Below are 56,009 nucleotides of genomic sequence, written 5' to 3' on the forward strand. Positions count from 1 at the left end.
GGGAATCCGGACCCAGCCGGGCACGGAGAAGCCCGGGCCCTGATGCTCCGGTTCGAGCGCGCTGCTCGGCCTGCGCAGCGCGGGCACGCGGGCCCCGCCGTACTCGGTCCACAGTGGCGTGAATCCGGCGTAATGCACGTGAATCGGGCATTCTCCGCAGCGAAGCGCGCCGTCGATATCCGGTCCCGGTTCGCCGGTGAGGAGTTCGGAAAGGTCGTCGAGGATCCGGTCGAGGGTGTTATTGTCTGGCGGATAAATAGTCGCGAGAGCGCCGGTTCCGCCGGTTGTCGGATATTCGGCATTGCGATCAAGGAAAATCGACCGGGAACGCAGGTGCCGATGGTGCAGCCGGCGCGTCCGGCAGTACTCGCGGACACGGTCCAGTACTCGGTCGGCATTGCCGGGAGCGGCGGAAATCTCGACCGCCCAGCCCTGTTCCGGCAATCCGGCTCCCGGCGGGCGGAGGTAGCGCCAGTGCTCGGTCTCCTCTATTGTCCACAATGGACTAGGCGGGGCCGCTGCCAGGTCGTCGGCGGATATTTCCCGTCGGCGGTCGAAGAACCACGGATCGGCGAGGCAGAATGCCTCGTGCCGGACGTTCATAAAAGTGGACCCTTCCGCGTATGCGCTTCTCCGGTGCTCCGGCGACGGAAACCATTCCCGCACAGCTTCGCCGCCGCGCCAATCCGCCAATTCAGCGTTCGGCCGACCCGGGCGGGGCGAGGATAAAACCGGCACTGGCGAACCGAGCGTGATTCCCCGTCGCCCGGTCGAGCGGGATTTCCGTGGCATTCGGGAATTGACGGAATGCCAGGAACCCGTTCCGGTGAACGTGGCCCCGGCCACGCCGTCGGCCCCTCGCCCGTCCGGGGCGGTCAGCCGGGCGGGTACGTTGAGCCCGGCGGGCAAAAGGAGGAACGGGTGATCGTCGGGTTCGCGATAGCGGTCGCTGGATGCGCGGCGCTCGTCGCGCTGTGGAGTTTCGTCCAGGCGGCGCGCAAGAAGCTGCCGGACACCCCGCTGCTCGTCGCGCTCGGCGTGATCGAGGTGCTGCTGGTCGTCCAGCTCGTGATCGGGATCGTGCTGCTCGTCGGCGGGCACCACCCGGGCAGCCTCGCGACCTACCTCGCCTACCTGATCGGCTGCCTCGTCGTGCTGCCGGTCGGCGCGGCGTGGGCACTGGCCGAGCAGAGCCGGTCGAGCACGGTCGTGCTCGGCATCGCCTGCCTGGCCATTCCGGTGATGGTGCTGCGACTGAACGAGGTGTGGAGTGGAGCAAGCGCGTAAGACGGCCACCGGTCCCGGCCGGATCCTGGTCGCGGTGTACGCCATCTTCGCGCTCGCCGCGACGTCGCGGGCGGGCGTCCAGATCGGCACGAAGTTTCACGAGGCGCCGCTGGCGTACGTGCTGTCGGCCTTCGCCGCGGTGGTCTACATCCTGGCGACGATCGCGCTCGCCCGCGGCGGCCGTACGTGGTGGCGGATCGCGCTGGCCGCGTGCACGATCGAGCTGCTGGGCGTGCTGACGGTCGGGACCCTGAGCATTTTCGACCGGCAGGCGTTCCCGGACGCCACGGTGTGGTCGGTGTACGGGCAGGGGTATCTGTTCATCCCGCTGGTGCTTCCGGTGATCGGGCTGTACTGGCTGCGCCGGACGCGAGTCTGAACAGTACGCGGAACTGTCCGTAGCGGCGGTGTCGGCAGAAGAACAGGTGGTCCCCGGCTACTTTCGCCGGTTCTGGTTCCTGGGCGCGGCGCTGATGATCGAAGCCCCGTCCCCACCGGAACCGCGGCGACGACGCCGCAGAAACGAGAGACCATGCGTTTGCGCACCTGTTTCCTCGTGCTCGCTACCGCGCTTGGCCTAGCCGGATTCGCCGGTCAGGCCGGCGCGACTGCCCCTAGCCCTGGCCCGGCGATCATCGGCGGCGGCTACGCCTCCAACGCCCCGTGGGCGGCGCGGCTGTTCGTGAACGGGCAGCAGAACTGCACGGCCACGATCATCGCCCCGCAGTACATCCTCACCGCGAAGCATTGCGTCGCTTCCGGTGGTACGTACACCTTCCGCATCGGCAGCCTCGACCAGAGCAGCGGCGGCACGACGGCCACCGGCGCCGCGATCACGCGCTACCCCGGAGCCGCTGACCTGGCCATCGTGCGGCTGTCCAGCTCGGTGAACGCGACGTACTCGCCGCTCGGCACGTCGACCGACGTCCGCGCCGGGCAGACCGTGCAGGTCTACGGCTGGGGCGCGACGAGCCGGTGCGGTTCGGAGATCAACTGCCAGTCGCGGTACCTGAAGGTGGCCAACGTGCGCGTGACGACGCCTTCGTGCAGCGACTACGAGGGCGGCGTCGCGGTGTGCGCGACCTACGGCGACGGCATCACCGCCGGCGGCGACTCGGGCGGCCCGATGTTCGCGTCCGGACGACAGGTCGGCGTCGCGTCGACCAGTGACCGGCAGAGCAGCACCGCGTACACCAACATCACGCGGTACCGCAGCTGGATCTCGCAGGTCGCCGGCGTCTGACCTCGCCGACGTCTGATTTTGTCGGTGGTCCGGCCTAGTGTTGGGAGTGCGCACCGCTTCCGTTGCGCGGAGGAGGAGAACGATGCCCGACAAGCTGATCCCTGGGCCGGACCACCCGATCACCGTTGAGCCCAACCCCGCGCGGGTGGTGGTCAAGGCAGGCGAGAAGACCATTGCCGACACCACCCGCGCGCAGGTGCTGCGGGAGGCGAGCTATCCGCCGGTGCAGTACATCCCGCTGGAAGATGTCGACTTGGCGATGCTGTCGCCTACGGAACACAAGACGCACTGCCCGTACAAGGGGGATGCGTCGTACTACAGCCTGGCCGCGGTGCCGGACGGCGAGAACGCGGTGTGGGTTTACGAGGCTCCGTATGACGCGGTGGCTTCGATCAAGGGGCACGTCGCGTTTTATCCGGACCGGGTGGAGATCGAGGAGGTCGGCTGAGGGGGGTTTCGCTTGGCCAGGGGTTGATCGTGGCGCGGGGCTGGGGCTGGTTTGGTGCGGATCTGGCCGGTTGTTGAGCCTGGTTCGGCGCTGGTCCTCGTTCGGTACTGATCGCTATTCGGTGCGACTCCGTGGCTGACTGCCTGTCCCGGGTCAGGGGTGATTTTGGTTCGGTGCCGATTTCGGCTGAGGGGTTTTGCTTGGAGCTGTGGCTGACCGCCGCTCGGGTCTGGCCTTGGCTCGCCGTTGAGGCCGATGCGGTGTTGGTCCCGGTTTGCTGCTGATCGAGTTTCGGGGTCGCTTCCCGGTTTGGTGCTGTGCCAGGTTCGGCGTTTGATCCAGGTTCGGCGTGGATTCCGGTGTGGTGCCGATCCTCAGCTGGTTGCTGAGCCGCGCTGGTTGCCGTGCCTTGGCTGGCTGCCGAGCACCGCTGGTTGCGTGCCTTGGCTGGTTGCTAAGCCTCGCTGGTTGCTGTGCCTGGTTCGGCCGTGCTGATCGGTTTCTGTGCGGCTCCCGGCTCCCGGCTCCCGGCTCCCACTCGCGGCTCGCGGCTGTCCGTGGTCCGGTGTCGATCCCAGCTGGTTGGCCGTCCGGGTTCGGAGTTGCTTCTGGCCGGGTGCCGGTCGCGGCTGCGGGTTTGCTTGGCCCGTGGCTGATGCCGGTTCATGACTGGGCGTGGCCCGGTGCCGATCTCGGCTGCCTGCCGGTCTTGGCCGGGAGTCGGGTCAGCGGTCGACTTCGAGCCAGGACGCTTCGCCCGCCTCGTGCAGTGCGTTCCACAGCAGGTTGAGCGGGTGGCTGTCCGGGTAGGAGGATCGTTCGCCGCGCCGGGCGAACACGCCGACGAGCAGTTCGAGTTTCGGCTCGATGTCGTCGACGAGGCTGATTGTGCGCAATCCGGAGGCGGCGTGCAGGCGGTTTTCGCCCGCGGCTTCGCCGAGCCCTTGGGTGACGAGCATGCAGCCGCGGATGAGACCCGAACGGAGCAGTTCGAATCCGTATTGGGCGGAGTCGATCTCGGCTACGATGTCGAGCCGGTTGCGGTAGTCGGAGCCGAACCAGCCGCGCATAAAGTCGTTGATCACGCCGCCGCTGGGGACGACGAGCGGCAGTGTCGGCAATTCGCTGGTGTGCACGGACTCCCCGGGCTTCGGAGTGTCCATATTGGTCAGGATGCCGAGGCCGCTGCGCCGCCATTCGAGCACGTCGACGGTGTCGAGCGCGTTGGTCGTGACGACGCTGCCGCAGACCAGGTCCACGTCCTTGGCCAGCAGGCGGTCGATCAGGTCCTTGGTGCGCACGTGCACGACGTTCAGTTCGATGTCCCGCGCGCGGAACTGCTCGGCCACGAGATCGCCGGCGTGGGCCAGGCTGCCGAGGGTGTAGCGAGTCGCGCCGACGGTAAGCGTTCCGCCGAGTTCGCGGCGGCATTCGTGAATGGTGTCCAGCCATTCGGTAAGAGTGCGGCGCGCCTGTTGCGCGACGGCGCGTCCGGTGTCGGTAAAAAGAACGTCGCGGCCACGTCCTTGGCGGTGCAACAATGGCTCCCCGCACAATTCGGAGAAATTGCGGTTGAGAGTGTCGAGTTGTTTTTGCACACTGGACTGGTCGCGGCCGAGCGCGCGGGCGGCGGCGAGGGCGGTACCGGTTTCCGCGACCGTGATCAGCGTGCGCAACTGGTCGAACGTCGTGTCGAGCAGGGCAGGTGAGGAGCGCAGGAGCCTGCTGAGCACGTTGAACGACGGCGACCGGAACGGGCTGGGTGCGGACATCTGCCAGGGCTCGCCTTCTGCATTCGCTTCTCGGACGACGAAGAGCCTAACCCGGCTCTTCTGATCTCGCGGCCAGTTCAAAAAATCTGCAGATTTTATCGGTGAACCAGTGGACGGCGCAAGCAGTCGGCGGGAAACTCCGTGACGCTTGATTCGATTGCTGATCCAAGGAGTTCGACAGAAGTGAGTTCGTACAGTTCCACCGGCGCGCGACGTTCCCGCACCCTGACCATCGGCGGGGGGCTGGGATTGGTCGGCGCGCTCAGCGGGCTGCTGTGGGGTGCGATGGTGCTGGTGCAGGGCGAGGGCTTGATTCGCCCCGCCGTGCAGGAATATTTGCAGAACGAAGGCCGAGAGCTGGCCTCGAGCGGCCTGCTGACGGCCAATGACCTGACCGGAATCGCCATGACGTCCTTCAACAGCCGCGCGGCGATCTGGCTGGTCATCGGCCTGGTAACGCTGGTGTCGGCCGTAATGGTCCTCGCCGCGCACAACTGGGCGCGAGTGGTGCTGACAGTCTTCGCGGTCTTCGGCATCGGCCTTGGCCTGCGCGACCTGATCGACCTGAACCCGGCGCTGCTGAGCGCCTTCGACGCGGTCGCGGTGCTGAGCCTGCTGGCAGTGCTCGTCGTGCAGTGGCTGCCCGGGGCCAACCGGGCGGTGCGGGCGCGGAAGAACGCGGTGATCGCGCGGAAGGCCGCGGCTTTCGCGGTCTGAGATTTCGAGGGATGCGGTTTTTGCAGGCGGCACGTCTGAGGGGTCGTGCCGCTTGAAGAAACCGAACTGCCGGTTGGGCAGTGCTCGAGCGCGATGGCTGCTTCAAGGCAGTGTTACGCGGGCGGCGTGTGTTTCAAGGGGAGCGGGGTGCCTGCGAGGACGATGCTGGAGGCCTGTCCTTAGGCGGACAGTGCCTGAGCGCAGTGACCGCTTCACAGCCAGCGTTGCGGGGAGCGAATGCTTCGAGGGAACGCGTCCTGAGGGGTCGGCTATCTGAAGGGGCAGTGCCGGAGGGGCGGTCGTGAGGGGCGGCGTTCGAGGCGCATCCGTTTGAGGGGACGGATGACTGAGAGGGACAGCGCCACTGAAGGGACGACCGCTCGAGGGACGGCACCGGAGAGACACCGTTGAGGGACGGTGCCTGAGGCACGGGCGTTTGAAGGGCGTTAGCGGAGGGGCGACGTTCGGTGGGCTAGTCAGTCCTCGCGGAGCAGCGCTCGGGGGAGCGGTGCTTGAGGGGCGCGGCCGTGTGCAGGGTGTTTGGTGGAGGGGGCGTTCGATGGCCAGCCAGCTTTCGAGCGGCGGCGCTTGAGGGGAGCGGTGCTTGAGGGCCGATCGTGTGGAGGATGCTGCCGGAGGGGGCGGCATTGAAGGGCTGGTCGTTCGTCGAGGGGCAGCGCTTGAGGCGGGCTGTGTGAAGGGCGTTGGCGGAGGGGCGACGTTTGATGGGTTAGCCAGTCCTCGCGGAGCAGCGCTTGGGGAGAGCGGTGCTTGAGGCGCGGCTGTGTGAAGGATGCCGGTGGCGGGGCGATGCTAGCCAGCTTTCGTGGGGCAGCACTTGAGGGGAGTGGTGCTTGAGACGCGGCCGGTTGACGGCTGCTGGCAGAGGGGCGACGTTCGATAGGCCAGCTCCCAAGGGGAAGCGCTTGAGGGGAGTTCCGTTCGAGGGGGAGTTCCGCCTCGCCGCCTGACGGGCGGCGGGGCGGGACCGGGTCTCGACCTGCTTCTGTTGCGGGCCCGCCGGTATCGCGCTCCGGTGACCGGCGTGAGGTGATCCGGCGAGATCCGTCGGGGCAACAGGCCTGGGGTCTCGCTAAGCCCCGAGAGTCGGCGGGGTCGGACGCATACCGGTTTCCGGGTCGACGGCGGTCCCGTCGTCTGCGAAGAGGTCTACATCAAGAACGTACTTGCGTTCGTGCTCTTCGTCTTCTTCGTTCTTGCCACGTTGACCGCCGGCTGCTGCCGCGCCGGGCAGGCCTTTTCCGCCGGGGGTACCGCGTTCCGCGCTGAGCCGGGAAGCTGCGCCTTCGCTCGCGCCGACTCCGGAGCGGGGGCCTGGTTCGCCGCCCGGTCGACCGGAATTGCCGCCGGGACGGCCGGAACCGCCTTCGCTGCCGGGGCGTCCGGGGCCGCCGAGTTTGCCGAGGTCGTTGCCAATGCGGCCGGAGCCACTGCCGATGCGGCCGGAGCCGCCGCCTAGGCGTTCTGAGATGCCGCCGAGGCGTTCGCCCCCGGGGTTGCTGATCGGTGCGATGCCGAATTCGTTCGCTGGGCCGGGTGTCGACGGGCCCCTCGTTTCGCCGCGCCACGGGGTGTCCACGGTTGGACCGGAAGGTGGCGGCGGGGCGTATCCGGAGGTGCTGGTGTGGTCGGTTTCCCCGCCAGACCTGGTATTCGCGGCCGAGGAGCTGTGCGGGGAAGAGCCGGTGGAGGGAGTGAACGTCGAGCCAGGGCCGCCTGTCGAGTGCTGCTCGGGGGCAACCGGGCCGGGCTGGGGCTTGGCCTCGGCGGAGGGGTGTTGCTGGATGGTCACGTCCCCGCCGTCGTAAGTGCCGATCTTTCCGTAATCGACCTTCAGTTGTTGTGTGTTCCCCTGGCTTTCCGCCGTGAACTTCTCATACGTATCAAGGTTTTTCTGCTGCGCACTGTCATGTTCCAGCATTTTGGACATGACGTCCGCGTTCATCAGACCCGCCGCGGGCGTCGGGCTTCCCGTGGGCGCGGGTGGGATCGTCGTCAGCTGATTCCGCAGGTTCTCGTGCATGGCGATGCCGGTGGCGTGGGTGTTTTCGTTGGCCGCGAACGCCTGGTGCGCGTCGATCGCCGAGGCACGGACGCGGCGCAGTCGCTCGGCGACCAGGTCGGCGCCTTGGCCGGTCCAGGAAGACTCGAGCTTCGTCAGTGTCCCGGACATGTCCTGGCTGATCGCCTCCAGTTCGCTGGCCACCTCGTGCGCGGAGGTCGCGCCGGTATGCCAGCCGCTGGGGTCCGAGGCGTGCACTTCCTTGACGATGTCCTCGATCGGCACCGTCAGTTCCTGGTGCTGGTCCAGGTACTGCTTGATCGGCTCCCAGAATTTCATGTCACCGGCCGGCCTTCTGCTTCAGCGTGGTGATGACGTTTCCCGCGACGGAGACCGCGAGCGGGCACGGGTCGATCTTGTTCAGTTTGGTCTCGCCGGGCGCGGCTTCGACCATGAAGGAGAGCTGGTCGGTGACACCGACGTTGACATCGCACGAGTTCGTGATGGGCCCGGGCTGGGTGCTGTACGCGACGGCCGGGAAACCCTGGATGGGCGGGAGCACGTCGAAGCGTTTCATCTGCGGCCGGACGTTGGCGTAGACGTTGCTGAGGCCGTCGTTGTTCTTGCCGAAGAACGACAAGCCGATCCGGGCGTGGGTGTCCGGGCTGATCCAGTCGCAGCTCGGGGCCGCCGAGTTGTCCGGTTTCCCGGTCACCGCCGAGCCGAGCTGGAAAGTGAGCTGATCGGGGGTGAGCGCTTGGCACGGGCCGTCGGCGAACACGGTGTCGGGGAGCGGGTTTTCGACCTTCGGCGCGCCTCCGTAAGGCAGCGACGGGGCCGACGGCGCCGAACTCGTCGCGGTGCCGTCGGTAGGCGTTGAGCAACCGGCGGCCAGGGCTGCGAGGGCGAGCACTCCGACGATCGTGCGCAGGTTCATCCGAAGTTTCCTCGAGAGCCGGTGCCGGGGTTGGTTTTCTGGACGGCCGCCGTCTGGTCCTGGTCGCTCTGGCCGATCGCGGCCAGCGCTTTCCTGATCCGCTCGATCAGCTCGGTGACGTAATCCAGCTGCAAGTCGATGTGCCCGCCGCCATAGGAGAACGCGCCCAGTTTTCCGCTGCCGTCGCCGACCATGGCGACGTGCATTGCCATCGTCGAAGGATCTTTCGACGGCGGCTTCATGCTGCACAGGGTGGAAACCTTGCGCTTCATGACTCCCAACCTGTCCTGATAGCCGAGCAGCTCCTCGAGAACCTGCTTGGCCACGTCGATGTCCAGCGAAAACCCGTTCGCCGCGGGCCTGGCATCGGCAGGGTGAAAGACCGAGAACTCGACGTCCTCCCACACGCGAAGCCCTCCCCATGTTCGGTGTCATCAAATGCAGACAGCTAACAAAGTAGCTGATCACTCACTGCCTGTGTGACGTTCTCCGAAATGCGGAAGTCGACTAGATATTAATGCTCTAGACGCAATTTCTATGCTAATCCGAGAATGCGCAGTTCAGGCCGATAAATGCCGGATCGCCGACCGGTGGACGTCCGGGAGCAGCGGGTTTCGTCGTCGGCCAGTGGCAGGACCGCGACGGCCTGGCTCTCGGCGCGCCAGGTCGCCGTCCGGTCGGCGCAGCGGACTGCGAGTTCCCTCGCGAAGTCGGCTAATCCGACAGAATCCTTGGCGAGCAAGGGATGTCCCGTCGAAAACATCAGTGCTCTAGGAAAGCGCTCGTTTCCACACCTCAGCAGCGCAGCGGCACAGTGCGGCCGGCTCCACCGCGGCTGGGTCGAGCAGGCACTGCAGGGCGATGCCGCGGAGTTGCCCGACGATGGCGACGGCGAGCTGCTCCGGGTCCGCGTCGGCGCGGATGGCGCCCTCGGAGATGCCTGCTGAGATCTCGTGGCGCAGGTCGTGGCGGAAGGCTTGGTCGCGTTCGCGGAAGATCGGGGCCAGTTCCGGCGCGGTCATCGATTCCGCCCACAGCACCAGAAAGGCGCGGCTCAGCACGTCCGGCTCGCTGAGCTGGGCGAGGTAGCCGTCGATCAGCCGCAACAGCCGGTCCAGGCCGGGCGGCAGCGTGTCCAGGCCGGGGACGAAGCCGGTCTGCGTGGTGCGGGCGAGTTGTTCCAGCAGCGCCTGTTTGCCGCCGAAGTGATGCGTGACCAGGCCACGGCTGTACCCGGCGCGCTCGCCGACGCGCGCCAGGGTCACGGCGCGCACGCCTTCCTCGACGACCAGCTCGGCGGCGGCTTCGAGCAAAGCGGCCGACGCTTGGTCGCGGCGTTCCTGTTGAGTGCGGCGGGCGGTCACGGAAGAAACTCTACAACATACTTGCCAGCTGACAAGCAAGTATGCGTAGAGTGAGAGCGACGAGAGGGAGGAAGTCCGATGACCGCAGTTTTCGTCCACGGCAACCCGGAAACCGCCGCGGTGTGGGAGCGCCTGCTCGCCGAGCTGGGCGACCGGCCGGTCGTGTGCCTGTCCCCGCCCGGGTTCGGCGCGCCGTGGCCCGAGGGTTTCGGCGCGACGGCCGTCGAATACCGCGACTGGCTGATCGCCGAGCTGGAGAAGTTCCCCGAACCGGTCGACCTCGTCGGCCACGACTGGGGCGGCGCGCACGTGCTCAACGCCGTCATGGCCCGCCCGGAGCTGGTGCGCAGCTGGGCCAGCGACACGGCGGGCGCGTTCGACCCGGACTACGTCTGGCACGACCTCGCGCAGGCGTGGCAGAAACCGGGCGTCGGCGAGGAAGCCGTCGCGGCGATGTTCGGCGCGCCGGCGGACAAGCGGGCAGAGCGCCTGGTCGGCGGCGGAATGCACGAGTCGGTGGCCGCCAAGGTCGCCGAGGGGATGAACGACGACATGGCGCGCGCGGTGCTCCCGCTCTACCGGTCCGCGGCGCAGCCGGCGATCGCGGAGTTCGGCCGCAATCTCGAACGCGCGGCGGAGCGGCCGGGGCTCGTCATCCTGGCGACCGAGGACCACTTCGTCGGGACGGACGAGCAGCGCCGCCGTGCGGCCGGGCGGGCCGGGGCGAAGGTCGCGGTGCTGGAGAGTCTCGGGCACTGGTGGATGACGCGGGATCCGGTCCAGGGCGCGCGAATCCTCGCCGAGTTCTGGGAAGCGTCCGAATAGGACTGTTCAGGCGCGCGCGACGAGATGGAACACCCGGCTCATCCGCCGGTACGGATCTCGTCGCGCCGCCTCCAGTTCCACCTCCGCGATTTCGGCGATCCGGCTCTCTTCGGGGTCCAGGTCCCTCCAGTCGGCGAACAGCCAAACTCCGTACCAGGCAAGCGGTTCAGCCCCCTGTCCGACGAGGAGCTGCGACAGTCCGGCGACCGTGTCGGCGCGCGTGTCCACGCCGAGGACGCCCCGCTCGCCGCGAGCGTCGAATGCCGTCAGCGCGTCGTTCCACCGTCCTTCCAGCGCCGGGAGGACGGCCAGCGTCTCGGCGTTGAGCGCCATCACCGAGACGATCCCGCCCGGCGCCGCGCAGGCGCACAGCGCGTCGATCATCGGCACGGGATCTTCCACGTACATCAGCACGCCGTGGCACAGCACCGCGTCGAATTTCTGGCCGCCGACCGCGCGGACGGCGTCCTCGCCGCGGCTGCGCACCAGCCGGACCCGCTCGCGAACCTCAGCTGATTCCGCAGCTAGCCGCTCCTGCGCCTTCGCCAGCATCGCGTCGGACGAATCCAGCAGGACGACGTCGTAACCCAGGCGCGCCAACGGAAACGACTGATGTCCGGCCCCGCCGCCGACGTCGAGCACCGTGGCCGGCGGCGCAGGCAGGTGCGCCAAGAGCTGCTGATGCAGGACGTACGTGCGAATTCGGCCCTTGACGGTCGCGTACGCGCCTTCCACGAACGGACTCGCCAGCGCGGCCCAGGCGTCGGTCTCCATGCTGTTCATACTGCGCCCGAACAGCAGTGACGCGCGTCACATAAAGTGCATGTCCAGAACCCGCCCGCGCCTCCGACCACTCCCCGTAAGACCCCGAAACCACGAGGAGCAAGACGATGAAGTTCCTGATCAGCCTGCACATCAACCAGTCCGTTCTCGACGCGCTGACCGACGAGGAGAAGGAAGCCCTCGGCAACGGCGTCACCGCGTTCATGGAGTCGACGAAGAAGTCCGGCGAGCTGATCGCCGCGCAGGCGCTGGCCGATCCGTCGCAGGCCGCGGTGGTGTCCGTGCGCAACGGGCAGCCGGTGGTCACCGACGGGCCGTTTCTCGAGTCCAAGGAGTTCCTCGGCGGCTACTACATGATCGACGTCGAGAGCAAGGAGCGCGCGATCGAGCTGGCCGCGCAGATCCCGGACGCCGCGATCGAAGGCCTCGGGGTCGAGGTGCGCCAGGTGATGTTCTCGGAAGGACAATTGGAAGCGTGAACCCGCCCGCCGTCGAGGACCTGCTGCGCGAACTCGTGCCGCAGGTTCTTGGCGTGTTGGTGCGCCGGTACGGCCAGTTCGAGGGGTGCGAGGACGCGGTGCAAGAGGCCGTCCTCGCCGCTTCGCAGCAGTGGCCGGTCGAAGGCGTGCCGAACAATCCGCGCGGCTGGCTGTCGACGGTCGCGTCCCGGCGCTATGTCGACCAGCTGCGCAGCGACCAGGCGCGCCGCGAGCGAGAGCTGGCGAACGCCGTCGAGGCCGCGCCCGAGGTGCCGGACACCGACGACACGCTGCTCCTGCTGTTCCTGTGCTGCCATCCGACGCTGACCCCGGCGTCGCAGACCGCGTTGACCCTGCGTGCGGTCGGCGGACTGACCACGGCCGAGATCGCGCGCGCGTTTTTGGTACCGGAGGGCACGATGGCTGCCCGGATCAGCCGTGCCAAACAGCGGATCAAGGCGGCGGGCAGTTCGTTCCCGGGCACGGAAAGCCCGGAGCGGCTGAGCGTCGTGCTGCAGGTGCTCTACCTGATTTTCAACGAGGGCTACACCGCGTCGTCCGGCAGCGACCTGCACCGCGCGGACCTGGCGTACGAGGCGATTCGCCTGGCCAGGATGGTGCACGCGCGGCTGCCGGACGACAGCGAAGTGACCGGCCTGCTCGCGTTGATGCTGCTGACTCACGCCCGCCGCGCGGCCCGCACGACGGCGTCCGGGGACCTGGTCCCGCTGGCCGACCAGGACCGCTCGACGTGGGACCGCGCCATGCTCGACGAGGGCACTGAGCTGGCGAAAGCGTCGCTGGCCGGTTCGGAGCTCGGCCCGTATCAGCTGCAGGCAGCCATCGCCGCGACGCACGCCGACGCGGAGACGGCGGAGGAGACCAACTGGCGGCAGGTGCACGCGCTTTACCTGATCCTGGAACGGATCGCGCCCAATCCGGTCGTCACGTTGAACCGCGCGATCGCGCTCGCCGAAACCGAGGGGCCGCGGGCCGGGCTCGCGCTTTTGTCCACATTAGACAGTGAAGAACGGATGGCGCGGCATCACCGGTTGCTGTCGGTGCGGGCGCATTTGCTGGAGAAATCCGGGGATTTGCCTGGCGCGTACGAGAACTACCGGCTGGCGGCCAAGGCGACGGCGAGTATCGCGGAGAAGCGCTATCTGGAATCCCGGGCCGCCCAGGTGCGCGAGTGAATTCTCCGCGACCGGCCTCGCGGGCCGCTCCCGAGTTCGAGTAGGTTTCGCTGCGTGTCCCGGACGTCTGCGAGCGTGCCTGACGAGGTCATGCGCGTCTCGATCGTGGACCGGCTGTTCGCCCGCGAGGACGACGAACGGCCGTTGTTCACCCAGCAAGAGCACACCCGCGGTGTCGAGTACACGCTGACGTGGGCGGAGTTCGCCGCGAAAGTCCGGATCGTGGCCGGGGAATTGCGCCGGGTCGCGGAACCGGGCGAGCGCGTCGCGATCCTCGCCGGACAGGAACTCGCTTACCCGCTGGCGTTTTTCGGCGCCATGGCCGCCGGGATGGTCGCTGTTCCGCTGATGTTGCCGGGCAATCGCGCGCAGGCCGACCGGCTCGCCGGCGTCCTCGCCGATTCCGGCGCGCGAGTGTGGGCGACGTCCTCGGCCGTCGCGGCGAAGGTGCGCGAGTTCAGCGATCCCGGCGACCTCGTGGTGGTGGACGAACTGTCCGGACCGGGCGTCGATCCGGTCCTTCTCGACCCGGAAAGCCCGGCCTACCTGCAGTACACGTCGGGGTCGACGCGCGAACCGGCAGGCGCGGTGATCCCGCACCGGGCGATCGTCGCGGCGTGCTGGCAGGCCAGCCAGGCCTACGCCTCCGACGAGCAGACGACCTGCGCCGGCTGGATCCCGTTCTTCCACGACATGGGCCTGATTCAGCTGCTGTGCCTGCCCGTGTACGTCGGCGGCCGGTCGGTGTTCATGTCCCCGGCGGAGTTCGTGCACCGGCCGCAGCGGTGGCTGCGCCAGCTCTCGGACTACCCGGCCGTCTTCACCGCGGCTCCGAATTTCGCCTACGACCTCGCGGCTGACGTCGGCGCGGAGGACGGCCTAGATCTCTCGGACGTCCGGGTCGCGCTCAACGGCGCCGAGCCCGTCCGGCCGCGCACGGTCGAGCGTTTCCTCGAGGTCTTCGGCCCGCGCGGGTTCCGCCCGGAGGCGCATCGGCCGTCGTACGGGCTGGCCGAGGCCACGGTGTACGTCGCGAGCGCGGGAGACGACGGGCCGCGCGGCGCGGTGCTCGACCGGGAAGCCCTGGCGCAGGGCCGAGCCGTCGAAACGCCGGACGGCCAGCCGGTGATGTCGGTGGGACGGCCGGTCGGGCAGCTCGTCCGGATCGTCCACGACGGACACGAGCAACCCGAGGACGAGGTCGGCGAGATCTGGGTGCACGGCCCGAACGTCGCGTCCGGCTACTGGGGACGCGGCGACGCGGACTCGTTCGGCGGCGTCCTCGATGGGCTCGACGGCTGGCTGCGTACCGGCGACCTCGGCGTCGTCCACCGCGGCGACCTCTACGTCACCGGCAGGCTCAAGGACTTGATCGTCGTCGACGGCCGCAACTTCCACCCGCAGGACCTCGAAGCGGCGGCCGGCGAGGCGCATCCGGCGATCCGCCGCGACCGGGTCGCCGCGTTCGGCGTCGCCGACGAGCAGGGCGAGGGCGCGATGGTGGTAGCGGAATGGGTTCGCGGAGCGGAAGCCGAGGTCAAAGACGTGACCCGGGCGGTGCTGCGAGCGGTCTCGAGAGAGCACGATCTCACTCTCCGTGCGGTACACCTGGTCCCTTCTGGCGGACTTCCGCGCACTTCCAGCGGGAAGGTCGCCCGGTCCGCCGCCAAAGCGCGTTACGGTGGCGTGCGTGGGTGATCACTGCGCCGAGGTCACGAAGGTCGTCAGCGACACCTTCCGGCTCGACCCGGCCCTCGTCGTGCCCGACGCTCCGCTGGAGGAGCTCGGCATCGACTCGAAGGGCCGGATCCGGCTTCTCGCGGCGCTGGAGATCTACTACGACGTATCGATCGATCTGGACGAGCTCGATCGGTTCACCGACGTGGAATCCGTGGCGGACGTGCTCGCGGAGGCCCTGGCAACAAGCCGAGCTGAGGAGAAGCACTGAAATGAGCGGTGGGGGCGGGTACACCGCGACAACCCAAGCGTTGTCGACGGCGTCGAAGAACATCGGCGACCTGGCGGAAAAGCTGCTTGACGACAATCCGGACCTCGAACACTCCGAGCTGACCAAGGAGAAGTTCGGCCGGGTGCACCAGGCGCACGCCGACAAGTACCTCGAGGGGACCAAGCAGCTGTGGGCGGCGCTCTCCGGCTACAGCACCGCGCTCGGATCGTTCGGCACGAACATCAGCACCGCCGGTTCCGCGTACGGCAAGAACGAGGACAACCAGGTCGGCAACATCAACAAGACCGGCAACGGCGTCGACGGGATCCTCTGATGGCGGACGACAAGCAGCAGCCGAAGACCTGGCCGGACGTCAAGAAACTGCTCGACAACTCGGCGGTGCCGCCGGAGCTGAAGGACGGCCTGCTCCGGGCGTGGGTGCACGAGCACCCGAATCCCCAGGGCGACGAGGGCAAGGACGTCGCGAAGTACATCCAGTCGTACGGGCGGACGTTCATCCCCATCCCGAAGAATCCGTTCGCGGCGCCGGGCGGCGCTCCGCCGCTCGAGCAGGTCTACGAAGAGGCCCGGCAGAAGGGCCAGCAGGCCAGCTACAACCAGGACGAGAAGAAAAAGGCAGTCGACCAGGGCAAGGACGAGCTCGGCAAGAAGAAGCCGCCTGCCCCCGGCGAGGGCAAGGACGCCGCGGCCACCGGCACGAAGACGTCCGACGAACTCTTCGACCCCGCCGCGGCCGCGCTGCGGGTGTTCGAGACCTTCGGCGGGCTGCTCGAGAAGATCCCCGACGACTGCAAGGGGAACACGCGCAAGCTCGACCTCGACAAGGACATCCGCGGTCCGTTCGACGAACAGCGCGGGATCAGCTTCGAGGGTTTCGTCAACGACGCCATGCACTTCAAGCACGGCTCGGAAACCGTGAAGTCGACGCTGACCGAAACCGGCACCGAACTGGGCACCCTGTTCGGGACCTGGACCGGAGCCGGAGCCGACGCGGCGTCGGACAAGTACAACGAGAGCATTCAGAAGAAGGCCGCGAAGCTCGGCGACGACCTCAACCACGCCAGCGAAGCGACGCTGGCCACCACGAAGACGCTGTTCGACCTGTGCAAGGGGAAGGCCGACCAGGTCATCGCGCTGTACCGCGACCAGGTCGGCAAGGCCGACTACACGATGGCGCAGAAGGTCGTCGCGGTCGCCAACGGCGAGCACGGCAGCGTCAACGACCTGGCCCAGATCGCCGGCTGGATGGACTACAACTTCGGCACCAACCTGGTCAACACCCTCAACGACCAGGGCTGCTGCGACGACGACGAGATCCAGAGCCACGGCAAGGACCTCGCCAAGCAGTGGATCATGAACCAGTTCAACCCCGACATGTGGGACAACGTCTACAAGGGGTTCGAGAAGGCCTGCAAGGACGCCAAGGACCTCGTCGACAAGGCCTACGACACTCTCGACAAAGAGATGGGCAAGATCAAGAACAAGTTCCAGGGCGCCAAGGATGGCGGGGCCGGTGGTTCCGGTGGTTCCGGGGGGCCTGGCGGCGGTGGTCCCGGGGGTGGCGGTCAGGGTCCTGGCGGCAACGGCAACGGCAATGGCAACGGCAATGGCAACGGCAATGGCAACGGCAAGGGCGGCGGCTACGGCGGCGGTCAGGGCAACGGCTATGGCGGTGGCCAGGGGGACGGTCACGGCGGCGGTACTGGTGGGGGAACCGGCGGCGGTTACGGCGGCGGGTCCGGTTCGGACACGCCGCAGGGTGACCACCCCGGTGGCACTGGCGGCGGACCCGGCGGCATCGGCGGAGGTCCTGGCGGCGGCACCGGCGGCGGGTCCGGCTCGGGTGGCGGGTCCGGCAGCGGTTCCGGCTCCGGCGGGGGCGGCGGGAAGGTTCCCGACCTCGACGTCCCGTCCGATTCGCCTGGCGGCGGCCCGCTCGGCGGGGGCTCAGGCGGGGGTCCTGGCGGCGGGACCGGCGGCGGCGGTCCGGTGGACGGCCCGCCGATCAAGACCGATTCCGGCGGCGGCTCCAGCGGCGGGTCCGGCCCCGGTGGGTCTGGCCCCGGCGGTTCGGGTCCGGGTGATTCCGGTTCGAGCGGCGGACAGGACCACACCCAGTCCGACGAAGAGGCCAAGCAGCGGGCCGAGCAAGAGGCCAAGCAGAAGGCCCAGGCCGAGGCCAAGCAAAAGGCCGAGGCCGCGATGGACGCGCTGAAGAAGGACTCGCAGGGCAGCCACGGCGGCGGTCCGCTCGGCGGCCCCGGCGGCGGCGAACCCGGTTCGACCGGCGGCGACGGCAAGGGCCCTGACGGCAAGAGCCCGGACGACAAGGGTCCTGGCGACGACAAGAGCCCCGGCGACAAGGCCCCCGGCGACAAGGGTGGCGGCGGCGGTTCCCCCGGCGGCGGCGGTCCGGTGGACGGTCCGCCGATCAAGACCGACCCCGCCGACGGCGGCCCCGGCGGCGAAGACGGCAAGCCCGGCGAGGACAAGAACCACGACGGCAAGCCCGACGACGACGGCAAGGGCCACGACGGCAAGCCCGGCGAGGACAAGAACCACGACGGGAAGCCGGACGACGACGGCAAGGGCCACGACGGCAAGCCCGGCGAGGACAAGAACCACGACGGCAAACCGGACGACGACGGCAAGGGCCATGACGGCAAGCCGGGCGAGGACAAGAACCACGACGGCAAACCGGACGACGACGGCCGGGATGTCCTGAAGGTCAAGCAGGGCGACAAGACCTTCGAAATGTCCGAGCCGGACCACGACGGCAAGATGGACATCAAGATCGGCGAGGGTTCCGGCCCTGCCAAGGACTTCAAGATCGACTGGTCCGAAGACAAGTCCGCGCACGACGGCGGGGACGGTCAGCAGCACGGCGACGAGGTCCACCATCCCGGCGCGGACGGCAAGATCCACCTCCGCGACGGCGACACGAAGATCACCGCAGAGCGTCCGGACGGGCCGAACGGGCCCACCGTCGTCACGGTCGACGACGGCAAGGGCAACCCGACGACCTACACGCTCGGCGAGGAGGACGACAAGAAGCAGGGCGTGCACGAGGTCGACCACGGCCCGCAGATGCCCGACGGCACCACCGGACGGCACCACGCGGGCGACGTTCCTGGCCAGCCTCGCGACGACGCTCCCGGCCACCACGGCGGCGAGCACAAGGGACCCGACGGCAACGGGCACGGCGGCGCCTCGCCCGGCAGCAGCCACCCGGTGCATCCGCTGGAGGGCGGGCCGGGTCCGGAGATGTCGCACAGCGGCGACCCGTTCGGCGGGCACCCGGCAGGCGTTCCGGCGCATCCGGCGGGTGGCGGCCCGGGGACCTCGGGCTCGGACGTCCCGGGGCACCCCGCGGGCGGTCCGGCCCAGCCGCTGCACCACGGCGTCCCGAGCGGGGCGCCCGGCCACCCGATTGAAGGCGGCCCCGGTCCGGAGATCTCGCACAGCGGCGGTCCGGGCGTGCCCGCGGGCGCCCCGAGCGCTCCGCTGCACGGCGGGCCCATAGTCGGAGTCGACAGCACTCCGATCGCCGGCACCCAGACCGGCGGCGGTTTCTCGCAACCGGCGGGCGACCACCCCGGCGGCCAGGGCCAGCCCGGCGGCAGCGGGATGCCTGGCATGGGCGCGATGGGCGGCGGACACGGCGGTGGCGGCGGCGGTGGCGAGACCGAGCGGCGCGCGGCGTACCGGGTGGAGGGTGCGGTCTTCGACAACCTCGTGGAGCCCGCCAGCCGGATCACTGGTTCACTCGACGATGACGACGACGCGCCGATCATCCGGACCAGGTAGGAGGACGCATGAGCGAAACCGCCGCGATGCAGGCAGAACTGGACGCGCTGGTCCGCGAGCAGGCTGATCGCCGGGCGCTGCGCGAGCAGAAGGCCGAGGAGATCAAGGCGCAGTCCCAGGAGTACATGACGAAGCAGGCGCAGGCGGCCGAACGGTACGTCCAGCACCGGCGGGAGATGGGGAAGCGCAAGACCAAGTCCGGGTGGAGCACGGACCGGCCGAGCACCGAACCGCCCTCGGCGTTCGATTCCGACGAGTTCGGCAACGAGCCCGGTTCGGCGTCCCCGTTCGCGGTGACCCCGAATCAGCCCGCGCCGCGTGCCGAGGCGCCGCGCCGTCCGACGCGCCGCCCCCGTCCGGTGGAAGACGACGAGGACGACGACGCCTTCCTCAACAACCGTTGGCGCGATTGAGGTTCTGACCCGGGAGGGGCTTCGCGGCCCCTCCCGCCGGTCAGGCCCGCACCAGCATCTTCCCGACGTTCTCTCCTCGCAGCATCCCGATGAACGCGTCCACGATGCTGGAAAACCCTTCTGTCACAGTCTCGTTCACGAGCACCTGCCCGCCGCGGACGTGCGGGATCAGGAATTCCTCGAACTCCTCGCGCGCGTCGAGGTGATTGCGCACCAGAAACCCTTCGATCCGAAGGCTTTTCCCGACGACGTCGAACAAATTGTGCGGTGCGCTCGGCGGCGTGCGCAGGTTGTTGTACTGCGCGACTGAACCGCACCAGGCGACCCGCCCGCGTTCCCGCAGGACATCGATCGCGGCGGCCAGGTGATCTCCGCCGACGTTGTCGAAGTACACGTCGATCCCGTCCGGTGCCGCCTTCGCGAGCAGGTCAGTGACCGGGCCGTCGTGGTAGTTGAAGGCGGCGTCGAAACCGAGATCGTGGGTCAAGTGCTCGACCTTCGCCGCGGATCCGGCGCTGCCGACGATCCGTCCCGCGCCGAGCAGTCGAGCGATCTGCCCGGCCGCGCTCCCCACCGCACCGGCTGCCGCGGAAATGAACACGTCGTCGCCGGGACGCAGCTGCGCGATCCGGGTCAGACCGACGTACGCGGTGAGCCCGGTCCCGCCGAGAATGCCGAGGTAAGCGCTCAGCGGAACGCCGTCCGCCGGGGTGATCGTCCGGACGTCGGCGGCGGTGACGACGGCGTGGGTCGCCCAGCCGTGCCGGTGAAACACCGTCGTGCCAACCGGCAGCGTCGGCTCCTTCGACTCGACGACCTCGCCGATCGTGCGGCCCTCCAGACCCGCGCCCAGCTCCCAGCCGCCCCACTCCATGAACTCGCGCATGTACGGATCGACGGACAGGTACCGGTTCTCGACCAGCACCTGGCCGTCGGCGAGCTTCGGCAGCGGCTGGGTGACGAACTCGAAGTCAGCGGCACTAGGCGCGCCCTCGGGACGGCGGACCTGGCGAACGGCGGTCAGGGACACGTGATCTCCTTAATTGGCTCTGACCAGCAATTTATCCGCGTCGAAGCCGCCTGAGCAGACCTCCGGATCGATGGACCGCGCCAATCCATGAATCTCACTCATGGCCGCGGCTAAGCTGGCCGCATGGATGCCGTCGACCTCACGCCGGGCGAGTTGCGCCTGCTGCTCGCGGTGGAGCGCACCGGCAGTTTCACCGCCGCTGCCGCCGAGCTGAGTCTCACCCAGTCCGCGGTCTCGCACGCCGTCCGGACCTGCGAACGCAAGGTCGGCGCCATCCTCTTCGACCGCGGCCGAACCGGTGCCCGCCCCACCGCGGCCGGCGCCCGCGCCCTCGTGCACGCCCGGCTGATCCTGCGCCAACTCGACGTTCTCCGCGCCGAAGCCCGGGGCGCGGCAGCCGGAACCCTCACCGGCCCGTTGCGCATCGCCGCTTTCCGCAGCGCGGCCGCACATCTCCTGCCCGCTGCCCTGGAACGCTTGACCGCCAAGCATTCCGGCCTGAACCCGCAAGTCCTGATCGTCCCCGAACTAGGCCGCGGCACCGCGGGCGAAGTGGCCGACGGACGCGCGGACGTCGCCATCGCCACCCTCGGCGAGGACGAAACCCCGCCGCCGGGTCTGGTCGCCGGAGAGCTGTTCCGGGAGCCGTATTTCCTGGTGAACCCCGCAGTCCTGCCCGATCCGCGCGCTCTGCCGCTGCTCGACTGGCCGGAAAACTGCTCCTCCTACACCCGGTCCTGGTGGGCCCGGCAGGATTGGCTGCCGTCGGCGAAAATGGAAGTTGCCGACGACGGGGTGGTGCTTTCCATGGTGGCACAAGGGATTGGCATGGCAGTCCTGCCGAAGCTCACCCTCGCCGCCATCCCGCCGGGAGTCGCGGTCACCCCGATCGCCGATCCGCCGACTCGGCGGATCGGGTACGTCGCGACTTACGCGGGCGCGCAGTCCCTCGCGGTACGAGAACTAGTGCGCGAATTGCGCGCGGCGGCTGAGGTTCAGGCGGCATAGCGCGGGCGTCAGTGCACCGGGGTGAGATGCTCTCGGCCGATGACTTTGTTGCGCTTCCGGACAGTCAGGTCAAGCCCGGAGATCTCGTAGCTGTACTCCCCGTTGACCGCGGTGAATCCGTTGGAAGTCCGCTCGGCATGGAGCGAGATGTGATTGTCCGCCGTGGTCGGCCGGCCGTCGTTGACGCGGCCGTCGTAGTGGTAGGAGCCGTCCGAACCGACGCAGATCGTCACGGTGTGTTTGCCGGTGTCGTACTTGGCCACCAGCCCCGCTCCGGAGTCCGACAGCCAGCTAGCGGCCTCCGCCGGGCACGGCGTCGCGGCCGTGGTTTGCGCGGGTTGCTGGAACTTCGAACTGAGATGGGCGAGAAGCTCGCTGCCGTAGACGAGCGCCAGAAACCCGAAGACCGCCAGTACCAGCCACGGGAGAACCCGCCGCTTTCTCCGGTGCGGGGCATATCGCGGGCCGGGCGACGAGATCTTCGGTGCAGGCGGGGGCCGCGTCGGCGCCCGCGGCGGCGGCACTGGGGCCAGCGCGATTGTCGGCCGTTCCGTTTTGGTGTGTTTCGAATCCACGAACGCGACGGTCTCGTCTGCCGCGATCTTCAGCGGACGATGGTCGGGCAGCGCCAGTTCCCCGGTCGCGCTTCCCGCTTCCCGGCCGCAGACGCGGCACACCGACTGTTGTGCGTAGTTGTTCGTGTGGCAGGAGTCGCACGACCAATCAGCCTTGTCCGGCATCGAACACCACCACCTCGTCATCGTCTCCGGAGCGGAAGGTCACCCAGTTGTGGTCGCGGGGAGCACGGCGCACCGGAAGCGGTGCGAGCACCGGAGCCGGCGGCGGTCCCGGCGGTCGCGGGCTCGGGTTCGGCGGCGCGGTCACTTCGTCGACCAGTCGCTGCAGCAAGACCCGGTACTGCTCGAAAAACCACATCGGGAGCTCGAACCGCGCGTCCCGGCCCCATCGCACGCTCAAGTCCAGCCGGAGAAGTTCCTGGCCGGTCAGCCCGGGTTCGATGGAGAGCGACGCTGTCGCGCAGTTGCGGACCGGGATCCGAAGCACCGCGGGCGGTGCTCCCGGCCGGGGCCGCTCGCAGATGATCAGCAACGCCCGGTCCCGGTACAGCACGACGTCCGGCCCTTCGATCGCAGGCGGCATCGGGCGCGGGGGAGCTTCCGCTGGCGGAGATGCCGCGTGGTTCCGTCGGCCGGGCCAGCGGAAGCGCCGGCTCAAAGGCTGCTCGCGATCGTGGCGATGATCTGGTCCATTTCCCATTCTTCGAGCCCTTCCCCCGCGGTGGAAGGGAAGAACAGCGTGTTGTTCCAGTCGTCGGCGATGTCCTCCCACGGGTAGGCCTCGGGAGCGAAGAGCAAGAGCCGCTTCGCCGAGTTCTCCATGCGTGCTCCGCGCTGCTGCGCGTGGCCCCACCAGGCGAAAAGCTCGTCCAGCGAGCTCGGGATCGAGGACGGATAGCCGGTGGCGCCGCGCTGGCGAGGATCGCCGAGCCGATGTGCGGGCGCGTCGGTGAAAACGACGATCACGTGCCTGCGCCGGTCGAGTCCGGTCTCCCATTCGGACTGCATCGCCACGGCGAGCGCTTCCAGCCCGGACTCGGGCTCGTCCCCGCCGCCGTCCGGCCGCAGCGCGCTGACAGTGCGTTCGAACTCGTCCACTTTCGCGGGCACGGAAAGGAAATCCGTCTCGGACAAGGCGTCGTCGGCGCGGTCCCCGTAATCGCGGAAGGCGACGACCTTGAGCCGCAGGCTGCGGATTCGCCTGCCCTTGTCGGCCATTTCCTGCATGAGCTTGCCGGGGAAGGTCAGTGCGCTCGCCTTCACGTTGTCCAGGATCGGGCGCATGCTCGCGGTGGTGTCGATGCACAACACGATGTCGACGGCGTAGCCGAGGTCGGTCGCGGTCTGCTGGGTCATCATTTTCCTTTCGCCGGAACACGTCCGGTGAGATTGATCCGGACCCGGCTGGGCGCGGCCGGCGGGTGCTGGGCGCGCAGCAGGGTCAGCACGTCGTTGATCGTGGGCCGGGCCGAGGACTCGTTCCGCACGGTGCCGGACAGCACCTCGGCCCACTCCGCGGGCAGCGCCGGATCGAGCTTCAGATCGGCTCCGGCGAGCACCGCCGCGGCAGGCGATTCGAATTCCGCTGGAAACTCGGGCGGAGCGCCTGCGAGGTAGGTATGGATCAGCAGCCCCAGCGCGAAAATGTCCGCCGCGGAGGTGAGCTGGGAAGCACGGACACCTCGCTCGCCGCGGAGGTAGCTGAGCCATTCCGGTGCGCCGTAGTACGGGTTTCCGCCTACTTCCCCGGCCGCTGGCGGCTTGCCGGAAACGTAGGAGTCGTCGAAGTCGATCAGCTTCGCGATGTGCAGGTCGCTGCGCGGCGGCCGGTGGATCAGCACATTCTCCGGCCGGAGGTCTCCGTGGACGATCTTGTGTTCGTGGAGCAGCGCGACACTCTCGCAGAGGGTGTGCAACAGGATGGCGCGATCCGGCGGGGCCAGGTTCGCGGGAGCCACGTCCACCGGGTCGATCCGGTCGGTGATCTTGTAGTAGCGCGTCCCATCGGCGAAGAAATCCCTTGCCAGCACGAGGTTTCCGGCGTGCGGATGGTCCGAGCGCAGGATGTTCGACAGCTTCTCGTGCCGTTTTTCGAATTTCCGGCAGGCCGCGAGACGGCGCTTCTTGTCCTCGACCGAGCCCATCGAGTCCGGGCGCGGGCGTTTGGGTTCGAGGAACTCCTTGACGAAGAAATCCCTGCCGTCCTTGCGGGCGAACGCCCACAGGCATTTGCCCGCGTTCGCGTTCGACGGGCGGGTGATGATCTCGTAGCCCCGCACGGCCGAGCCGAGTTTCACGAGTCGCTCCCTTCGCGTGGCGGAAGCCGGCGCTCGTAGTACTCGCGATAGGCGAGCCACGAGCGCTTTCTGGTCTCTACCAAGGCTGTTCGCCCGCCGGCGGCCGCCCGGCGCATCGGCTCGGCGTGTTCTTCCCGCAGCCGGTCGAACCGAGCCCGGAAGCTCGCGCGGACGACGGAAAAGTCCTCGAAGCCGAGCGCGACGATCGCGATGGACGCGTCGTCCTGCGTATAGGACTGGACCTTCTCCGTGAGCAGGACCGACCAGTGCATCGCGTCCTGCGCGCTCAGCAACGTCTCCCACAGCGCGTACTCGAACTCCGCGGGAGTGCCGACGTAGCCGAAGAAACCGTCGGTCGCCGTGATGAGCAGGCACGGCAGCCGGGCGGATCCCCGGCTGCCGCGGATCTGGAACGGGCCGCCCGCCTGCACCAGGTTGGTCATCGGCGGGTCCTGGAGCAGCAGCTCCAGCGCATCGCCTGTCTCGGTGTCGTCGAGGCTGAGTTGCTGCAGCCCGCCTCGGGGTTCGGCCACGTAGCACCGGGAATCCCCGGCCCACAGAACCTGCCAAGCGGCCTGCCCGTCGGCCACTTCGAAGATCAGCCCGGCGAAGGTGGTCGGAAGCTCGCGCTGGAGTTTGCCCCGGATTCTCCGCGGGCGCACCACGCCGGCGCCCAGCCGGTTGCCGAGGTGCGCCGCGAGCACGTTCGGGGCGATGGCAGTCGTCGCGTCGGTGAACCATTCCTCGACCAGGGCGCGAGCTCGCCGGGAAGCGAGCCAGGCTTGGGTGCGCAGCTGTCCGGACGGTGTGCGGCCCGCCGGGGCCCGGCCCGCGCCGCCGACCCCGTCGAAGACGGCGAGCAAACCTGATCTCGACGGCCGGTGCAGGAGCACGAGCGGGTCGGCGTCCTCGCCCTTTCCCGCGATCCGTTCCGTCCACACCGCGACCGCGGCGAGCGCTTCTTCCGTGTAGTGCCAGAGGCGTGCGGTGCCTCGCGCACCGGGAGTTACGTCCATGCCTCAGCTTTCGTTTTCCGGTTCGGCCGGCCGCATCGAACCTCGGAGCCGGCTGGCGCGTTTCGAGGACGGCGCTCCGTCCTCGGCGGTGTTCTTCGCCGGGGGAACGTTGCCCTCGACGACTTTGGCTTCCTCGATCTCCGCTTTGGCGCGGTTCTCCAAGCTGTCCCGGAGTTTCCGCCGCTTGCCGGGCACCGCCTTGCTCCGGTCGAAGAACTGGCCGAGGACCTGTTCGCGTACTTCGGAGGCGCTGAAGTTCTCCATGTCGGTGCCGGACAAGGTGCGCAATACGTCGATCTGGGCTTTCACCTCGGCGGCGCGGTCGGCTCGTTCCCGGTCCAGCAGCGCCATCGGATCGCCGTCCTCGATCGACATGATGTGGGCGAGCATGTCCTCGCGGGTCCCGCCCGCGATCGGGCGCATGGCGTCGAAGGACAGCTTGCGCACCCGGATTTTCCGTTGCTCTGTCACGAATTCCTCGTTGTCGACCATCGAGACCGACACCGAGTAGCTGCTGAGCCGCACCGTCGGCGAGTCGCGCGCCGAGTTGAGGCGGGCGGAGATCGCGTTCGACGCCGCCGCGGGTTCCAGCACGTCGAAGCGGGCCGCGGTCTCCCGGGCGATCGAGGTGAGCGAGGGCAGCAGGCTGGCGGTCATGTCGGTGACCTTGTTCAACGCGATGGCGACCGGATCGGTGACCTGGCAGGCGAACTCGACCGTCACCCGGAAGGTGAAGGCCGGGTCGGAGCTCGCCACCAGGACCGTGAACGACAGCCCGCGGGTGGCCACGTCGATCAGGTGCATCCGGCGGTAGTTGCCGGTCCGCGCGTCCGGCACGCGTTCGCCGTGGTTGACCACGAGCGGGGTGCCGGTCGCCCGTTCCAGGACCATCGCGACGCCGAGTTCGGGCGAGCGCAGCGGGGCGCCGAGGCGCATGCGCCGGACTTCTTCGCAGACGAGGACCGGGTTGTAGGTCTGGCTCATGATGCTTCTTCCTCGAGATCGAGCAGGGTGTCGTGGAATTCGGCTGCCTGGTCCGACGGGTCGTGCGGATCGTTCGCCCAGCCGCGCAGGAGGTGCAGGACCCGTTCGAAGTCCGTGGTCCCGCGATCGGCGATTCCGGCCAGCACGCTGAGCACGGTGTCCGCGGCCGAGCGATCGCGATCGGATACCCGGACCCACGACCTCAGGGCGTCCTCGGCGAGGGTCCGGGCCGCCGTGCTGGCCAGTGCCCTTCCCCAGAGCTCCGCCAGCACTTCACCGTGCCGGCGTTCTTCGCGCATCAGCAGCGGACGCTCGCGCAGACCGGCTTCGGGCGCGACGGCGAACGCGAATATCGTCAGGGCTTTGACCTCGGGTTCCCCGTCTTCCGAGCGCTCGGTCCACTCGAGCAGGGCCTGCAGCACCTCCTCCGCGCAGCCCGATTCGAGCAGTGCCTGGGTGCTGACGGCGACGGGTTCCAGCAAACCCCAGTCGCCGTGGCGCACGAGGCGGCGCAAGACGCGCAAGGCACGCCGGGGATTCTGCGTGCCGAGCTGCCCGCCGACCGCGAGGCCGGCGGTGATCGGCAGCCTGCGGATCTTGGGCTCGCCGACGAGTTCCGCCCACCGCTCGACATACGACCAGGCGATGCCGGTGTTGCCGGGACTCCGCGTCCCCGCGACGTTGAGCCCGTAGGCGGCGCTCTGCTGCAACAAGGCCGAGTCGGACGTGGCCCACTGCAGGAGGTAGCCGTGCACGCCGTGCTCGAAGTCGGTGTTCGCGAGGATCCCCGCGGCGTGGGCCGCCCGGGCCCGCACGTCCACGTTCGTGTGGTTGGCGAGGTGTTGCAGCCAGTTCAGTATTTTCTCGCGCGCGCCGTCGAGCTCGAGCCACAGAATGCCGAGCACGGCCACTCGCAAGCGAGCCGATTTGAAGCGCAGGCTGGCTCTGCCTCGGGTTTCGTCGGAATCGAGCTCCAGCCAGCTGCGCTCGGCGACGATCTTGCGGAGGTAGCGCAGGGTCAGCGTCGCCGAGCTGCCGTTGCTGAGCTGCCTGTGGAGCGCGATCGCCGCGTCCGCGACGTGGAGATAGCTGGCGTTTTCGAGCACCGCGGTGGCGAAGACGAGCGCGACGTCCACGCTGCCCGGGTTCTGGCTGAGCCATTCCCGGACCTGCCCGGTCGGATCTCGCAGTTTGTCGAGCGCCTTGCCGAGATCCTCGTTCTCTCGAACGGCGTTGACCACGGCACGCGCGACCCGGGCCGCGAACTCCGGATTGTCGCGTTCTTCAAGCAGTTCCTCGACGTTGGCGGCGGCCAGCTGGCCGCGGAGGGTTTCGGGGTCGGCCCACGGGACCTCGCCGTCCAGCCGCTTGCGCACGATGTCCATCGGATCCGGCAGTTCGAGCTCTTCGACGACGAACTCGACGCGTTTCGTCGCGGTGGCAAGGGTTCCGGCCGCCGGGCCGGTCACGACCACGAGATGGCTTTCCTCGTCCTGCAGGCGTTCGGCGGTTTTCGCGAGCCAATCGTCGGTGAGCTTGCTCGCGGAGAACTTGCCGTCGCCGTTGTCCGGGTCCACGACGAGGTAACCGCTGCGCGGCTGGTGAATCCGCCAGCTGGGGTTGCCCAGGATCGAGGCGGGAACGCGGTAGATCACCGCGTTCTCGTCGAGCACCTCCCGCAAGGCCGCCAACGCGCGGCTGAACCGCCCGGTGCTCGCCGCGTCCGCGATGATCAGCAGATTGTTGCTGTGCAGCCGGTCCACGCAGTCCTGGAAGTCGGGCGGCGGCGCGAAGTACTCGATCGCGGCGAGGTCCTGCGGCTGGGCCCGGCTTCTGCCCGAGCGCCGCGAGGTGCTCCGGCCGCCCGGCCCGGCGATGAAATCGCCGTCGGTGTGCACCTCGTGGAAGATGTTGAGGTTCGTCACGCCTTCCAGCCGGCCGGCGGCCTCCGAGACGATCTTGCTGAACTGGACGTTCAGCAAGTCCGAGGCTTGGCCGCGCAGGTCGTGGACCGCTTGGTCCCGCTCCGAGGGCGGCGGGGGGTCTTTTTCGGCCGAGGAAGACTCAGGCTCCGGCGGTTCCGCCGGTTCCTTCGCAGCTTCTTCGGCCGGAGTCTCTTCGCTCAAGAGTCAGCTCCGGGGTATGGGGGAGACGGTCAGCGGGGTCCGGCGTGGAAGTCGCCGCGCACGTCGACGCGGTCGAACTGGTTGACGACGCCGCCCTGGTGCGCGTGGGCGGTGAACTTGGTGCCGGCGACCGCGGAGGAGGCGCGGCGCAGCCCGGGGATGAGCTGCTCCAGCCTCTTCGCGAGGCGGTCGATGTCGGGGACGGCGTTGCGGAAATGGACCCGCGCGTCTTGCACATCGGCCAGTTGGCGAAGCGGTTCGGGAAGTTCTTCGCGGGTGATCCGAGGGGCGTCCAGCAGGACTGGAATGACGCGTTTCCCCAGCTCGAATGCGGTGGTTATCTCTCGGCGGACGAAGTCCTGGGGATCGTCGAGCAGGCGGTTCCCCTTCCCGTCCTGGGCGTTCAGCCAATTTCTCCCGATCACTGCCAGCAGGGCATGCGAGGCCTTGACCGCGTCGAACAGGTATTGCTCCCATTCGGAGCCGAGTTCGATGGACTTCGACGCGAAAAAGACCGCTTCCGGGCCGAACGCGCGGGACAGCCGATGGTCGAGCAGCGCCACGCCGAACCCGTCGTCGACCGTGCGGTAGTTGAGGAAGATCTGGTTCAACGAGTGGCCTTTCCTGGTCTGGCCGGTCGTGCGCGCCGCGGCACGGGGCCGGTCGGGGAGGAGGGTCGCGGGGAACAGAGAGCAATCTTTGGCATCCGAACGGCTGCTTGACAAGCCCTACTTGAGGGTAGGCGAGTGTTTCCTGTTTCCGATCGTCGGCCGTGCTTTTGTCCAGCTTTTGACTACCGCTGACAACACTGAAGTAATGATCTACGAAATCTGCTCCAGCTGATCATTTGTTCGGTAGAAATCGCACTACACTGAGCGTCCGTTTCCTGTTTCCAGCTGTTGTCTGGAACGTCCACCCTGCTGGGTGAAGACTGCCGGTCGGGCAAGATGGGAAATCGACGAAGGGCGGTGCGCCAGGTGTCTTCCGTTCCGGAGACGTTCGGGTCGAGAGTGCGAGCGATGCGGGTCGCCGAAGGGCTTTCGCTGAGCGAGTTCGCCCGGCGGCTCTACTACAGCAAGGGCCACGTCAGCCGGGTCGAGACCGGCGCGCAGGCTCCGTCGCCGGAGTTCGTGCGGAAGTGCGACGCCTTGCTGGGTGCGGCCGGTGAGCTGATCGAACTCGCCGGCGAAGCCGAGCGGGCTTCCCGGCCGATCGCGGCCGGGGCAACCGAGGAAGAAGTGTGGGTAATGACGATGATGCCCGATGGCGGAGGCGCGTTCAATCCGGTCGCGCGACGGGACGTGCTGCTCGGCGGGATGGCGGTGATCGCGGGGCTCAAGGTGTCCGGCACCGGGGTCGTGGCCGTGGACGCGGAGGCGCAGCTGATTCAGCATCGGCGGTTGTTCGACGCCGCGCGGGACTTGGGCCAGGCGTCCTCTCCGGACGTCGTGCTGCCGATGGTGGTGGGGCAGGCCCAGGCGCTGCGGACACTCGCCGCGCAGGTGGGCGGCCGGGCCTTGGCGAAGGTCGCCTCGTTGGCGGCCCGGACGGCGGAGTACGCGGGCTGGATGGCCCAGGAATCCGGCGACGACGAGGCCGCCGCCTGGTGGACCGCGCGGGCAGTGCGCGTTTCCGGTGTCGCCGGCGACGACTTCCTGTCGAGTTACGCGTTGGTCCGGCAAGCGCTGATCGCCATGTACCAGGGTGACGGGGCGGAGACTGTCGCACTGGCGCGGCAGGCGCAAGAGCGCAAGACCGTGCCGGCCCGGGTGCTCGGGCTCGCGGCGCAGCGGGAGGCGCAAGGCCATGCCCTCGCCGGAGATCCGGACGGCTGCATGCGCGCGCTGGACCGAGCGCGGGCCTGGCTGCAAGACCCCGCGGGCATGCCGGCCGGTCCCGTTATCGGCACCTCGCAGGTCGCCGATCCCGTCGGCGTCGCGACCGGCTGGTGCCTTTACGACCTGGGCCGCCCAGCGGAGGCGGCGAACGTTCTCGACCGGGAAATCGCGCGGATCCCGCACGGCGCGGTCCGCGCTCGTACCCGGTTCGGCCTCCGGTTGTGCCTGGCGTACGCGGCTTCCGGCGAACTGGAGCAGGCATGCCGGCTCGCGCAGCCGCTGCTGGCGCAGATCGTCCAGCTCGGATCCGCGACGATCCGGACCGATCTGCGGAAGCTGGCGGTGGTGTTGCGCCGCTGGCACGCGCATCCGGCCGTTCGCGTCGTGAGCCCGGAGCTGACCGCGGTCTTGAGCGCGGCGAGATAGCCGTTCCGGCCGAACGTGCTGCTCCGAAGAATCTGCTTGGCCCCAAGGGTCTTCGCTCGTGCGCCCGTCTCCTCCCGCCGGTCGCCTTGATCCCTGACAAAGACCATCGTCCCCGGGAATTTGACAGTTCCCGCGCGCCCGAACGGAGGTTGTGCCGCCTCGTGCGGCGGTCAGACTGGAGGCGCGCGGGACTCGTGCCCGCGGCAATGACCCGGAGTTGGTCATTGGTCGAGCCCATACCGGTAAACCGCCTGTTCGGTGCGTGGTTGCTGCTCGTCGTTCGTTCGGCCTCCCCGGCCAGGCGGGAGCGAAGGAGGACGGATGAGATTCGACGGAAAGACATCCGCTGCGGTATTGGCGGCCGTCGTGGGGGTGGTGATGTCGCTGGCCGGGTCGGCGGCGCTGGCCACCAAGGTGGGCGCGCCGGCGTGTTCGCCCGGCACCACGGTGACTACCGACGACGGACCGGTGTGCGGGGTCGCGAACGCGGAGATCAAGTCGTGGCAAGGGATTCGCTACGGCGCGCCGCCGGTCGGCGAGCGGCGTTGGGCCGCGCCGCAGCGGCCCGCGCACTGGACGGAGCCGTTCGCCGCGACCGCGGAGGGCAATGAGTGTCCGCAGCCGCCTGGAACCGGTCCCGGGTCGGCTAACGAGGATTGCCTCAACTTGACCGTGCGAGTGCCGGCGAATGCGGGTCCTGGTCCGTTTCCGGTAATGGTGCAGATCCACGGCGGCGGATTCCTCTTGTGGAAGCCGACGGACGCGAGCCGTCTCGTGACGGCCGGGCGCGTCATCAGCGTGGAGTTCAATTACCGGCTCGGGATTTTCGGTTTCCTGGCACATGAATCGTTCGGCGCGCACGCGGGCAACTACGGTCTCCAGGACCAGCAAGCCGCGCTCCGGTGGGTGCAACGCAACATCGCGAAGTTCGGCGGAGACCCGCACAACGTCACGATCTACGGTGATTCCGCGGGCGGTTCGAGCGTCTGCGCCCACACCGCTTCGCCTGCCTCGGCCGGGCTGTTCAAGCGCGGGATCAGCCAAAGCGGCGAGTACAACTCGCTGCTCGGCGCAGACATCATCTGGCAAACGCAGGACTGCAAAGCACAGTTGCCCACCGAGAAACAAGCGCAGCAAAAGGGGGCGCGATTCGCCAAAGCGCTGGGTTGTTCCACCGCCGCCTGCCTGCGCGCGCTGCCCGCGGAGAAGGTGCTCAAACAGGCCGGCCAGGGGAGAAATCCGGACAACGGCACAGTCGCGCCGATCGTCGACGGCAAGACGCTGCCGATGTCGCCGGCCGAGGCTTTCGCTACCGGACACGTCAATCACATAACGCTGATGCACGGCGTCGACCGCGACGAAACTCAACTGCCGTTCGCTGAGACCGCGGCCGATTACGACAAATTCATGAAGCAACAGTACGGAAAGCACGCCGACGAGGTCCGCAAGACCTATCCGCTGAAGCGCTACCCCGCGCCGGCCCCGTTCCTCGCCTACCGGACCGCCGTCGCCGACTCCAACTCGGTCTGCCCCGCATTGATCAACGACGAGCGGCTGTCGCGGCACATCCCGGTCTTCGCCTACCAGGTCGACGACACCGATATCCCGCCGCAATTCTTCGTCGACCCCGCCAAACCGAACGGTGCGTATCACGTCGCCGAATGGCTGCTGATGTTCCCGAACGGCGTTCAGCTCACGGCCAATCAGCAGGCACTCGCCGATCAGCTGCTGACGCAGTGGTCCGGGTTCGCACGCACCGGAAACCCCACTGTGGACGGCGCTCCGCAGTGGGATCCGTATACAAAGGACAATCCTGTCGTGCTGGCGCTCAACGCCGCCGGGGACAGTCAGCTCACCACGGAAATCCCGCGCCAGCACCACTGCGCGGAACTCTGGGATCCGCTGACTCCCTTCCATCACTGACAATCCTTGCCCGATCGGGCGCTTTACCCGGTCTCCAGTGGCAGCGCCAGCCGTCGCGGACGACCCTGAGTCGCGTTACCGGACGACACTTCGAAAAAGGAGCGGTTTCGTGAAGCGTGCACTCGGGGGCCTCGGGCTGGGGCTGGCATTGATCTTCCTGTCCACCGCGACGGCCCAAGCCGCACCAGCGGACAGTCCGGGATCGAGCCCGAGCGCCAACAGCGGCCTCGGCGGTGTCGGAGACCTGGTGGGCGGCTTGGCCGGTGGTGCGGGCACGCTCAGCTTCCTGCTGCCCTCGCCGAACGGTTCCGGCGCCAATTTCGTCACCGGCCTGATGAACAACCCGGCGGGTGCGATCACCGGAACCCCGGACAGCATCCTGCCGTACGGTCTCCTCGACGGCGGCAAGCCGCAGCCGCTGCCCTCGAAGTGACCACCCCGGGTGCGCCGATCGGATCGGCGCACCCGGCTCCCTGGAATTCAGCAGTCAGGACAAGGAAAACCCGGCCGTACATCCGCGTTGTCGGCTCGCCGCAACGTTTTCCGAACTCTGCTGACAGTGCGAATGCCGCCGACTACTGTTGATGGTCCGTCGGGGGACGCGCTGGTCAAGCAGGGGGCGACGTGGGTACGGCTGACACCGATCTCGCGGACAGACCGGCGCGTTCCTTCCGCGCCGCGGTATCGCCGTCGCAGTGGAAACTGTGGAACCAGCGGCCCGGTCTGATCGCCTACTGCCTTCTGATCGAGAGCGCCGCGGCGGGCGCGACCGCGAACGCTGTCTGTACCGAACACTTCTCCGGCCGGGATCTCCTCGTCTTCGGCCTGCTGACCGGCTGCGGCCTGCTGCAGGCCGAACTGGGCCGCGAGGTCGAACGCCTTCGGCTCATCTCCGGCACTCCGCACATCAACCTGACTTCGGTGTGGAGCTTCGCCGGGGTGCTGGTGCTGACCTCGGCTCTCGTCACGGGACTTGTCGCAGTCCTCTACGCCTATCTGGCCGTCCGAAGCCCTTATCGCGCCCGCCGTATCTCGGCTTTCCGCGTGGTGTTCAACGCCGCCCTGGTCATCGTCACCTGCCAAGCCGCCGCGGCCGTCCTCTCCCGGACCGTCACCCCCAACCTCGACGACGCCCTGCGCGCCGGATGGACCGGTTTCGGCAGCCTCGCCCTCGCCACCGCCGCGTACTTCGTCATCGCCGCCCTCATCACCGTCCCTGGACTCAACGCACCGGACCGCTCGCTGCGCACCCTTTTCGGCAGTTGGGGCGACAACCTGCTCGAAGCCGCGACCCTCTGCCTCGGCCTCCTGACCGCGCTCGCCGTGACGACCATGGCCGAACTGGCCCTCTGCGTTCTGCCGCCGCTGCTCGTCATCCACCGGGCGGTCCTCGTGAAGCAGCTGGAAATCGCCGCGACCACCGACGAGAAGACCGGTCTCTTCAACACCACCGGCTGGCACACCCTCGCCGGCCGCGAACTCGACCGTGCGCAGCGTGCCGCCTCCAGTTTCGGCGTGCTGATGGTGGATCTCGACCGCTTCAAGCGGATCAACGACGAGCACGGGCACCTCAGCGGTGACGCCGTCCTGCGCGCCGTCGCCGCCGCGATCTCCGGCGCGGTCCGCGATTACGACAGCGTCGGCCGGTTCGGCGGCGAGGAATTCGTGGTTCTGCTGCCCGACATCCACCGAACCGACGTCCGCGTCGTCGCCGAACGCGTCCGCCAGGCCGTCGAGCGGCTCGCCGTGGAGGTGCCTGCTCTGAACGGCAGGAGGACGATCGACGGACTCTCCGCCTCGATCGGCATCGCGACGTATCCCGAGTCGGGTTCCGCCATCGATCGCCTGGTCCACGCGGCCGACCAAGCGCTCTACACCGCGAAGAACACCGGCCGCAACAAGGTCGTCAGCAGCGCCGACCTCGGCTGACCAATGTTGCCCTCACCGTAAAAATGACATACGGTTCCGCCACTGACACGTGATTCCGCAGAGGTGGCCGATGACCAAACGCGCACTGGTGCTCGGGTGTGGCGGCACGCTCGGCTTCGCCTGGACCGCTGCCGCCCTCGCCGCGGTCGAGGACCGGCTGGGATGGGACGCGCGCGACGCCGAGGTCCTGGTCGGGACGTCCGCGGGCGCGGAGATGGCAGCGCTTCTCGGCGCGGGAATCGGGGCCGGCGAGATCCTGGCCGCGCTGCGTGGCGAGCCGGCGGACGAGCGCGTCACACGCCACCTCGCCCAGCATCCGGGCATGCTGCCGCCGTTGCCGACGCCTGTATGGCCTGGTCTCGGCCTCACTGCGGCGGCGTTGCGCGGCCGGGCCGATCTGCTGGCGGGGCTCGCGGGAGTGCTGCCCAGAGGGCGTGGCGACGCCGGGTGGCTGCGCGATTTCGGCACCGGGCTGGCCAACGCCGAGGGCTGGGTCGATCACCCGAAGACCTGGCTCGTCGGGGCCGACGTTCGCACGGGGGAGCGGGTCGCGTTCGGGAATTCGCACCGGACGGACCTCGGCACTGCCATCGCCGCGTCCTGGGCCATTCCAGGATGGTTCCCGCCGGTCGCGATCAACGGCCGCACGTACGTGGACGGCGGCACCGTCTCGCCGACGTCCGCCGATCTCGTCCTCCCGACCGGCGTCGAGGAGGTCGTGCTCATTCCGCCAATGTCCACCTCCGGCGGCGCACGCGGGCGCGGCTTCGCTCGCGTCGAACGGCTTGCCCGGCGCGCGATGACCAGGCGCGTCGACGCCGACGTCAAGCAGCTCCGTGCCGCCGGCATCCGGGTGCTCCGGATCGAACCCGGCCAGGCCGAGCTGGACGTCATGGGTCCCAACTTCATGGATCTGCGCCGCCGCGCCGACGTGCTCCGCGCCGGCCGCACCCTGACCCCAGCGCGCGTGCGCGCCGCCATCGAGCAAGGAGCGACCCGATGACCTATCCCAAGATCACCCTCGACGGCGCGTCCGTCGCGATCACCGGCGGCGGTGCCGGGATCGGCCGTGCCGTGGCGAAGTTGTTCGCCAGCAAGGGAGCGCGCGTCGCGATCGGCGACCTCAACAAGGCGGCCTCGGAGGAGACCGCCGAGATGATCGGCGGCACCGCCCACCACCTCGACGTCGCCGACCGCGACTCGTTCGCATCCTTCGTCGCCGCGGCCGAGAAGGCCCACGGACCGTTGCACGTGCTGGTGAACAACGCCGGCCTGATGCCGAACGGCGGGTTCCTCGAACTCTCCGACGCCACCGACCGGCTGCAGATCGACGTCAACCTCGGCGGCGTCCTCAACGGCCTGAAGCTGGCGCTGCCCGGTATGGCCGAACGCGGTTTCGGCCACGTCGTCAACGTCGCCTCTCTGGCAGGCAAGTTCCCGGTCAAGGGACTGGCCGTCTACAACGCCACCAAGTTCGCCGTGGTGGGGCTGACGGCCGCGACCCGCCTGGAGTTCGCGGACGCGGGCGTCAGCCTCACCGCCGTGCTGCCGTCGGCGGTCGACACCGCGCTCGCCTCGGGCCTGGACATGCGGCCGATCCCGAAGGTGCAGCCGGAAGACGTCGCCAGGGCGGTCGTCGATTCGGTGCGCAACCGCCGCGCCGAAATCGCCGTCCCCGGTTACGTCGGCGCGCTCGCCGCAGCCGCGGGAATCACCCCGGAGCCGGTCCTCAACCGCATCCGGCGGCTGGTCCGCGACGACCGGGCGCTGCACTCGGACCGCCCGGAACGGACGGCGTACCGGGCGAATCTCGAGGCGCAGCAAGGATCCCGGCGATAGTCAGGCGACCAGGCGCAGCCAAGCCGCGGCGAGTGCCGCGTGCCCGGCCGGCGTCGGATGGACGCCGTCCGCGGCCCAGTACTCCGGCCCGGTCGTCGCGGAGAGTTCGGCGAACATGCCGTCGGCGGCGAGCAGATGTGCGCCGTATTCGCGGGCGAGTTCGCGCACCACCTGGATTTTCGGGTCGAGGTCGACGCGCCACTTCTTCCGTTCCGCGACGCCGAGGCGCATATCTCCCACCTCGATGTCGCCGCTGATCGGCAGCAGGAACGGTTCGATGAGGATCAACTCGGCTCCGGATTCGGCCAGCGGCGCGAGCAGCCGGTCGTAGCCGGCCGCGTAATCCTCGGCGGGAATCACGCGGCCGTCCGGATCGTACGAATGCCAGCCGACGTCGTTGATGCCGACGAGGATCGACACCACGTCCGGGCGCGCGTCGAGAACGTCGTTCTGCCAACGGGTTTCGAGGTCCATGACTTTGTTGTCCGCGATAGCGGAGTTCAGCCAGGTCACCGGACGCTCGGGATGGCGGAGCCCCCATTCGCCCGCGATCCGCAGCGGGTAACCGAATCCGAGACCGTCTTCGCTCTCGTTTCGCTGGGAGTCGGTGATCGAATCGCCGGTGAACAGCACGGTGCTTCCCGGGCGGAGAGTGATGGTCATTGCTGCTCCTGGTTTTCGCCGAACCACTGAGTTTTGTTTTGGGCGAACGATTCCGCGGAAAAGCCGTGGTCGCCCGCCCAGGCGACGATGCCGTCCGGCCGGACCAGCACCGCACCCAAGCCGAGATCGTCCTTCGCCACACCGGCCGCGTAACACAACTGGCCCGCTGCCTCGCGCAGACGCTGGTCGGGACTGAAATCGAGCACGACGCCGCGACCGTCCCGCATCAGCTCGCTGAGGCGAATGCCGTCTGTCAGCTGGAAATCCGGGGCGTAGCGGCCGATCAGCGGATGCTCGTCCCCGAAGTCGTAGCGGAGCGACGAGCCGGACATCTTCCCGTACACATACGTTGTGCCATCGCGGGTTTCGAGCAAATCGCGGAGGACGCCCTGCACTGCTTGGCCATGCGCGTCCGGCCGCATCGCCGCGGCCTGAGCACGAGTCCAGTCGAGCACCCAGGCACCGATCGGATGGCGTTCGCGGGTGTAGGTGTCGAGCAGTGCTTCCGGTGCCTGCCCGCGGATCACCGCCGCGAGTTTCCAGCCCAGGTTCAAGGCGTCGCTGATTCCGGTGTTGAGTCCTTGTCCGCCCAGCGGGGAGTGGATGTGCGCGGCGTCGCCGGCGAGCAGTACCCGGCCGCGCCGGTACGTCGTGGTCTGCATCGCCCGGTCGGTGAAGGTCGAGACGAGGCGGACGCCGGTCAGCGTGACGTCGGTGCCGGACACCCGACGCAGCACCGTCTGGAGGTGCTCCAGGCTTGGCTGCTGCGTGCGGTCGAACTCGCCGTGGTCGAAGTCCAGCACGCCGAGGTGTCCCGGCGTGGGCATCTGGACGTACATCCCGGTCGGCGTCAGGTTGAATCCCGGGCTGAGCTTCTCCGGGTCGGCGAGGTCGACGAGCATCGTGTAGCCGGTGAACTGCGGTTCGGTGCCGACGAACTCGAAACCCGCCAGCCCGCGCACGACACTGCGCCCGCCGTCGCAGCCGATCGCCCAGCGCGCCGCGTACTCGCGCTCGCCAGCCCGCACGACCACGCCGTCCTCGGCCTGCTCGACAGCGGAAACCTCGACCCCGCGCCGGATCTCGACCCCCAGCTTGGCCGCCTGCTCGGACAGCACCGCCTCGATCGCGTCGAGGTTGGTCATCATGCCCCCGGGCAGCGAACTGGGCAGCCGGTAGGGAAACGCGCCGACCTCGACCTTGGCCGGGTCGAGCACCATGCCCGCGAAATGGCCCACCGACCGTGGCCGATCCTCGCCGGGAGCGTCGTGGAGGTCCGACGCCGCCAGCAACGGCGGCAGCATCCCGCGGCGATGGAATGCCTCGATCGAGGTGGCCGACAGACCCCGCATCCCGAGCGGAGCCGTCCGCCATTGGGAGCCCGGCTCGGGCTCCCGTTCGAGCACCAAGACCGAGCTGCCCGCGAGACCGAGCTCGCAAGCCAGGAACAGGCCGACCGGCCCGGCTCCCACTATTACTGCGTCATGCATGGCAAACCCCCTGTGTTCGCGTTCGATACGGCCACCCTGCCGACGGCCGCTCACACGGCCCGCACACGGCGCTCACCCGGGGGCACGTGGCGCTGACCCGGGTGTTCGCGCGAAGATCGTCGAATGGACGGGAGCGCGCGGCTTCGGGTCACGCTGCTCGGGGCGTTTCAGGTGGCGCGAGGTGCCGAGGTACTGGAGGTGCCCGGTGCCCGGTTACGGGGGCTGGTCGCGCGGCTGGCGCTGGCCGGCGGACGTCCGGTCGAGCAGAGCGTTTTGGTCGACGCGATCTGGGGCTCCGCCCTGCCCGCCGACCCCGCGCACGCCCTGCAGGCGCTGGTCTCCCGGTTGCGCCGCGCCCTCGGTTCGCCCAGCGAGGTCACGCAGGTCGGAGGCGGTTACCGGCTGACCGTCGAGGCCGCTGACGTGGACGCGCTGCGGTTCGAGCAACTCGCCACCGCGGGTCGCCTCCGCGCCCCGGCTTTGCTGGAGGCAGTGACGTTGTGGGGAGACCGCCCCGGCGTCGAGCCTCCAGCGGTCGCCGCAGTCGATCCCGCCGCCGCGACCCGGCTGGCCCGCCTGTCGATCGAGGCCGTCACCGACCTCGCCGAAGCTGAGCTTTCCCAAGGCCATCCCGACGCCGCCGCCGCTCGCCTGACTGCCCTGCTGGCCGACCATCCCGTCCACGAACGCGCCGCCGCGGTGCTCATGGACGCTCTCGCCGCACAGGGCCGTCAGGCGGAAGCCTTGGCGCAGTACGAACAAATCCGCGAGAACCTGGCGGATGTTTTGGGCGCTGATCCCGGGACTGCGCTTCGCGAACGCCACCTGAACCTGCTCCGCGCCGAACCCGTCAAGGCGGTCAAGCCGGCCACCTTGCCCGCGCCGCTGACCAGTTTCGTCGGCCGCACCGACGATCTGGCCCGGATCGACACGCTGCTCGCCGCGGGCCGGTTGGTCACCGTGCTCGGCCCCGGCGGCGCCGGAAAAACCCGGCTCGCCTTGGAAGCCGCCCGCCGTAGGGAATACCGCGACGGCAGCTGGCTGATCGACCTCTCGTCGGTCACCGAACCGACCAAGGTCGCCGCCGCGATGCTGGCGGCGATCGGACTCCGTGGCACCGCGCTGTTCGAGCCCTCGGCCAAACCGGTCAGCGACCTGGAGGTGCTGGCGGATCAGCTGGGCGGCAAGGAAAGCCTGCTGGTGGTGGACAACTGCGAGCATCTGATCGACGCCGTGGCCCACCTCCTTTCCGCACTGCTGCCTCGCTGTGCCGGACTGCGAGTGCTGGCCACCAGCCGCGAACCCCTGGCGATCGACGGCGAGGCGCTGGTCCCGCTCGGCCCGCTTCCGTTGCCAGAGCTGGACTCTGACGTCGAGCAGGTCCGCGACACCGCGTCAGTACGGCTGTTCACCGAGCGAGCATCCGCCGTGCGTCCCGATTTCGCCGTCGATGAGCGCAACCTCGACGACGTCCTGCGCATCGTCCGCGGTCTGGACGGCATGCCGCTCGCGCTGGAGCTGGCCGCCGCCCGGCTGCGGACGCTTTCCTTGGCAGACCTGGCTTCCGGCCTGTCCGACCGATTCCGGCTGCTCACCACCGGCAGCCGAACCGCCTTCCCCCGGCACCGCACGCTGCGCGCGGTGATCGCCTGGAGCTGGGATCTGCTCAGCGAAGACGCGCGGACGGTCGCGGAACGAATCTCGGTCCTGCCCGGCGGAGTCACGCCCGCCTCGGCCGCCGCGGTCTGTGCCCTCCCGGTCGAGCAAGCCCAGGACCTGCTTGCCGACCTCGTCGACCGGTCGCTGCTCCAACTCGTCCCCGGCCGGTACCGGATGCTGGAGACCATCCGCGAATACGGCCTGGAACGCCTTGCCGAGCAAGGGGTCCTGGCTGCCGTACGGGACCTGGGCGCCCAGCACTTCGCCGAACTGGCCGCCGTCAACGACCCGCCTCTGCGCGGTCCCCGGCAACTCGACGCACTCCACCTGCTGACCGCCGAATACGACAACATCCTGGCCGCCCTGCGCCACCTCTGCGACACTTCCGGCGCGGCGCTTTCCCTCGCGCTCGACCTGACTTGGTACTGGCACATGCTGGGCCGACACGCCGAAGCGTCGTACTGGCTCAGCGAAGCCGCCGTGTCCGCTGATCCGGGCGTGCACCACGACATCGCCGCCGGAGCCCTTCTGCTCGACGCCGGTGCACCAGCCGACGAGGTAGCCACGCGCCTGCTGAACTACCCAGACCTGCCAGCCTTCGGCGTACTGACCGCCGCCGAACTGGCAGCCCGCGCCGGAATCGACGCGGCACCGCTCATCCAGCGGCTAGCCGACGGCCCAGACCGATGGCTGGCCGGGCTGGCCCGGATCACCCGCGCCGAACTGGCCGAAAACGACGGCCGCCTCGACCAGGTCGGCCCGGACGTCGCCGCCGCGCTGGACTGCTTCACCGACACGGGAGACAGTTGGGGCCTTGTCATGGCCCTGCCGATGCGCGCCCTGCTGCGGCAATACGGCGGCGATCTCGACGGCGCGCTGGCCGACCTGACCGAGGCCAAACGGCTGGCCCAGGAGTTCGGTTCGCTCAGCCACAACGACGAGACCTTCATCGACCTGCGCCTGATCGACCTGCACGTCCGGCTCGGCGAGACCGGCCAAGCCGCAACGATGATCGCCGCCACCCGCGAACGCACGCTGCGCTCGACCGTGCCCGAGACCGTCGTTCTGCTCGACGCCCGAGAGGCCAGCTTCCGCCTGCGAACCGGTGACCTTGCCCAAGCCCGCGAGCTGATCGAGGCCGCCGAGGCCGGGCTGTCCAGCCGACTCCCGTTCGGCGGCGACCACGGACAGGCGTTGGTGAGCGCCGTACGAGCCGAACTCTGCCTGGCGCACGGCGACGGCCCCGGTGCCGAGACCGCGCTGGCCAGGGCATACGCGGCCGCGGTCAGCAGCAAGGACCTGCCGATCGTGGCCACCGTCGCGGTGACCGTGGCCGGCCTGGCCGAGCTGTACGGCCGCTTCCTGGACGGTGCCGTCATCCTCGGTGCCGCAGCCCGGTTGCGCGGTGCCCACGACCGCACTGACCTGCAGGTACGCACCCTGAGCAGCCGCGGCCGACTGGCCCTCGGCAAGGAACGCTTCACGGCGGCGTACGAGAGCGGCTGGCACCTGCCCGCTCCGGCGGCGGTAACCCGGACCGATCCCGCACGGCTGCGCCGGAACGGTTCGTTTTCCGGATAGCCGGTGTTCGGTTATGCCGCTAGACCGTTCCAGCCGAGCCCTGCACGGTGGAGACGACAGCTTGAAATTCAGCGGTGCTGTCGGGGAACGGTTCCCCCTCGCGGCGTTGGCCACACAGACGACAGGGAGTACCCGCTGATGTCCGAAACAACCGACCGGTCGCTGCGCCCCGGCGACCTGCAAATCCGGAGCGGGGCCGTCGGCTCCCTCGTACTGATACGGGTGAGCGGTGCCCTGGACCTGGCTACCGCCGACGACCTCATCGAAGAACTCGACAGACAGCTCCGGACCGGACGCGACATCGTCCTCGACTGCGCCGGCCTGGACTTCATGGCCGTCGTCGGGATGTCGCTGATGATCGAAACCCACCGCGCCGCGCTCGCCCGGCAACGAAAGCTGATCGTCGTGACCGGCGGCAACCGTGCGGTACTGCGCCCGCTGCGCCTCACCCGGGTCGACGTGCGGCTCGCCCTCGTCGCCACCATCGACGACGCCTGCGCCCAGCTGGGCGGTTTGATCCCCGACCCGCGCGGGTAACCGGGAGTTCATGTCGATTTCCGGGCAGGTGGTGTTCGAGAGCGAGGACCTGGACCGCACCGAAGAGTTTCTCTGCAGTTCCTATGCCCCGATGCGCATCGGCAGCGGCAGCCAGGACGCTGGCGCCCACATCACGCGCGTCGCGTCCGAGAGCGTCAGCGCCGACAAGCTGGACCTGCACTTCGACATGAGCTACGACGTCGAGCCGCTGGGCCGGATCTGCCTCTGCGACATCGAAGCCGGAACCATCGAAGACCACCAGGTCGCCGGATGGGCCGAACCCGCCGCCTTCGCCCCCGGCGACCTCTTCTCCTTCTCCCCGCCCGACCGCCCGTACTCCGGCCGGATCTGCCGGGCGCGGTACAGCATCACGATGCTCGATCCCGCCGTCCTGACGCGTGTCGCCGGTGCCGAAAAGCCCGTAGAGCTGCTCGACCACAATCCGGTGTCCGCGGCCGGCGCCCGCCACCTGCGCGCGGCTATCACTTACGTGCGCGACCAGGTCCTCTCCGCTCCGGACCTCGCTGAGCAGCCGTTGCTGCTCAGCACCGCGACCCAGCACCTCGCCGCCGCGGTACTCGCGGCCTTTCCCACGACGGCGTTGGCGGAGCGGGCCGGCACGGACCTTGACGCTCATCCTCAAGCGTTGCGTCGCGCCGTCGCGTTCATTGAAGCTCATCCGGACCGCGACCTCACGGCGGCTGAGCTTGCCCAGGCTGCCGGTGTTTCAGCGCGGGCTGTGCAGCTGGCGTTTCGGCGGCACCTCGATACGACGCCGATGGCTTATCTGCGGCGAGTTCGCCTCGACCATGCGCGGGCGGAGTTGCGTGCCGCCGCAGGGGAGACGACTGTTACCCAGGTGGCCGCGCGGTGGGGGTATACGCGGCCGAGTGCTTTTACCGCGCACTATCGGGCTGCGTATGACGAGTTGCCCTCACAGACTTTGCACGGTGAGTTTCTCGCCGCAGCCCAGTCCTAGCCCCGGTCGCGACTGTGGGGCGGCCGGAGTTCCCGGTCGCCCCACAGTCGGAAGAAGCTCGGTCAGGGGTGGTAGATCTCCTTGACCTGGGCGATCTGGTCGTCGCCGCTCACCAGGATCTGGGCCAGCGCCGGGGTCCCGCCGGCGAGGGTGCGGCGCAGCTGGTCGGCGTCGCAGCGGAAGGTGCCGAGGCCGTCTTCGCCGACGGTGGCCTGGTTGTCGTTCTGGCACAACGTGGCCGCGCTCCACACGATCGCCCGCTCGGCCAGCGGGAGACGGTAGGTCTTGGTGTCGCCGGCGACCGGCACGTACTCGCCGTGGCCCTGGGGGCGGACGAGCTGGAAGGTGGCCATGTTGACGCTCGCGTCGTAGCCGGTGAACTGCACGGTCTGGGTGGTGTTCGGGAACCGGCGAGGCTGCGGCGCCGTTCCCTTGCCGCCGCTGGAGGGCCGGGTCTCGATCGTGTAGTCGGTGCGGCCGTCCTTGCCGCAGATGCTGCCCTGGGGGTTGGCCTGGTCACCGGATCCGGCGCAGGTCCAGTGGCCGAAAATGTCGAGCACGCGGTGACCGGGGCCCTCGCCCTTCGTCGGGATCTCCTGGTAGTACTCGGTGATCACCTTGAAGGCGTCGTTGCAGCCCGGGTTGGTGCCGGTGGTCGCGGACACGGCGATCACGTCCATCTGCGGGCCGCCGGGCGGGGTGACCCGCTTGCCGTCCAGCTTGCTGCAGTTGACGTCGCCGTTCTCTTCGCTGACGTTGCCGCCTTTGCCAGTCGCCTTGCTGGAGCCCCCGGACCCGCCGGTGGCGGCACCCGGCGCGGACTGCTGGACGGCGGCGTTGTTCACCGGCGACCCGTTCCCGGCGGTGTTCCCGCTGCAAGCGGAAAGAAGCGCGGTGGCGGCGATCGCCCCGCCGATCATCGCCATCTTGACCGTCTTCTTCGCGGTGAATCCCATCTCCGGCGTCCCCTCTAGCGGCAATTGGTGAAGCTTTGCCCGAGAAGACGCCAGGCGGTCATGGAGGTTGTGCCAGCCGGCCGCCACCACGCAAGGCTGCCCGAACGGACGGCCGCGCACGACCGGGAAGGCACGGCTCCGGTCAGTAAAGCAACCGGGAAGCCCGCGCACCTTGTTCCGACAGCGCGCTCTCGCCTGCTGCCGGAACTCGGTGGGAGGTATTGCCACACAAGGGTTTTCAGGCTGCCGCCCGCGACAGCGCCGCCATGGCAGTCACGCGGATTCCGCTAGCTCTTTCCGGACCGGACTCACTGCCTGCTTCACCAGCGCGCTGATCCGCGCCTCCGCTTCTGCCGTCACGTCGGCCAGCGCGAAGCCCGCCGCCCACATCGGACCGTCGTCCAGCGCGGCGAGGTCGCTGAACCCGAGCGTCGCGTAGCGCGCCTTGAACTTCTCCGCGCTCTGGAAGAAGCAGACCACCTTGCCGTCCAGCGCGTAGGCGGGCATTCCGTACCAGAGCTTCGGCTCCAGGACTGGCGCGCTCACCTTGACGACGGCATGAACCCGCTCGGCCATCACCCGATCCGACGGCTGCATCTCGGCGATCTTCGCGAGCACGTCCCGCTCCGCCTGCGCCGCCTTGTCCGCCCGCGACCCGGCGCGTCTCGCGTCCCGCAGTTCCTTGGCGTGGTCCTTCATCGCCGCGCGCTCTTCGGCGGAGAAGCCCTCGTGCGTTCTGCCCATAGCGGTGTCCCTTCGAGCGCACCGCGACGCAGAGGCGCCGCACGCACCGACGAACTCCTGCAAGCGACCCTCGACCTGGCCGCGGAAGTCGGGTACGCGGGCCTGAACATCGAAGCGGTAGCCCGCCGGGCCGGAGTCGGCAAACACACGATCTACCGCCGCTGGCCCTCCATGGCGGCGCTGCTGCTGGACGCGCTCAGCCGCGTCTGGACCACGGATCTGGACTACCGCGACACCGGCGACGTCCGAGCAGACCTGCGCGAGCAATTCCTGCGCTCGGGCCCCGCACTCTCCGGCCCCCCGGTCGGCCCGGTTTACCGCGGGTTGATCGCGGAGGCGCAAGCGGATCCCGCCCTGCGCGCGACCCTGCACGAACGATTCCTGCTCACCGTGGAAACCCGCACCCTCGAACGGATCACCCGCGCGCAGCACACCGGAGAACTGGTGAAGGACGCGAACCTGGAGTTCGCGGCCGAGGTGCTGTGCGGCACGTTGTATTACCGCCATCTGCTGTCGACCCGGGTGGTCGACGAAGACACTGTCGACCAACTGCTGGACATGTTCATGGCCGCGTATGGAACTGCCGGGCGAGCGGGCACAACTGCGGCAGGGTGCTCCTGAGAGCGGGTTTCGCGGGTGTGCGGTTGTCAGTGCTCAACCTCTTCACCAACTACATCAACGTCGCGCTGTCGGTCCCCATCGACTTCCCGAAGGTCGCGCTGCGCAAGGCCAACTGATCCGAAGCGGGCGGCAGGTCGACGGCCTGCCGCCCCGCTTTGGCGTGCACTCGAGAGGAGCTTCCCGTGCTTTTTCACCCACTGCCCAAGGGAAAGCGATGACCGGCGGCCACGTCGCAGCAGTCTCCGCCGGCGTCGTGCGCCCGATGTCCTGGCGCGGCCGCACAGTGCTGTCCGGCATCCAGAAAACCCCAGTCACGGTCCAGTCGACGTCGGACCGCTCGGCCTGGCACACGACGAACAAGGCGACCGCAAACACCACGGCGGTCCGGACAAGGCAGTTCTCCTTTATCCAGGCGAACATTACCAGGCCTGGGCCGGAGTTCTGGGCACTGTCGCCCCTCCGGCGTTCGGCGAAAACCTCACCACCGCGGAGATATTGGAAGACAACGTCGTGGTGGGCTCGATCTACCTCGTCGGCACCGTCGCGCTGCAGGTAACCCAGCCACGCCGCCCGTGCTACCGGCTCGCCGCCCACCACGGCCTTCCGGACCTCGCCGTCCAAATCCAACGCACTGGCCGAACCGGCATCTACTGCCGGGTCGCGAGACCAGGCCGCCTGACCGCAGGCGACCGACTCGACCTGGTCCTCCGCCCGGCGCACGGAATCACCGTCGCCGAAGTGCACCGCGTGCTCAACATCGACCGCACCGACCGAGCCGCCGCCGAACATCTCCTCAACCATCCCGAGGCGCTGCCCGCTTCCTGGGCGACACTGCTGCGCAAACGCCTCGACGGACACCTCGACGACCAATCAACTCGCTTGTACGGCGGGCGGGATTAGGTGCCTTGACTCGATGTCTGCTGTCGCCCGCTCCGGGACCCGAACAACGTCCTGCGGGCGATCCGCGATGGCCTTGGAGGGGGCTGCTGGATAGTCCGTCCGCTCCAAAACCGGAGATAAACCGGGGAGCCGATCTTGACCGCAGGTCCGAGACAAGCCGCTGACCTGGAAGTTTGAGTGGGCCGCCTGGGGCTCGAACCCAGAACCTACGGATTAAAAGTCCGCAGCTCTACCAATTGAGCTAACGGCCCGCGCGCTCAGTCTAGCGGGCACCGCCCGGCCCCTCGCCGGGGTGGGTGTCCACCCCGGCAGCCCGGCCTCATCGCATAGACCGGACCTGCGTCACGAACCGAGCAAGATCGGCTGCGTAAGCCTCCGGTTGATCCATCGCGATGAAGTGGTGACCGGCCGGATTGTCGACCGGCCAGTGCACGATCTCCGACTCCCGCGCGGCCAGCCGTCGGATCCCCGGCACCCCGCTGTACACCCCGGTCGGGGCCTCCTTCTGGCCCCGCGGCCAGGCGAAACCGGTGCTCGAATAGAACGACCACGACGACGTCCCGAAGGTCCCGGTGAACCAGTACACGCTCAGGTTCGTCAGGAACCCGTCCAGCATCTCGTCCAGGGTCCGGCCGCCACCACCGAACTCGTGGAACTTCTGTGCCATCCAAGCCAGCGCGCCCACGGGGGAGTCGTTCCATCCGTAAGCGAACGTCTGCGGCGCGGCGCGCAGCAGTGAGTGGTGGTCGACGCCGTTCATCCAGTCCTGCGACATCATCTCGGTGAACGCGGCACGCTCCGCCGAGTCCAGCTCACCTAAGTCGCCTTCACCAGGAATCCCCAGGCCGGCGGTGATGTAGACGCCCAGCACCGGACCGACCCGCGCGACTTCTGGGGCTACATAGGCACCGAGGTCGCCGCCTTGGACGACGTAGTCGCGGTAGCCCAGGCGGCGCATCAGTTCGGCCCACGCGCGGGCCACGCGGGCGGTGTCCCAGCCGGTGCCGGGGGCGGAGGAGAAGCCGAAACCGGGCAGTGAAGGCACCACGACGTGGAAGTCCGACAGGTGCTCGATCAGGTCAGCGAACTCGACGAAGGAGTTCGGCCAGCCGTGCGTCAGCAACAGCGGCGTGGCATCCGAAACAGCAGAAGGGACGTGCAGGAAGTGCAGGTCGACCCCATTGATTTCGGTCTGGAACTGCGGGAATTCGTTCAACCGGGCCTCGTGGGCGCGCCAGTCGTAGCCGGTCGCCCAGTAGGACGCGACCTCGCGCAGCCAGTCGGTCGGCACGCCGCGGTCCCAGCCTTCGCCGGGCAGTGGCGCCGGCCAGCGGGTCTGGGTGAGCCGGGCGCGCAGGTCGGCGACGGCGGCGTCGGAGATGTCGATGCGGAACGGGCGAATGTTCATGGTGAGAACGCTAGAGGCCATGTAGGTCAGATATGGTCCTAGATCATGAGTGCGGCGCGATTACTGCAGTTGCTGTCTTTGTTGCAGACGCCGAGGCAGTGGCCGGGCAGTGAGCTGGCGGAGCGGCTCGGCGTCGAGGGGCGCACGGTTCGCCGGGACATCGAGCGGTTGCGCGAGCTGGGGTATCCGGTCGAGGCGACGATGGGCGCGGAGGGCGGATATCGCCTGGTCGCGGGCAGTGCGATGCCGCCGTTGCTGCTCGACGACGAGGAGGCGGTCGCGATCGCGGTCGGGTTGCGGATGGCATCGGGACACGCGGTGACGGGGATTGACGAGGCGTCGGTGCGGGCGCTGACCAAGCTGGAGAGGGTCTTGCCGTCCCGATTGAGGCGCAGGGTGAGCGTGCTGAGCAAGGCGACGGTGCCGCTGCCGGTGAACGACGGACCGCGCGTGGATCCGGAGTCGCTCACGGTCCTCGCGACGGCGATCGCCAACCACGAGCGGCTGCGGTTCGACTACCTCGCCAAAGAGGCGACGAAAAGGCTGGTCGAGCCGCATCATCTGGTGTCGTCCGGTCGTCGCTGGTACCTGCTGGCGTTCGACACCGACCGGGACGACTGGCGGGTCTTTCGCGTCGACCGCATCGAAAAACCAAGACCCATCGGGACCCGGTTCACCGCAAGAGATCTGCCCGCGGAGGACCCGGCGGCGTACGTGACCAAGAAGCTGCACACCTCCCGCCCGACGCATCGCGCGGTGGTCACCGTGCACGCGCCGGCGGACGAGGTGGCGCGGATTTGGGGCGCGGCAAGCGAAGTGACCGCGGTGGACGATCGCACCTGCCGCGTCGTCAGCCCGGCCGACACTCTGGAGTGGCTGGCGTTCCGGCTGACCAGCCTCGGCCGCGAGTTCGAGGTGCACGAGCCGCCGGAGCTGATGGAGCACCTGCGCGAACTCGGCGGCCGGGCGCTGCGCGCGGCCAAATGATCAAACAGCCAGCTCCGCCAACGATTCCCGCAACTTCCCAGTCACCTCGACCGGCCGCCGGGACTCGCGATCCACGAACACGTGCACGAAATGCCCCTCCGCCACCAAAGTCTCAGAGGCCGAGTACATCCCGATCTCGTACCGCACACTCGATCGCCCGAGGTGCGCCACCCGCAGTCCGATCCGCAGAGTGTCCGGGAACGAAACCGAGGCGTGGTAAGCACAACGCGATTCCACGCACAACCCGATCACCGGCCCGGACTCGATGTCGAGGCCGCCGCGTTCGATCAGCCAGGTGTTGATGACGGTGTCCATCAGCGAGTAGTGCACGACGTTGTTCACGTGCCCGTAGACGTCGTTGTCCTTCCACCGCAACGGAACCGTCTGCCAATGCGGGTAGTTCACCACAGCTGCACCGAGTCGCGCAGAATCCCGGCCAGGTCCTTTTCGGACGGTGTGCGCGGCGCGGTGGCCAGCAACCGTTGCTGCTTCAGCGTTCCCTCCACGAGAGAGTCCACATCGGACTCGCGATAGCCGACCGCGCCGATTCCGGCGGGCAGGCCGATCTCGCGCATCAGCATGGTCAGCACGGCGGGCAGGTGATCTGCGAAGTCGCCGGACCACTCGAAATCCGGGGCCAGCAGCCGGGCGACGCGCTGGTGCCGTTCCGGGTTCGCGGCGAAGGTGAACCGGAACGCGGCGGGCGCGGTGAGCGAGACGGCCATGCCGTGCGGCACCATCGCTTCGTCTCCGGGATAGCCGTCGGGGTGGAAATCCCGGACCTGCCCGGCGATCGGGTACGCGTTGGCGTGCGGGATGTGCACGCCGGCGTTGCCGAAGCCGAGCCCGGCGAACGTCGCGGCCAGCGCCATCGCCTCGCGCGCGGCCAGATCGTCGCCGTCGCGCACCGCGGCGGGCAGTGCCCACGACAGCAGCTGCAGCGACTTCTCCGCGAACATGTCCGCCAGCGGATTCGACCCGCAGTACGGCACCCGCTCCTCCGGCCGCTTCCGGCCGAACTCGGTGTAGGGCTTGGCGGTGTAGCTCTCCGCGGCGTGGCACAGGATGTCCATCCCGCTCGCCGCGGTGACCCCGGCGGGCTGGCTGACCGTGAGCCGCGGGTCCACGACCGCCAGCGTCGGACGCAGCCGCAGGTGGCTGATCCCGCTCTTCACCCGCAGCGACAGCACGTCCAGCACGCACACCGTGGTGCTCTCCGACCCGGTACCGGTCGTCGTCGGCACCGCGACCAGCGGCTTCAGCGGATTCGCCGGCGCGCGGCCGCCGCCGACCGGCGCGTTGACGTAGTCCATCAGGTCGCCGTCGTTGCTGGTCAGCAGGTTGGCGGCCTTCGCGGTGTCGATGCTGGAGCCGCCGCCGACCGCCACGAACGCGTCGTACGGGCCGGTGCCGCGCGCGAAGTCCACAGCCTTCTGCATGCTGACGTCGGTGGGCTCGACGTGTACGCCGTCGAAGGTCTCGGCCGCGATCCCGTAGCCGCGGATGCCCTCGGCGATCCGCTCGGGCCAGCCGGTTGCCGCGACGACCGGGTCAGTGACGACGAGCACTCTGCGCGCGCCGAACTGGCCAAGATCGTATCCGATTTCGTCGCTCGAGCCGGTTCCGTATTTGAGCGCCGGAGCCCCGTAAGTGAAAACAGTCTCATGTTCGGCGGATGTCACGACGGCGTCCTCCCAACTGGTGGGCAGCGCGATCCGGCAATCGGCACAATCCCGCGGCGAGTTGTTCAAGATCACTTGACGCCGGTTCACGGTGCCGCCCTAAGCTCTCCTCATTAGATACCAAGTGGGAACCACCGTCGCGCAAACGGCCGTACGCGTCTTGAACGAGGCCCGGGTTCGCCGGGTGTACGCGGTCGTCGGCGAGTCGTTCCTGGAATTGCTCGACGCGCTCCGCCGCGAGCGCGACGTCACGCTCGTTTCGGCCCGCCACGATTCGGGCGCCGCCTTCATGGCCGAGGCCGAGGGCAAGCTCACCGAACGCCCCGCCGTGCTGCTCTCCAGCCGCGGTCCGAGCGCCGCCGCGCTGGTCATGGGCGTGCAGACGGCGTATCAGGACGAGACGCCGATGGTGGTGCTGCTCGAAACCCCCGCGCTCGACCCGGTGCTCACCGGTGAGGTGCCGGCGTCCGATTCGACCGGGATGTTCGAAACGATCGCCAAATGGGTCGTCCGCGCGGACGACCCGGACGACGTGCCGCATCTCCTCGCCGAAGGTCTCGCCCGCTGCCGCGAAGGACGGCCGGGTCCGGTCGTCATCGGCGTGCCCAGCGACGCGTGGGGCGTGCCGTACGACTCGGCCAAACCGGTGGCGAAGGTTCGCCCGCCGGCCACCGGAACGCTGGGCCGTTCGGCTGAAGCTGTCGCCGGTCTGGTGGACGAAGCGCGCTACCCGGTGGTCATCGTCGGCGGGCGCGCGCGGTCGGCGCGGGACGAGCTGATCGCGGTGGCGGACGAGCTGGCGCTCCCGGTGTACAACGCTTTCCGTCGCCAGGACGCGTTCCCGGAGAACCACGCGCGCTACGCCGGACACCTCGGTCTCGGCATCCCCGCGCGCCAGCTCGACGCGCTCGAACGGGCCGACCTCGTGCTCGCGCTCGGCACTCAGCTCGACGAAGTCACGACGCAGGGCTTCCGTTACCCGACGCCGCAGCAGACGCTTGTCCTTGCCGGCACTGGCATCGACGAACAGCGCCGCCGCGGCCTGACGTTCCGTGTGGACACTGAGGTCGAGCCGTTCCTGAAGGAGCTGCGTGCGATCGCTTCGCCGCGTACGCGCAGAGCGTCGGCCGCGAACGCCGCCGTGCACACCTTCATGACACCGCCGAACACAAGCAACAACACGCGCGTACATCCGGTCGACGTCGTGCGCGCGCTGCGAAAGCTCGCGCCGGAGGACACCATCGTCACAAGTGACGCTGGCAACTTCGCGCAGTTCATGCACCGCTACTGGTGCTTCACCGCTCCGCGCAGCCAGCTCGGTCCGAGCAACGCTGCGATGGGGTACGCGGTCCCCGCGGCAGTAGCGGCGAAGCTCGCCGAGCCGCGGCGAGCTGTCGTCGCGATGGTCGGCGACGCGGGCACGCTCATGACAGGGCAAGAGATCGAGACCGCTGTGCGTTACCGCGCGCCGGTGATGGTGGTCGTGTTCCAGAACGGCCTGCACGGCCCCCTCGCGATGCATCAGGCGCGTACGCACGGGCGGCTGTCCGGAGTAACCATCCCGCTGACGGACTTCGCGTCGTGGGCGCGCGGGCTCGGCGCGGCGGGGTACACGGTGGACGATCGCGAGCGGCTCGAGCCGATCATCGCGAGCGCGCTCGTCCGGCAGCGGCCGTGTGTGATCGACGTGCGCACGGACCCCGACGTCGTTACTCCGGACGTGCGGCTCAGCACGCTTCTCGGAGCCCCGCGACCGTCCGGGACCTGAAATCTTCCTGAGAACACAGGGAAACGCCGGGAATGTTCGGTAGCTGCCGGGGGTTGGCTCAGGTAGCCTGACGGTGTTCCCGGGGTTCGGCATCCGGACCCGGTTCGCTCGGCTAGGTTCGGCCGGCGTTCGGTTGGGGAAATTCCCGGGTGGACACGCTCCCCGGCTCGGTTCGCGGCCAATCGGCGCGTTTCAGGGGTGGGGACAACCGGTTTCGGCCGGATTTTGTCGGTGCCGGATGGCACCATCGCGGTCATCGCCCCGCTTGCCGCGGGGAAGGAACGAGGGGAGTTCGTCATGGCCGACGAAAAGGACGGGAAATCCCGTACCGCCGCGGCGACGGCTCGCGGCCGGGCCCGGTCCGCGCGGGCCGGTGCGCTGGTGTCCGTCGTGCGCGAGGAGCCGGAGCACGGCGCGGTCGCCGAGGTGCCCGAGCAGACCCGGTCCGGAGTGGTTCCGGTGCTGTTCAGCGCCAGCGCGGAGGCGCACGACGTCGCCGTGGTCGCGTCCGACCAGGGCACTGACTGGCGCTCGCCGTTCGGCGCGCCGCTTCGCCAGGCCAGCGGGGAGTGACCCGGCGGCGCGAACTGGGGTGAGTCGGCTTGTCCGGGCCCGCTCCGCTGTGCTTTACTTTCGGTGGTCTCGATTTTTGTGTTCGTGGTAAAGCACGCTCGCAGAACTCAGCGGGCGTGATCTTCCTCTTCGGGGAACACATCTCGCCCGTGTCTGGGCCCAGGACGTCGGTCGGCTTCCTGTTTTGGTGTTATGTATGGAGATTGTTTAGATGACTGAGGGCACCGTGAAGTGGTTCAACTCCGAGAAGGGGTTCGGCTTCATCACTCCCGACAACGGCGGCGGCGACGTCTTCGTGCACTACAGCGAGATCCAGGGCAACGGTTTCCGTACCCTCGAGGAGAACGCTCGCGTGCAGTTCGAGATCGGCCAGGGCCAGAAGGGCCCGCAGGCCACGTCGGTCAGCCTGATCTGACCTGCGTCTAATCGCTAAGTCGCCACCACTCCCGGTTCCGGGGGTGGTGGCTTCTTTCGTCTCCGGGCCCGGGCTGTCTCACCATGCGGATCCTGTTGCCCGCCAAGGCTTTCTGTGCCTGACCGGCCATTGTGGATCACCCGATCGTGGCCAGTCCGCGGGCTCGTAGGCTCCCGGACATGAGCGAAAACACTTATCTCGTCACCGGGATGTCCTGCGGCCACTGCGCGCAGTCGGTCACCGAAGAACTCACCGAGGTGCCCGGGGTCGAGAACGTGACCGTGGACGTCGAAACCGGACACGTGACGGTCCGCAGCGCCGAAGCCCTCGACGAGACGGCTGTCCGCGCCGCCGTCGAGGAAGCCGGGTACACCTACGAAGGGCTTGCTTCTCTCGTTTGAACGATGGGTAGCCACGCGGGAACCCAGGGTAGGCTCTGGCCGGCGTGGAGGCACGGTGCGATGCAACGTCCGTGCAACCCTTTCCTCCGCGCGGCCGGACGTGTGTGCTGGCCCCCTGGCGGCAGCAGACTTGGGGGGTGCCCGATGGGGGCAGTCGTTGCGGGGATAGTGGCGAACCCTGCCTCCGGACAGGACATCCGAAGACTCGTCACGCAGGCGTCGGCCGTCCCGGTCGAGGAGAAGGCCAACCTGGTGCGCCGGCTGCTGTCGGCGTTCGCGGTGACCGGCGTCGAACGCGTGCTGCTCTCGACTGATCTCGGCGGCATCTCCGCCGCCGTGCTGCGCGACCTCGGCCGCGACCCGCTGCCCGCGGTCGAGTTCTGCGACGAGGACACGCTCACCGGCACCGCGCAGGACACCGTCAACGCGGTGCGCCGGATGGTCGACGCCGGGGCCGGTGTGATCGTGTGCCTCGGCGGCGACGGCACCGCCCGGGTCGCCGCGAAGGCCTGCGGCGACGTGCCGCTGCTCGCGCTGCCGACTGGTACAAACAACGCGTTCCCGCAGGCCGGCGAGGCCACGGTGGCCGGGCTGGCCGCCGGGATGGTCGCGAGCGGCCAGGTCGACGCGGACCTCGTGACCCAGCGGGTCAGCATGCTCGAGGTCGTCACGAAGAACCGCCGCGAGATCGCGTTGGTGGACGTCGCGGTCTCGATGAACAAACACGTCGGCGCGAAGGCGCTCTGGGATCCCACCGCGCTCACCGAGCTGTACTGCACCTTCGCCGAGCCGGACGGCATTGGCCTGTCGAGCATCGCCGGACAGCTGTGTCCGAGTTCTCGTTCTAGCGCGGATGGCGTAGCGCTACAGCTTGGTCCAGTCGAGAGCTCCGCGTACGTGGTGCACGCCGCCATCGCGCCCGGCGTGGTGCGTCCAGTCGGCGTACGCGGCTGGGGAGTGCTGCGTCCCGGCGTACGCGTCGACCTTGCCGCAGGTGGCGGCGTTATCGCGGTAGACGGAGAACGCGAGCTGGAGTTGAAGAACGGCGAAGGCGCGTACGTCGAACTGCGCGCAGACGGTCCGTGGTGCGTCGACGTACGCGCGGCAATGGCCGAAGCAGCAACCCAGGGGTTGCTGCGCAGCACCGCTACAAGCGGAACCGGAGAGAAAGGCCGAAGTCACGGTCGCTGCGCTGGCTGAGATCACGTGCAGGTGACACCTTCCGGGTGTCGTTCGCTGCGACTTGCCCGACCGGCTACCTTCTGCGAGTGGCACACGGGGAGGATCGGGGATGAGCAGCACTGCGACGCGGCCGGAAACGACTGCCGAGCCCCCACCGGAGGAATTTCGGGGCCGCAGCGGAATCGCCGGGCTGCTGGACCTGCCCGGCCAGGCGGTGCGAGCGGTCGTCAGATCGACGACCACCACGCCCGGCAAGCTGTCGCTGATCGCGGTCGCGCTGGTGGTGCTGTCGCTGGTGGCCGGGCTCGTCGGCGTGTTGTCCGTGAAGGACAAGGACAACACGATCAACGGCCTGATCGACCACCGCGAACCGCTCGCGGCGGCCGCGCAGCAGGTGTTCCGCTCGCTGTCGGACGCGGACGCCACCGCGGCCAGCGCTTTCCTTTCCGTCGGCACTGAACCGCCCGCGCTGCGGAAGCGGTACGAGCAGGACATCGCCGAAGCGGGATCCGCGCTCGCCCGCGCGGCGTCGGACACCACTGACGTCGGCAACGCCGCCAACCAGGTGGACATTCTCAACCAGAAGGTTCCGGTCTACACCGGGATCGTCGAGACCGCGCGGGCGAACAACCGGCAGGGTTTCCCGTCCGGCGCTTCGTATCTGCGCGAGGCTTCGCAGCTGATGCGCTCGACGATCCTGCCCGCCGCGGACTCGCTCTACAAAGCGCACACCCAGAAGCTTTCCGACGAGCAGGACAGCAGCAGCGACGTGCCGTGGGCAGCGGTCGCGCTGGTCCTCGCCGCGCTCGCGGCGCTGGTGGTCGCGCAGATCTACTTGACCCGCCGGACAAACCGCGTGCTGAACATCGGTCTGCTCGTGGCCACCGGCTGCATGGTGCTGTCGCTGCTGTGGGGCGCGGTCGCGCTCGTCGTGCAGGGCAGTCTCGTCGCGACCGGGCGCACCGACGGCACGTCGCAGGTCGACATCCTGGTGCGGGCCCGGATCTACGCGCTGCAGGCACGCGCGGACGAAACCCTCACGCTGGTCGCGCGCGGCGACGGCGGCGCGTACGAGCAGCAGTTCATCAAGCTGGCCGAGAATCTCGTCGGCGCGGACGGCAAGGGCGGCCTGCTCGGCCAGGCGCGCGACCTCGCGTCCGGCACCGCGGGGGAGAAGAAGATCGAAGCCGCGGAACAGGCCGCGCG

General features: G+C 68.7%; 55 protein-coding genes and 1 tRNA gene (2 of these 56 cut by a window edge). 32 read left to right on the top strand and 24 right to left on the bottom strand.

Features of this window, described 5'->3' with window-relative positions; translation table 11 throughout:
* Positions 1-603 carry the 5' portion of a serine/threonine protein kinase gene (locus ACFXI3_RS07365; protein WP_344287837.1) on the bottom strand. 1,782 nt of this gene lie to the left of the window's left edge, so the window shows 603 of its 2,385 coding nt (coding positions 1-603); the start codon lies at positions 601-603; its stop codon lies beyond the left edge, outside the window.
* 318 nt (positions 604-921) lie between these two features.
* Between ACFXI3_RS07365 and ACFXI3_RS07370 the strand changes: the two genes are divergently transcribed.
* The 4 genes from ACFXI3_RS07370 (at position 922) to ACFXI3_RS07385 (ending at position 2,978) form a co-directional block, all read left to right on the top strand.
* Positions 922-1,287 carry a hypothetical protein gene (locus ACFXI3_RS07370; RefSeq protein ID WP_344287839.1) on the top strand — a complete coding sequence of 122 codons (366 nt, stop codon included), beginning with the start codon at positions 922-924 and terminating at the stop codon, positions 1,285-1,287.
* A gap of 22 nt (positions 1,288-1,309) precedes the next feature.
* The gene (locus ACFXI3_RS07375) at positions 1,310-1,666 is read left to right on the top strand and encodes a hypothetical protein (protein WP_378398718.1); all 357 of its coding nucleotides are present in this window, start codon (positions 1,310-1,312) and stop codon (positions 1,664-1,666) included.
* A gap of 153 nt (positions 1,667-1,819) precedes the next feature.
* Positions 1,820-2,530 carry a S1 family peptidase gene (locus ACFXI3_RS07380; RefSeq protein WP_378398630.1) on the top strand — a complete coding sequence of 237 codons (711 nt, stop codon included), beginning with the start codon at positions 1,820-1,822 and terminating at the stop codon, positions 2,528-2,530.
* Positions 2,531-2,612: 82 nt separating this feature from the next.
* Entirely contained in the window at positions 2,613-2,978 is a 366-nt protein-coding gene (locus tag ACFXI3_RS07385; RefSeq protein ID WP_344287843.1) for a DUF427 domain-containing protein, read from the top strand.
* A gap of 725 nt (positions 2,979-3,703) precedes the next feature.
* Here the strand turns inward: ACFXI3_RS07385 and ACFXI3_RS07390 are convergent.
* The gene (locus ACFXI3_RS07390; protein ID WP_378398632.1) at positions 3,704-4,750 is read right to left on the bottom strand and encodes a LysR family transcriptional regulator; all 1,047 of its coding nucleotides are present in this window, start codon (positions 4,748-4,750) and stop codon (positions 3,704-3,706) included.
* 183 nt (positions 4,751-4,933) lie between these two features.
* Between ACFXI3_RS07390 and ACFXI3_RS07395 the strand changes: the two genes are divergently transcribed.
* Positions 4,934-5,467, top strand: a complete 534-nt coding sequence (locus ACFXI3_RS07395) for a hypothetical protein (RefSeq protein WP_378398634.1) — start codon at positions 4,934-4,936, stop codon at positions 5,465-5,467.
* A gap of 1,093 nt (positions 5,468-6,560) precedes the next feature.
* Here ACFXI3_RS07395 and ACFXI3_RS07400 read toward each other — a convergent pair.
* From ACFXI3_RS07400 to ACFXI3_RS07415, 4 genes are all read right to left on the bottom strand, one after another.
* On the bottom strand, positions 6,561-7,829 hold the full coding sequence (locus tag ACFXI3_RS07400) for a WXG100 family type VII secretion target (RefSeq protein WP_378398636.1): 1,269 nt from the start codon (positions 7,827-7,829) through the stop codon (positions 6,561-6,563).
* 1 nt (position 7,830) lies between these two features.
* A complete protein-coding gene (locus ACFXI3_RS07405; protein ID WP_378398638.1) occupies positions 7,831-8,427 on the bottom strand; it encodes a DUF3558 domain-containing protein in 597 nt (198 codons plus the stop codon).
* On the bottom strand, positions 8,424-8,834 hold the full coding sequence (locus ACFXI3_RS07410; protein ID WP_378398640.1) for a hypothetical protein: 411 nt from the start codon (positions 8,832-8,834) through the stop codon (positions 8,424-8,426). The genes ACFXI3_RS07405 and ACFXI3_RS07410 overlap by 4 nt, the downstream gene beginning before the upstream one ends.
* Positions 8,835-9,197: 363 nt before the next feature.
* Entirely contained in the window at positions 9,198-9,791 is a 594-nt protein-coding gene (locus ACFXI3_RS07415; protein WP_378398641.1) for a TetR/AcrR family transcriptional regulator, read from the bottom strand.
* A 78-nt stretch (positions 9,792-9,869) separates the two neighbouring features.
* Here ACFXI3_RS07415 and ACFXI3_RS07420 point away from each other — a divergent pair, with 78 nt between their 5' ends.
* Positions 9,870-10,616, top strand: coding sequence for an alpha/beta fold hydrolase (locus ACFXI3_RS07420; RefSeq protein ID WP_378398643.1), 747 nt, complete (start codon positions 9,870-9,872; stop codon positions 10,614-10,616).
* 6 nt (positions 10,617-10,622) lie between these two features.
* Here the strand turns inward: ACFXI3_RS07420 and ACFXI3_RS07425 are convergent, their stop codons facing one another.
* Positions 10,623-11,390 carry a methyltransferase gene (locus ACFXI3_RS07425; protein WP_378398644.1) on the bottom strand — a complete coding sequence of 256 codons (768 nt, stop codon included), beginning with the start codon at positions 11,388-11,390 and terminating at the stop codon, positions 10,623-10,625.
* Positions 11,391-11,506: 116 nt separating this feature from the next.
* On the opposite strand from ACFXI3_RS07425, the gene ACFXI3_RS07430 reads away from it, so the two are divergent.
* From ACFXI3_RS07430 to ACFXI3_RS07460, 7 genes are all read left to right on the top strand, one after another.
* Entirely contained in the window at positions 11,507-11,878 is a 372-nt protein-coding gene (locus tag ACFXI3_RS07430; protein WP_344287862.1) for a YciI family protein, read from the top strand.
* The gene (locus ACFXI3_RS07435; RefSeq protein ID WP_378398645.1) at positions 11,875-13,074 is read left to right on the top strand and encodes an RNA polymerase sigma factor; all 1,200 of its coding nucleotides are present in this window, start codon (positions 11,875-11,877) and stop codon (positions 13,072-13,074) included. Before ACFXI3_RS07430 ends, ACFXI3_RS07435 begins: the two co-directional genes overlap by 4 nt.
* A 90-nt stretch (positions 13,075-13,164) precedes the next feature.
* Positions 13,165-14,772 (top strand): fatty acyl-AMP ligase, encoded by a 1,608-nt coding sequence (locus ACFXI3_RS07440; protein WP_378398719.1) that lies wholly within the window; start codon positions 13,165-13,167, stop codon positions 14,770-14,772.
* Entirely contained in the window at positions 14,765-15,022 is a 258-nt protein-coding gene (locus tag ACFXI3_RS07445) for an acyl carrier protein (protein ID WP_344287866.1), read from the top strand. Before ACFXI3_RS07440 ends, ACFXI3_RS07445 begins: the two co-directional genes overlap by 8 nt.
* Position 15,023: 1 nt before the next feature.
* Entirely contained in the window at positions 15,024-15,356 is a 333-nt protein-coding gene (locus tag ACFXI3_RS07450; protein WP_344287868.1) for a hypothetical protein, read from the top strand.
* Entirely contained in the window at positions 15,356-18,850 is a 3,495-nt protein-coding gene (locus ACFXI3_RS07455; protein ID WP_378398646.1) for a hypothetical protein, read from the top strand. Before ACFXI3_RS07450 ends, ACFXI3_RS07455 begins: the two co-directional genes overlap by 1 nt.
* A gap of 8 nt (positions 18,851-18,858) precedes the next feature.
* A complete protein-coding gene (locus ACFXI3_RS07460) occupies positions 18,859-19,263 on the top strand; it encodes a hypothetical protein (protein WP_344287873.1) in 405 nt (134 codons plus the stop codon).
* A 40-nt stretch (positions 19,264-19,303) separates the two neighbouring features.
* Here ACFXI3_RS07460 and ACFXI3_RS07465 read toward each other — a convergent pair whose 3' ends face one another.
* The gene (locus tag ACFXI3_RS07465; protein WP_378398648.1) at positions 19,304-20,293 is read right to left on the bottom strand and encodes an NADP-dependent oxidoreductase; all 990 of its coding nucleotides are present in this window, start codon (positions 20,291-20,293) and stop codon (positions 19,304-19,306) included.
* A gap of 123 nt (positions 20,294-20,416) precedes the next feature.
* On the opposite strand from ACFXI3_RS07465, the gene ACFXI3_RS07470 reads away from it, so the two are divergent.
* On the top strand, positions 20,417-21,301 hold the full coding sequence (locus ACFXI3_RS07470) for a LysR family transcriptional regulator (protein WP_378398649.1): 885 nt from the start codon (positions 20,417-20,419) through the stop codon (positions 21,299-21,301).
* 8 nt (positions 21,302-21,309) lie between these two features.
* On the opposite strand, the gene ACFXI3_RS07475 is transcribed toward ACFXI3_RS07470, so the two are convergent.
* The 8 genes from ACFXI3_RS07475 to ACFXI3_RS07510 form a co-directional block, all read right to left on the bottom strand.
* Positions 21,310-22,041, bottom strand: a complete 732-nt coding sequence (locus ACFXI3_RS07475; protein WP_378398651.1) for a zinc finger Ran-binding domain-containing protein — start codon at positions 22,039-22,041, stop codon at positions 21,310-21,312.
* Positions 22,025-22,462, bottom strand: coding sequence for a hypothetical protein (locus ACFXI3_RS07480; protein WP_378398652.1), 438 nt, complete (start codon positions 22,460-22,462; stop codon positions 22,025-22,027). The genes ACFXI3_RS07475 and ACFXI3_RS07480 overlap by 17 nt, the downstream gene beginning before the upstream one ends.
* Before the next feature lie 71 nt (positions 22,463-22,533).
* Positions 22,534-23,235 carry a vWA domain-containing protein gene (locus tag ACFXI3_RS07485; protein ID WP_344287883.1) on the bottom strand — a complete coding sequence of 234 codons (702 nt, stop codon included), beginning with the start codon at positions 23,233-23,235 and terminating at the stop codon, positions 22,534-22,536.
* Positions 23,235-24,176, bottom strand: coding sequence for a protein kinase (locus tag ACFXI3_RS07490; RefSeq protein ID WP_378398653.1), 942 nt, complete (start codon positions 24,174-24,176; stop codon positions 23,235-23,237). Before ACFXI3_RS07490 ends, ACFXI3_RS07485 begins: the two co-directional genes overlap by 1 nt.
* Positions 24,173-25,192: a serine/threonine protein phosphatase gene (locus ACFXI3_RS07495; protein WP_378398655.1), complete on the bottom strand. Its 1,020-nt coding sequence runs from the start codon at positions 25,190-25,192 to the stop codon at positions 24,173-24,175. The genes ACFXI3_RS07490 and ACFXI3_RS07495 overlap by 4 nt, the downstream gene beginning before the upstream one ends.
* A gap of 3 nt (positions 25,193-25,195) precedes the next feature.
* Positions 25,196-26,176 carry a hypothetical protein gene (locus ACFXI3_RS07500; protein WP_378398657.1) on the bottom strand — a complete coding sequence of 327 codons (981 nt, stop codon included), beginning with the start codon at positions 26,174-26,176 and terminating at the stop codon, positions 25,196-25,198.
* Positions 26,173-28,302, bottom strand: coding sequence for a hypothetical protein (locus tag ACFXI3_RS07505; protein WP_378398658.1), 2,130 nt, complete (start codon positions 28,300-28,302; stop codon positions 26,173-26,175). Before ACFXI3_RS07505 ends, ACFXI3_RS07500 begins: the two co-directional genes overlap by 4 nt.
* Positions 28,303-28,331: 29 nt before the next feature.
* Positions 28,332-28,913: a toll/interleukin-1 receptor domain-containing protein gene (locus ACFXI3_RS07510; RefSeq protein WP_378398660.1), complete on the bottom strand. Its 582-nt coding sequence runs from the start codon at positions 28,911-28,913 to the stop codon at positions 28,332-28,334.
* Between the two features lie 336 nt (positions 28,914-29,249).
* Here ACFXI3_RS07510 and ACFXI3_RS07515 point away from each other — a divergent pair, with 336 nt between their 5' ends.
* The 6 genes from ACFXI3_RS07515 (at position 29,250) to ACFXI3_RS07540 (ending at position 36,257) form a co-directional block, all read left to right on the top strand.
* Positions 29,250-30,566, top strand: a complete 1,317-nt coding sequence (locus ACFXI3_RS07515) for a helix-turn-helix domain-containing protein (protein ID WP_378398661.1) — start codon at positions 29,250-29,252, stop codon at positions 30,564-30,566.
* A 321-nt stretch (positions 30,567-30,887) separates the two neighbouring features.
* Positions 30,888-32,489 (top strand): carboxylesterase/lipase family protein, encoded by a 1,602-nt coding sequence (locus ACFXI3_RS07520; protein ID WP_378398662.1) that lies wholly within the window; start codon positions 30,888-30,890, stop codon positions 32,487-32,489.
* A gap of 109 nt (positions 32,490-32,598) precedes the next feature.
* A complete protein-coding gene (locus tag ACFXI3_RS07525; RefSeq protein ID WP_378398663.1) occupies positions 32,599-32,922 on the top strand; it encodes a hypothetical protein in 324 nt (107 codons plus the stop codon).
* A gap of 191 nt (positions 32,923-33,113) precedes the next feature.
* Positions 33,114-34,418: a GGDEF domain-containing protein gene (locus ACFXI3_RS07530; RefSeq protein ID WP_378398664.1), complete on the top strand. Its 1,305-nt coding sequence runs from the start codon at positions 33,114-33,116 to the stop codon at positions 34,416-34,418.
* Positions 34,419-34,488: 70 nt separating this feature from the next.
* Positions 34,489-35,421: a patatin-like phospholipase family protein gene (locus ACFXI3_RS07535; protein WP_378398666.1), complete on the top strand. Its 933-nt coding sequence runs from the start codon at positions 34,489-34,491 to the stop codon at positions 35,419-35,421.
* On the top strand, positions 35,418-36,257 hold the full coding sequence (locus ACFXI3_RS07540; protein ID WP_378398668.1) for an SDR family oxidoreductase: 840 nt from the start codon (positions 35,418-35,420) through the stop codon (positions 36,255-36,257). The genes ACFXI3_RS07535 and ACFXI3_RS07540 overlap by 4 nt, the downstream gene beginning before the upstream one ends.
* On the opposite strand, the gene ACFXI3_RS07545 is transcribed toward ACFXI3_RS07540, so the two are convergent.
* Both ACFXI3_RS07545 and ACFXI3_RS07550 read right to left on the bottom strand, forming a co-directional pair.
* On the bottom strand, positions 36,258-36,920 hold the full coding sequence (locus tag ACFXI3_RS07545) for a GDSL-type esterase/lipase family protein (protein ID WP_378398669.1): 663 nt from the start codon (positions 36,918-36,920) through the stop codon (positions 36,258-36,260).
* Positions 36,917-38,410 (bottom strand): FAD-dependent monooxygenase, encoded by a 1,494-nt coding sequence (locus tag ACFXI3_RS07550; protein ID WP_378398671.1) that lies wholly within the window; start codon positions 38,408-38,410, stop codon positions 36,917-36,919. The genes ACFXI3_RS07545 and ACFXI3_RS07550 overlap by 4 nt, the downstream gene beginning before the upstream one ends.
* Before the next feature lie 123 nt (positions 38,411-38,533).
* Here ACFXI3_RS07550 and ACFXI3_RS07555 point away from each other — a divergent pair, with 123 nt between their 5' ends.
* The 3 genes from ACFXI3_RS07555 to ACFXI3_RS07565 all read left to right on the top strand — a co-directional run bounded on the left by ACFXI3_RS07555 (position 38,534) and on the right by ACFXI3_RS07565 (position 43,166).
* Positions 38,534-41,650: a BTAD domain-containing putative transcriptional regulator gene (locus ACFXI3_RS07555; protein WP_378398672.1), complete on the top strand. Its 3,117-nt coding sequence runs from the start codon at positions 38,534-38,536 to the stop codon at positions 41,648-41,650.
* A 138-nt stretch (positions 41,651-41,788) separates the two neighbouring features.
* Positions 41,789-42,187, top strand: coding sequence for an STAS domain-containing protein (locus ACFXI3_RS07560; RefSeq protein WP_378398673.1), 399 nt, complete (start codon positions 41,789-41,791; stop codon positions 42,185-42,187).
* A gap of 10 nt (positions 42,188-42,197) precedes the next feature.
* The gene (locus ACFXI3_RS07565; RefSeq protein ID WP_378398675.1) at positions 42,198-43,166 is read left to right on the top strand and encodes a helix-turn-helix transcriptional regulator; all 969 of its coding nucleotides are present in this window, start codon (positions 42,198-42,200) and stop codon (positions 43,164-43,166) included.
* Between the two features lie 62 nt (positions 43,167-43,228).
* Here ACFXI3_RS07565 and ACFXI3_RS07570 read toward each other — a convergent pair whose 3' ends face one another.
* Together ACFXI3_RS07570 and ACFXI3_RS07575 are read right to left on the bottom strand one after the other, a co-directional pair.
* The gene (locus ACFXI3_RS07570; RefSeq protein WP_378398677.1) at positions 43,229-44,122 is read right to left on the bottom strand and encodes a hypothetical protein; all 894 of its coding nucleotides are present in this window, start codon (positions 44,120-44,122) and stop codon (positions 43,229-43,231) included.
* 273 nt (positions 44,123-44,395) lie between these two features.
* On the bottom strand, positions 44,396-44,866 hold the full coding sequence (locus ACFXI3_RS07575; RefSeq protein ID WP_378398679.1) for an iron chaperone: 471 nt from the start codon (positions 44,864-44,866) through the stop codon (positions 44,396-44,398).
* Between ACFXI3_RS07575 and ACFXI3_RS07580 the strand changes: the two genes are divergently transcribed.
* Positions 44,852-45,487: a TetR/AcrR family transcriptional regulator gene (locus ACFXI3_RS07580; RefSeq protein WP_378398681.1), complete on the top strand. Its 636-nt coding sequence runs from the start codon at positions 44,852-44,854 to the stop codon at positions 45,485-45,487. The two genes, ACFXI3_RS07575 and ACFXI3_RS07580, sit on opposite strands and share 15 nt — an antisense overlap.
* Positions 45,488-45,829: 342 nt before the next feature.
* Positions 45,830-46,387, top strand: a complete 558-nt coding sequence (locus tag ACFXI3_RS07585) for an MOSC domain-containing protein (protein ID WP_378398720.1) — start codon at positions 45,830-45,832, stop codon at positions 46,385-46,387.
* Between the two features lie 178 nt (positions 46,388-46,565).
* Here the strand turns inward: ACFXI3_RS07585 and ACFXI3_RS07590 are convergent.
* Together ACFXI3_RS07590 and ACFXI3_RS07595 are read right to left on the bottom strand one after the other, a co-directional pair.
* Positions 46,566-46,638 (bottom strand) — tRNA-Lys (locus tag ACFXI3_RS07590).
* Between the two features lie 68 nt (positions 46,639-46,706).
* Positions 46,707-47,795: an epoxide hydrolase family protein gene (locus ACFXI3_RS07595; RefSeq protein WP_378398682.1), complete on the bottom strand. Its 1,089-nt coding sequence runs from the start codon at positions 47,793-47,795 to the stop codon at positions 46,707-46,709.
* A 45-nt stretch (positions 47,796-47,840) separates the two neighbouring features.
* On the opposite strand from ACFXI3_RS07595, the gene ACFXI3_RS07600 reads away from it, so the two are divergent.
* Positions 47,841-48,782, top strand: coding sequence for a helix-turn-helix transcriptional regulator (locus ACFXI3_RS07600; RefSeq protein WP_378398683.1), 942 nt, complete (start codon positions 47,841-47,843; stop codon positions 48,780-48,782).
* Here the strand turns inward: ACFXI3_RS07600 and ACFXI3_RS07605 are convergent, their stop codons facing one another.
* Positions 48,783-49,190, bottom strand: a complete 408-nt coding sequence (locus ACFXI3_RS07605) for an acyl-CoA thioesterase (RefSeq protein WP_378398684.1) — start codon at positions 49,188-49,190, stop codon at positions 48,783-48,785.
* The gene (locus ACFXI3_RS07610; RefSeq protein WP_378398686.1) at positions 49,184-50,464 is read right to left on the bottom strand and encodes a hydroxyacid-oxoacid transhydrogenase; all 1,281 of its coding nucleotides are present in this window, start codon (positions 50,462-50,464) and stop codon (positions 49,184-49,186) included. The genes ACFXI3_RS07605 and ACFXI3_RS07610 overlap by 7 nt, the downstream gene beginning before the upstream one ends.
* A gap of 124 nt (positions 50,465-50,588) precedes the next feature.
* Between ACFXI3_RS07610 and ACFXI3_RS07615 the strand changes: the two genes are divergently transcribed.
* The 6 genes from ACFXI3_RS07615 to ACFXI3_RS07640 form a co-directional block, all read left to right on the top strand.
* Positions 50,589-52,232, top strand: a complete 1,644-nt coding sequence (locus ACFXI3_RS07615) for a thiamine pyrophosphate-binding protein (RefSeq protein ID WP_378398688.1) — start codon at positions 50,589-50,591, stop codon at positions 52,230-52,232.
* Between the two features lie 231 nt (positions 52,233-52,463).
* Positions 52,464-52,805: a hypothetical protein gene (locus tag ACFXI3_RS07620; RefSeq protein ID WP_378398690.1), complete on the top strand. Its 342-nt coding sequence runs from the start codon at positions 52,464-52,466 to the stop codon at positions 52,803-52,805.
* Positions 52,806-53,016: 211 nt separating this feature from the next.
* Entirely contained in the window at positions 53,017-53,220 is a 204-nt protein-coding gene (locus ACFXI3_RS07625; protein ID WP_009071749.1) for a cold-shock protein, read from the top strand.
* Between the two features lie 179 nt (positions 53,221-53,399).
* Positions 53,400-53,621, top strand: coding sequence for a heavy-metal-associated domain-containing protein (locus ACFXI3_RS07630; RefSeq protein ID WP_009071751.1), 222 nt, complete (start codon positions 53,400-53,402; stop codon positions 53,619-53,621).
* A gap of 144 nt (positions 53,622-53,765) precedes the next feature.
* A complete protein-coding gene (locus ACFXI3_RS07635) occupies positions 53,766-54,821 on the top strand; it encodes an NAD(+)/NADH kinase (RefSeq protein ID WP_344287959.1) in 1,056 nt (351 codons plus the stop codon).
* A gap of 91 nt (positions 54,822-54,912) precedes the next feature.
* Positions 54,913-56,009, top strand: the 5' portion of a protein-coding gene (locus tag ACFXI3_RS07640) for a hypothetical protein (protein WP_344287961.1). Its footprint extends 292 nt past the window's final position; the window shows 1,097 of its 1,389 coding nt (coding positions 1-1,097); it begins with the start codon at positions 54,913-54,915; the stop codon falls past the right edge of the window.

This window comes from Amycolatopsis sp. NPDC059235, from assembly GCF_042754125.1.
GTDB lineage: Bacteria > Actinomycetota > Actinomycetes > Mycobacteriales > Pseudonocardiaceae > Amycolatopsis > Amycolatopsis albidoflava.

What these genes read in the sequence shown, in the direction of transcription:
- ACFXI3_RS07500 (WP_378398657.1), bottom strand. Translation starts at nt 26,176, where the DNA reads ATGAGCCAGACCTACAACCCGGTCCTCGTCTGCGAAGAAGTCCGGCGC.
- ACFXI3_RS07470 (WP_378398649.1), top strand. Translation starts at nt 20,417, where the DNA reads ATGGATGCCGTCGACCTCACGCCGGGCGAGTTGCGCCTGCTGCTCGCG.
- ACFXI3_RS07635 (WP_344287959.1), top strand. Translation starts at nt 53,766, where the DNA reads ATGGGGGCAGTCGTTGCGGGGATAGTGGCGAACCCTGCCTCCGGACAG.
- ACFXI3_RS07480 (WP_378398652.1), bottom strand. Translation starts at nt 22,462, where the DNA reads ATGCCGCCTGCGATCGAAGGGCCGGACGTCGTGCTGTACCGGGACCGG.
- ACFXI3_RS07455 (WP_378398646.1), top strand. Translation starts at nt 15,356, where the DNA reads ATGGCGGACGACAAGCAGCAGCCGAAGACCTGGCCGGACGTCAAGAAA.
- ACFXI3_RS07390 (WP_378398632.1), bottom strand. Translation starts at nt 4,750, where the DNA reads ATGTCCGCACCCAGCCCGTTCCGGTCGCCGTCGTTCAACGTGCTCAGC.
- ACFXI3_RS07450 (WP_344287868.1), top strand. Translation starts at nt 15,024, where the DNA reads ATGAGCGGTGGGGGCGGGTACACCGCGACAACCCAAGCGTTGTCGACG.
- ACFXI3_RS07575 (WP_378398679.1), bottom strand. Translation starts at nt 44,866, where the DNA reads ATGGGCAGAACGCACGAGGGCTTCTCCGCCGAAGAGCGCGCGGCGATG.
- ACFXI3_RS07565 (WP_378398675.1), top strand. Translation starts at nt 42,198, where the DNA reads ATGTCGATTTCCGGGCAGGTGGTGTTCGAGAGCGAGGACCTGGACCGC.
- ACFXI3_RS07560 (WP_378398673.1), top strand. Translation starts at nt 41,789, where the DNA reads ATGTCCGAAACAACCGACCGGTCGCTGCGCCCCGGCGACCTGCAAATC.
- ACFXI3_RS07555 (WP_378398672.1), top strand. Translation starts at nt 38,534, where the DNA reads ATGGACGGGAGCGCGCGGCTTCGGGTCACGCTGCTCGGGGCGTTTCAG.
- ACFXI3_RS07460 (WP_344287873.1), top strand. Translation starts at nt 18,859, where the DNA reads ATGAGCGAAACCGCCGCGATGCAGGCAGAACTGGACGCGCTGGTCCGC.
- ACFXI3_RS07535 (WP_378398666.1), top strand. Translation starts at nt 34,489, where the DNA reads ATGACCAAACGCGCACTGGTGCTCGGGTGTGGCGGCACGCTCGGCTTC.
- ACFXI3_RS07380 (WP_378398630.1), top strand. Translation starts at nt 1,820, where the DNA reads ATGCGTTTGCGCACCTGTTTCCTCGTGCTCGCTACCGCGCTTGGCCTA.
- ACFXI3_RS07400 (WP_378398636.1), bottom strand. Translation starts at nt 7,829, where the DNA reads ATGAAATTCTGGGAGCCGATCAAGCAGTACCTGGACCAGCACCAGGAA.
- ACFXI3_RS07630 (WP_009071751.1), top strand. Translation starts at nt 53,400, where the DNA reads ATGAGCGAAAACACTTATCTCGTCACCGGGATGTCCTGCGGCCACTGC.
- ACFXI3_RS07420 (WP_378398643.1), top strand. Translation starts at nt 9,870, where the DNA reads ATGACCGCAGTTTTCGTCCACGGCAACCCGGAAACCGCCGCGGTGTGG.
- ACFXI3_RS07385 (WP_344287843.1), top strand. Translation starts at nt 2,613, where the DNA reads ATGCCCGACAAGCTGATCCCTGGGCCGGACCACCCGATCACCGTTGAG.
- ACFXI3_RS07595 (WP_378398682.1), bottom strand. Translation starts at nt 47,795, where the DNA reads ATGAACATTCGCCCGTTCCGCATCGACATCTCCGACGCCGCCGTCGCC.
- ACFXI3_RS07425 (WP_378398644.1), bottom strand. Translation starts at nt 11,390, where the DNA reads ATGGAGACCGACGCCTGGGCCGCGCTGGCGAGTCCGTTCGTGGAAGGC.
- ACFXI3_RS07405 (WP_378398638.1), bottom strand. Translation starts at nt 8,427, where the DNA reads ATGAACCTGCGCACGATCGTCGGAGTGCTCGCCCTCGCAGCCCTGGCC.
- ACFXI3_RS07520 (WP_378398662.1), top strand. Translation starts at nt 30,888, where the DNA reads ATGAGATTCGACGGAAAGACATCCGCTGCGGTATTGGCGGCCGTCGTG.
- ACFXI3_RS07495 (WP_378398655.1), bottom strand. Translation starts at nt 25,192, where the DNA reads ATGGACGTAACTCCCGGTGCGCGAGGCACCGCACGCCTCTGGCACTAC.
- ACFXI3_RS07540 (WP_378398668.1), top strand. Translation starts at nt 35,418, where the DNA reads ATGACCTATCCCAAGATCACCCTCGACGGCGCGTCCGTCGCGATCACC.
- ACFXI3_RS07515 (WP_378398661.1), top strand. Translation starts at nt 29,250, where the DNA reads ATGGGAAATCGACGAAGGGCGGTGCGCCAGGTGTCTTCCGTTCCGGAG.
- ACFXI3_RS07430 (WP_344287862.1), top strand. Translation starts at nt 11,507, where the DNA reads ATGAAGTTCCTGATCAGCCTGCACATCAACCAGTCCGTTCTCGACGCG.
- ACFXI3_RS07545 (WP_378398669.1), bottom strand. Translation starts at nt 36,920, where the DNA reads ATGACCATCACTCTCCGCCCGGGAAGCACCGTGCTGTTCACCGGCGAT.
- ACFXI3_RS07570 (WP_378398677.1), bottom strand. Translation starts at nt 44,122, where the DNA reads ATGGGATTCACCGCGAAGAAGACGGTCAAGATGGCGATGATCGGCGGG.
- ACFXI3_RS07440 (WP_378398719.1), top strand. Translation starts at nt 13,165, where the DNA reads ATGCGCGTCTCGATCGTGGACCGGCTGTTCGCCCGCGAGGACGACGAA.
- ACFXI3_RS07550 (WP_378398671.1), bottom strand. Translation starts at nt 38,410, where the DNA reads ATGCATGACGCAGTAATAGTGGGAGCCGGGCCGGTCGGCCTGTTCCTG.
- ACFXI3_RS07485 (WP_344287883.1), bottom strand. Translation starts at nt 23,235, where the DNA reads ATGACCCAGCAGACCGCGACCGACCTCGGCTACGCCGTCGACATCGTG.
- ACFXI3_RS07475 (WP_378398651.1), bottom strand. Translation starts at nt 22,041, where the DNA reads ATGCCGGACAAGGCTGATTGGTCGTGCGACTCCTGCCACACGAACAAC.
- ACFXI3_RS07600 (WP_378398683.1), top strand. Translation starts at nt 47,841, where the DNA reads ATGAGTGCGGCGCGATTACTGCAGTTGCTGTCTTTGTTGCAGACGCCG.
- ACFXI3_RS07625 (WP_009071749.1), top strand. Translation starts at nt 53,017, where the DNA reads ATGACTGAGGGCACCGTGAAGTGGTTCAACTCCGAGAAGGGGTTCGGC.